Genomic DNA, 55,456 nt, shown 5'->3' with positions numbered 1-55,456 from the left:
TATACACTCTGTTTCTTTATAAGAATGGAGAGCCCAACGATGCGCCTGAAACCTCTGCAGTCCGCCCTGTTCGCCCTGATGGCCGGCGGCGCCATGGCCGCGGCTTGTGCCGATACCGTGATCGACAATGCCAACGGCTATACGCTCAATGCCAAAGGGGATGTCATCCAGTTCGCATCGATGGCCTTCGACGACAACGGCAAGATCATCGCGGTCGGCAGCGCGGGCGAGGTGGCGGCCAAGGCGCCGAATGCGAAGCATGTGGACCTGCAGGGGCGCACCGTGCTGCCCGGCCTGATCGATGCCCACGGCCACGTGTTCGGCCTGGGCGCGATGCTGACCCAGCTCGACCTGTCGGCCTCGACCTCGCTGGACGGCGCGCTGCAATCCATCGCCGACTATGCGCGCGCCAATCCGCAGCAGGCCTGGGTGCGCGGGCGCGGCTGGAACCAGGAGATCTGGAAGCTGGGCCGTTTCCCGACCGCGAAGGAACTCGACGGCGCAGTCAGCGACCGTCCCGTGTGGCTGGAGCGCGTCGACGGCCACGCGGGCTGGGCCAACAGCCGCGTGCTGGCGCTGGCCGGCATCACGAATGCCACGCCGGACCCGGTCGGCGGCAAGATCGTACGCGACGAGAAGGGTGTCGCCACCGGCGTGCTGGTCGACGCCGCCCAGGCCCTGGTGACGAAAGTCCTGCCGCAGGAGACCGAGCAGGAAGGCCGCATCATGCTCGACCGCGCCCTCGAGAACATGGCCAGCGTTGGTTTGACCAGCGTGCACGACGCCGGCATCACGGTCGGCGAGGACAGGCTCTACCGCGACTACGCCGACCACGGCAAGCTGACCGCCCGCATCTACGCCATGATCGGCGGCACCGGCCCGGATTTTGACCAGTTGGCAAAAAATGGCCCGCTCCCCAGCTATGGCAAGGACATGTACGCGCTGGCCGCGGTCAAGCTGTATGCCGACGGCGCGCTGGGCAGCCGCGGCGCGGCCCTGCTGGCGCCCTACAGCGACGATCCGCATTCGCACGGCCTGCTGTTCCACACGAACAAGGAAATCGACGCGATGATCACCAAGGCCATCAAGAAGGGCTACCAGGTGAACGTGCACGCGATCGGCGATGCCGGCAACAAGCAGATCCTCGACACCTTCGCGAAGGAGATCCCGGCGAACAAAGCACTCGACAAGCGCCACCGCATCGAGCACGCCCAGGTCGTGACCCCGAGCGACATCCCGCGCTTCAAGAGCATCGGCATCATCCCGTCGATGCAGCCGACCCACGCGACCTCGGACAAGAACATGGCCGAGACCCGCATCGGCGCCGAGCGCATGAAGGGCGCCTATGCCTGGCGCAGTTTCCTGCAGCAGGGTTCGCGCATCGCCTGCGGATCCGACTTCCCGGTCGAGGCGCCGAATCCCTTCTTCGGCATCCACGCCGCCGTCACCCGCCAGGACAAGCACGGCCAGCCGATCGCCGGCTGGTATCCGGAGCAGGAGATGTCGCTGAAGGAAGCCTTCCGCTGCTTCACGCTGGACGCGGCCTACGCCGGCCACCAGGAAAAGACCCTGGGCTCGCTCGAAGCCGGCAAGTACGCCGACTTCATCGTGATCGACCGCGACCTGTTCAAGATTTCGCCTTACGACATCTACAAGATCGGCGTGATGGAAACCTGGGTCGCCGGCCGCCAGGTCTACCAGAAGAAGTAAGAAAGAGGGGGCTTGACTAGGTTGTATAGACAACTTAGACTTTCTTGACATTTCCAGGAGCCTGCCATGACCAACGCTTCGCCGATGCAAGACCCCCGATTCGATCCAAGATTTGACCCTTCGCGCGACATCCGCGCCCCGCGCGGCAGCCAGCTCTCCTGCAAGAGCTGGCTGACCGAAGCGGCTTACCGCATGTTGCAGAACAACCTGGATGCCGAGGTGGCGGAGAACCCGCAGCACCTCGTCGTCTATGGCGGCATCGGCCGCGCCGCGCGCGACTGGGCCTGCTACGACCAGATCCTCGCCTCGCTGCGCGAACTCGAGGACGACCAGACCCTCCTCATCCAGTCCGGCAAGCCGGTCGGCGTGTTCCAGACCCATGCCGACGCGCCGCGCGTCCTGCTCGCGAACTCCAACCTGGTGCCGAAATGGGCCAACTGGGAGCATTTCAACGAGCTCGATCGCAAGGGCCTGTTCATGTACGGCCAGATGACGGCCGGCAGCTGGATCTATATCGGCACCCAGGGCATCGTGCAGGGCACCTACGAGACCTTTGCCGAAGCCGGCCGCCAGCACTTCGGCGGCGACATGGCGGGACGCTGGGTCCTGACCGCGGGCCTGGGCGGCATGGGCGGCGCGCAGCCGCTGGCCGCCACCTTCGCCGGCGCGGTCTCGCTGACGGTGGAGTGCCAGCAGAGCAGCATCGACTTCCGCCTGCGCACCCGCTACCTGGACAAGCAGGCGTTCAGCATCGACGAAGCGCTGCAGATGATCCGCGAGCACAAGGACAGGAAGGAAGCCGTCTCGATCGGCCTGCTCGGCAACGCCGCCGACGTGCTGCCGGAGCTGGTGCGCCGCGCAAGGGAAACCGGCCTGGTGCCCGACCTGGTCACCGACCAGACCTCGGCCCACGACCTGATCAACGGCTACCTGCCGCGCGGCTGGACCGTCGAGCAGTGGAAGGCCGCCCAGCAGGATCCGAACCAGCACGCCCGACTGAAGAAGGCGGCAGCGGAATCCGCAGCCGCCCACGTGCTGGCCATCCTCGATTTCCAGGCGATGGGCGCCAAGGCCGTCGACTACGGCAACAACATCCGCCAGGTCGCCTTCGACGAAGGCGTCAAGAATGCCTTCGACTTCCCCGGCTTCGTGCCGGCCTATATCCGCCCGCAATTCTGCGAAGGCCGCGGCCCCTTCCGCTGGGTGGCCCTGTCCGGCGACCCGGAAGACATCTACAAGACGGATGCCAAGATCAAGGAGCTGTTCCCGCAGCACGCCCGGGTGCACCGCTGGCTCGACATGGCGCGCGAACGCATCGCCTTCCAGGGCCTGCCGGCGCGCATCTGCTGGCTGGGCCTCGGCGAACGCCACGTCGCCGGCCTGGCCTTCAACGAGATGGTGCGCAAGGGCGAGCTGAAGGCGCCGATCGTGATCGGCCGCGACCACCTCGACACCGGTTCCGTCGCCAGCCCGAACCGCGAAACGGAAGCCATGCGCGACGGCACCGACGCCGTCTCCGACTGGCCGCTGCTGAACGCCATGCTGAACACGGCCGGCGGCGCGACCTGGGTCTCGCTGCACCACGGCGGCGGGGTCGGCATGGGATACTCGCAGCATTCCGGCGTGGTGATCGTGGCCGACGGCACCGAAGCCGCCGACAAGCGCCTGGCGCGCGTGCTGGTGAACGATTGCGCCTCCGGCGTGATGCGCCATGCCGACGCCGGCTACGAGCTCGCGATCGAAGCCGCCAAGCGCTTCGGCCTCAAACTCCCAATGATCAAATAAGCAGCACATGAGCACCATGAAACCAGCATCGAACCACCTGACCCTGCAGCCCGGCTCCCTCACCCTGGGCGACCTGCGCGCCGTCTGGCAATCCGCCGGCAGCCTGTCGCTGGCTAGGGGCGCCTACGCCGCCATCGAAGCCTCGGCCGCCACCGTCCAGGCCATCGTCGCCAAGGGCGATCCGGCCTACGGCATCAACACCGGCTTCGGCATCCTGGCCAAGCGCCACATCCCGCAAGCCCAGCTCGAGCAGCTGCAGCAGAACCTGATCCTGTCGCACGCGGTCGGCACCGGCGAACTGCTGGCGGACCACATCGTGCGCCTGATCATGCTGACCAAGATCGGCAGCCTGGCGCGCGGCTTCTCCGGCGTGCGCCCGCTGATCGTCGATACCCTGATCGCCCTGTACAACGCCGGCATCATGCCCGCCATCCCGTGCCAGGGCTCGGTCGGCGCATCCGGCGACCTGGCGCCGCTGGCCCACATGACCCTGGCGATGCTGGGCGTCGGCCAGGTGCGCATGAAAGGCGAGATCATGGATGCCAGCGCGGCCCTGCAAGCGGCCGGCATCGCGCCGGTGACGCTGGCGGCGAAGGAGGGCCTGGCCCTGATCAACGGCACCCAGGTCTCGACCGCGCTGGCCCTGCACGGCCTGTTCATGTCCGAGCGCCTGCTGGAAGCGGCAATGGTGAGCGGCGCGCTGTCGCTGGACGCCGCCCGCGGCAGCGATGCGCCCTTCGACCCGCGCGTGCACGCGGTGCGCGGCCAGCCGGGCCAGATCGCGGCGGCGAAGATTTATCGGGAACTGGTGGCCGGCAGCGCGATCCGCGCTTCCCACCTGGTCGGCGACGAGCGCGTGCAGGATCCCTACAGCCTGCGCTGCCAGCCGCAGGTGATGGGCGCGGTGATGGACCTGATCGCCCAGGCCGGCCGCACCTTGCTGATCGAAGCGAATGCCGTCACCGACAACCCACTGATCTTCCCGGATGCCGGCGACACCGGTGCGGGCATGATCGTTTCCGGTGGTAATTTCCACGCGGAACCAGTCGCCTTCGCGGCCGACACCCTGGCCCTGGCCATCGCCGAGATCGGCGCCCTGGCCGAGCGCCGCATCGCGCTGCTGATCGATTCCACGCTGTCCGGCCTGCCGCCTTTCCTGGTCAAGGAACCGGGCGTGAATTCCGGCTTCATGATCGCCCACGTGACCGCCGCCGCCCTGGCGTCGGAGAACAAGTCGCTGGCGCATCCGGCCAGCGTCGACAGCCTGCCGACCTCGGCCAACCAGGAAGACCACGTCAGCATGGCCACCTTCGCGGCGCGCCGTCTTGACCAGATGGCGCACAATACGGGTGTCATCGTCGGGATCGAACTGCTGGCCGCGGCGCAGGGCATCGAATTCCACCGTCCGCTGACGAGTTCGGGCCACCTCGAGCACGTGCACGCCCAGTTGCGCAAGCGGGTGGCGGCCTTCGACGAAGACCGCTTCTTCGCGCCCGACATCGAGGCGGCGAAGCGCATGGTGATGGAGGGCGAACTGTCCTCGCAGTGCCGCGAATTGTTCACCGCGCTGCATCCTTAAGCGACAAGGAGGGGTAATGGATTTCAGGTTCAAGGCGGGCAGCCTGCCGCTGCTGGTATCGATGCCCCACGTGGGCACCGACATTCCCGACGACGTGGTAGCAAGCCTGACGCCTTGCGCGGCGGCGCGCGCCGACACCGACTGGCACCTGACGGAGCTGTATGGCTTCGCGCAGGAGATGGGGGCGTCGGTGCTGTCGGCGCGCTGGTCGCGCTACCTGATCGACCTGAACCGCCCGCCGGAAAACACCAACCTCTACCCGGGCCAGGACACCACCGGCCTGTGCCCGGTCGACACCTTCGGACGCGAGCGCCTGTACCGCGAAGGCATGGAGCCCGACGAGGCCGAAGTGCGGCGCCGCCTGGAGCAGTACTGGCGGCCCTACCACAATCAGCTGCGCGCGGAACTCGACCGCCTGCTGGCCGAGCATGGCAGGGTGGTGCTGTGGGACGCGCACTCGATTGCGTCGCAAGTGCCGCGCTTCTTCGAGGGCCGCCTGCCGGACCTGAACTTCGGCACCGCAGACGGCAAGTCCTGCTCGCGGCAGCTGGAAGGCGCGATGATCAAGCTGGTGGACAGCCAGGACCGCTTTTCCTTCGTCTTCAACGGCCGCTTCAAGGGCGGCCACATCACGCGCTTCTACGGCAACCCGGCCGCCGGCGTGCATGCGATCCAGCTCGAGATGGCGCAGTGCCTGTACATGAACGAGAGCGCGCCCTTCGACTACCGTCCCGACCTGGCCGGCCAGATCCAGCCGCTGCTGCGCGAGCTGCTCGGCGCGGCCGTGGAGTGGGTGCGAACGTGAGCGCGAACCAGCTGTTTGCGCGCCACGCGCTGCTGCCCGGCGGCTGGCAGGAAGACGTCCTGCTGGAATGGGACGATGCCGGCAGCCTGACGTCGGTGCGGCCCGGGGCGGAATGCAGCGCCCAAGCGGTCGATTACGTCCTGCCGGGGATGGTCAACCTGCACTCCCATGCCTTCCAGCGCGCCATGGCGGGACTGGCCGAACAGGCGGGCGATACCCGGGACAGCTTCTGGACCTGGCGCGAACTGATGTACCGCTTTGCCGGCCGCATCACGCCGGAACAGATGGAGGCGGTGGCCGCCCAGCTGCACGCCGAGTGCCTGCGCCATGGCTACACCTCGATCTGCGAATTCCACTACGTGCAGCGCGACCCGAACGGCGAGCTGTATGCGAATCCGGCCGAGACCGCGCTGCGCATCGCCCAGGCCGCGCGCCGCTCCGGCATCGGCCTGACCATGCTGCCCGTGATGTACAGCTACGCCGGCTTCGGCGAGCAGCCCTTGAAACCCGGACAGCGGCGCTTCCGCACCGATCCGGAACTGGTGCTGCGCATCGTCGAGGCCCTGGAAAAAGAGCGCGGCCCGCAGATCGAAGTCGGCGCGGCCCCGCACTCGCTGCGCGCCGCCTCCGCCGGCCAGCTGCGCGCGCTGGTGGCGGGCATGCCGGCCGGACGGCCGCTGCACATCCACATCGCCGAGCAGCAGCTCGAGGTCGAACAGTGCATGGAGGCGCTGGGTGCGCGTCCGGTCGACTACCTGATGAACCAGGTCGAGGTCGACGCGCGCTGGTGCCTGGTCCACGCAACCCATTTGTCGGACCGCGAGACGGCCGCGCTGGCCGCCAGCGGCGCCGTGGCCGGCCTGTGCCCGACCACCGAGGGCAACCTCGGCGACGGCCTGTTCCCGCTAACGCCCTATATCGCCGCCGGCGGCGTGTTCGGCATCGGCAGCGACAGCCATGTGTCCCAGAGTCCGGTCGAAGAACTGCGCTGGCTCGAATACGGCCAGCGCCTGGTGCGCCAGCAGCGCAACGTGGCCGTCGACGGCGCCTGCCGCGACGTCGGCAGCTTCCTGTGGCAGCAGGCCCTGCGCGGCGGCGCCCGCGCGGCCGGGCGCGCCGTGGGCAGCCTGGAGGCGGGACGGCGCGCCGACCTGCTGGTGCTGGACAGCGCCCATCCGAACCTCGACGGCGTGGATGCCGGCGAGGTGCTGGGGCGCTTCCTGTTCTGCGGTAACGACAACCTGGTGCGCGACGTGCTGGCCGGCGGCCAATGGGTGGTACGCGACGGCCGCCACGTCGACCAGGACGCAATCGCGCGCAATTACACGCAGGCCGTGCGCGCCCTGCGCGAAAGGAGTCAGTCATGACGATGCTCATCCCCTATGCCGGCCTGAGCCCGGTGCCCTGGAAGAACGGCGGCGGCAGCACGACGCAGATCGCGGTCTTCCCGCCGGACGCCGGCTTCGAGGACTTCGACTGGCGCGTCAGCCTGGCCACGATCGCCGAGGATGGCGCCTTCTCCGAGTTCCCCGGTGTCGAGCGCACCCTGGCCCTGGTCGACGGTCACGGCATGACGCTCGAGATCGACGAGCGGCCGGTGCTGCTGACCAGGGCCGACCCGGTGGCCGCCTTCGACGGCGAATCGCGCGTGGTCGCCAAGCTGAATCGCGGACCGAGCACCGACTTCAATGTGATGACCCGCATCGAGCGCTGCTACCACCGCTTCGGCCGGCGCGAGCTGAGCGGCGAGTCGCGCTTCATCGCGCGCGCACCGGTCACCGTGCTGTTCCTGGCCGAGGGCGACAGCCTCGAACTGTGCAGCGACCACCAGCGCATCAACATGGTGCGCTACGACGCCGTGCTGCTCGACCAGGGCACGACCTGGACCCTGCAGGCGGGGCAGGGCGTGATCTTCATCGCCGACATCCATTACTACGACGGCGAGGAAGAGCTCGAGGAAGGCGATGGCCACTATGAGTGAGCGCGCCGACATGCTGTTCGTCGGCGCGCGCCTGGCCACGATGGCCGGCGGCTACGGCATCGTCGACGACGGCGCGGTGGCGGTGCGCGACGGCCGCATCGCCTGGGTGGGACCGCGCAGTGAAGCCCCGGCGGCAGACCGCGAGCACGATTGCGGTGGCCTCTGGCTCACGCCCGGCCTGGTCGACTGCCACACCCACATCGTCCACGCCGGCAACCGCAGCGACGAGTGGGAAGCGCGCCTGAACGGCGCCAGCTACGAAGACATCGCGCGCCAGGGCGGCGGCATCATGTCGACCGTGCGCGCAACCCGCGCCGCCAGCGAAGTCGATCTGCTGCGCCAGAGCGCAGCGCGCATCGAGGCCCTGCTGGCCGAGGGCGTGACCACGCTCGAGATCAAGTCCGGCTATGGGCTCGACCTGGCATCCGAAGCGAAGATGCTGCGCGCGGCGCGCCGGGTCGGCGCCGTCCTGCCGGTGGACGTGGCCACCACCTTCCTCGGCGCGCATGCGCTGCCGCCGGAATTCGCCGGCCGCGCCGACGACTACATCGACGAGATCTGCGAGCGCATGCTGCCGGCGCTGGCGGAGGAGGGCCTGGTCGATGCCGTCGACGCCTTCTGCGAACGGATCGGCTTTTCGCATGCGCAGACGGCGCGCGTGTTCGAGGCTGCGCGGCGGCTCAAGCTGCCGGTCAAGCTGCACGCCGAACAGCTGTCCGACCAGGGCGGGGCGGCACTGGTGGCGGAATACGGCGGCCTCTCGGCCGACCACCTGGAACACCTGTCGGCGCAAGGCGCGGCGGCGATGGCGCGCGCCGGCACGGTGGCGGTGCTGCTGCCCGGTGCCTACTACTTCCTGCGCGAGACCGTGATGCCGCCGCTGGCCCTGCTGCGCGAAGCGGGCGTGCCGCTGGCGGTGGCGACCGACTGCAATCCGGGCACCTCGCCCATGACCTCGCTGCTGCTGGCGATGAACATGGCCTGCACCCTATGGCGCATGACGCCGCTGGAAGCCCTGCTGGGCGTGACCGCCAACGCGGCGCGCGCGCTGGGCCGCGGCGACATCGGGACGCTCGAGCCGGGCAAGCGCGCCGACTTCGCGCTGTGGGACATCGCCCGCCCGGCCGACCTGGCCTATGCCATCGGCGCGAATCCCTGCCGGGCCGTGGTGAATGCCGGCGTGCCGCGCGAGCCGCGGGTAAGCCTGGCGAGGTAATCGCGGCTATCATGGCGTGACCGGCGGCTGATCCGCCGGCTTCACGACATGGAGGCGTATGCGCAGGTTTGCCTTGCTGGTGCTGGTGTGGATGGTCTGCTGTGCGGCGTCGGCGGCGCAGCCGGCCGACCGCGTATTGAAGGTCGGCTCCAAGCGCTTCACCGAGTCCTATATCCTGGGCGAGATCCTGGCGCAGACGGCCGCGCCAATCACGCGCGTCGAGCATCGCCAGGGCCTGGGCAATACCGCCATCGTCCTGAATGCGCTGCGCACCGGCGCCATCGACGTGTATCCGGAATACCTCGGCACGATCGACCTCGAAATCCTCAAGAATCCCAAACCGACTTCGCTGGAAGCCATGCGCGACGCCCTGCGCCCGCTTGGCCTGGGCGTGGGTGTGCCGCTGGGCTTCTCGAACGGCTATGCGCTGGCCACGCGCGGCGACGCCGGCATCACGACCTTGTCCGCACTGGCATCGAAGCCGGCGTTCAAGCTGGGGCTGTCGCACGAATTCCTGGGCCGGGCCGACGGCTGGCCGGGGCTGGCCGGCTACTACGGGCTGCCGCAGCAGCCGCGCGGGATCGACCACGGCATCGCCTACGAAGCCCTGAAGCAGCGCCAGGTCGACGTCATCGACATCTATTCGACGGACGCCAAGATCCGCCAGTACGGCCTGCGCGTGCTGGACGACGACAAGCATTACTTTCCGCGCTACGACGCGGTGCTGCTGTACCGGCTCGACCTGCCGCAGCGCTTTCCCCAGGCCTGGCGCGCCTTGCAGGGCCTGGAAGGGAAAATCGGCGGCGATGCGATGATCGCGATGAATGCCGAGGCCGAACTGGAAGGCAAGCCGTTCGCGGCGATCGCAGGCGGCTGGCTGGCCCGTGAAAACGGCCGGCCGCTGGCATCTGCCAGGGCGCCGGCCCCGCGCGACGGCCTGCTGGCCAAGACCTTCGGCAACGGCTTTGCGCAACTGGCGCGCCAGCACCTGATGCTGGTGCTGGCCGCGGTGCTGCTGGGCTGTGCGGCCGGGATACCGCTGGGCGTGCTGGCGGCGCTGGCCCCGCGCCTGCGCCAGCCGGTGCTGGCGGTGGCGGGGACCTTGCAGACCGTGCCTTCGCTGGCCCTGCTGGCCATCCTGATCCCGCTGCTGGGGCGCATCGGCACGGTGCCGGCGCTGGTGGCCCTGTGCGCCTACGCCCTGCTGCCCATCGTGCGCAATACCTGTACCGGCCTGCTGCAGGTACCCAGTGGCCTGCGCAACGCCGCGCTGGCGCTGGGCCTGACGCGCCGCCAGGCGCTGCTGAAGGTCGAGCTGCCGCTGGCGGCGCCGGTGATCCTGGCCGGCGTGAAGACCGCCGCCGTGATGAGCGTGGGGACGGCGACCATCGCCGCCTTCATCGGCGCCGGCGGCTTCGGCGAACGCATCACCACCGGGCTGGCGCTGAACGACAACGACATGCTGCTGGCGGGCGCGATTCCGGCCGCGCTGCTGGCCCTGCTGACGCAGGCCGGATTCGAGCTGGCCGAGCGCCTGCTGGCGCGCCGGCGCCTATAAGGATTGTAGTTTGGAACGTGTAGCGGAAATCGCGCGGTGCAGGAAGCGCTCGGCGTGGAAGTCGTTCTCGCGCTGCGCCGCGATGATGTGCAGGCTGCGCGTGTAGTTGTCGAGCCGGGACCGCAGCCAGGCCCGGTAGATGATCCGCGTGATCGGTTTGACGCTCAGTTTCATGTCCGTGTCCTCGTCTGGAGGCCACATTGTCATGCAGCGCGGCTTATTGCATTTGTGATCACTCAATCGGGCGCGGCAGTGTTCCGTCAACCGGCATCAAGGCGTATTTAAGCCTCAGTTAAGCTAGATTAACAGCGCGTTACGGGCGTAAGCATTTGTAAGCGACCATTCCGCTCGGGCTGTCCGGGGCGTATATTGAAACCGTTGGATTCAAGTCTCCCCTCCCATCTAATTGGGTTCACCCACGGCGCCATCACTGGCCCCGTGGGTTTTTTCTATGCCTGATCAGGGCTGCGCCAGCGCCGTCAGCGGCTCGCCGGTCACGCGGCAGATGCGCCAGTCGGGCAGGATCTCGGCGCCCATGGACTTGTAGAAATTGATTGCCGGAGTGTTCCAGTCCAGCACCGACCATTCGAAACGGCCGCACCCGCGTTCGACGGCGATGCGCGCCAGGTGCTTGAGCATGCGGCTGCCGTAGCCGTGGCCGCGGTGGGCCTGGCGCACGTACAGGTCTTCCAGGTACAGGCCCTTCTTGGTGAGGAAGGTCGAGAAGTTATGGAAGAAGAGGGCGAAGGTCACCACTTCGCCATCGGCCTCGCCGATGATCGCTTCGCAGGACGGTTTCGTGCCGAACAGGCCTTCGTGCAGCAGGGCTTCGGTCGCCACCACCATGTGCTCGAGTTTCTCGAACACGGCAAGTTCGACGATCATCGACATGATGTGGGGTACGTCGGCCGGGGTGGCGGGGCGGATGGCAAAAGTGGACTGTTGAGCGGTCATGGTGTTTCGAGGGGTGCGTCGAGCGCATCGTTGAGGTTGACGGAAGCTGCCTTGCGTTTAGGCGTGTACAGGGCCCAGGCGACGCTGCCCAGGCAGACTGCCATGCCCAGCCATTCGATGGGGCCGGGACGGTAGTGTTCGAGCTTGATCGACATGAGCACCGACAGCACCGGCGTGATCACGCCGATGTAGACGGTCTTGGCCGAGCCGATACGGTTGATCAGCGTGAAGTAGCAGATGAAGGCCACCACCGAGCCGAAGATGGCCAGGTGCAGCAGGCCGAGCACGTAAGGCGTCGTGTGCGGCAGGATGAATTGCTGGCCGCTGGCCACGCACCACAGCGCGACCATGCAGGTACCCCAGAACATCGACCAGCCGGTGGTCAGGATCAGGTTGCTCGACTGTTCGCGCACCTTGCCGACCACGATGCTGCCGGCCGCGCTGGCGATCGACGCGCAGATGCCGAGCCCCAGGCCGAGCAGGAAATGGCCCTGGCCGCCCTGGTGCAAGTCGTGCAGGGCGCCCTGGATCGAGTGCCAGAACAGCAGGGTGACGCCGGCGATCGCACCGACCCCGGCAGTCCAGGTCTTGCGCGGGATCGCCGTGCCGAACACGAAGCGCGACAGCAGCGGCGTCCAGAACACCATCAGTGCGAACAGCACCGCCACCAGGGCCGAGACCACGTACTGTTCGGAGTTGTAAGTGCATACATACGAGAGGCCGAAGGTCAGGAAACCTTGCAGCAAGGTCCACTTTTGCGTGCGCCAGGGCAACCAGAGCTTGTCGCCGCGCGCCAGGCACCAGGCGAACAGCGCCCCCGACGCTAACGCGAACCGGTAGACGACCGAGACGGCGGGCGGGATTTCTCCCAGCTGCAGGGTGATGGCCCAGAAAGTGGAACCCCAGATCAGGGAAGCGATGGTGAACAGGACGTAGGAAGGCATCCGGAAAGTATACGTGCTTTCCGGAGTTCATTGTGGCGCCAGCTGGGTTTGCTCGTCGAATTCGTCGTCAGTGCGTCACGCGGGTCGTATAACCGTTGCTCAGCAGACGCACCCGTTCCCCAGGGCGGAACATTTCATCGGCCGGCTGGGTGATGGCGCGCAACTCTCCGCTGTCGAGGCGGACCGTGATCTCGAAGCCGGCGCGGTTGCCGGCATTGCGCTCGACCTGCTGGCCGACCAGGCCGCCGGCCACGGCGCCGATGATGCCGGTCGCGATCGAGCCCTTGCCGCCGCCGATCTGGGAGCCGCCCAGCCCGCCCAGCGCGGCGCCGGACATGGTGCCGACCCCGGATTCCGGGCTGGCGATGGTGACGTTGCGGATCGACTCGACGGTGCCCATGCGGATCACCTGTTCGTTCATGGTCTGGTAGCTGTTGTACACGCTGCCCGACTCGGGCGGTGTGGCGCAGCCGGCCAGCAGGCCGGCGCCGGCCAGGGCGACGGAAAGGGGAATGGCGGCGGATTTCATGATGGGCTCCTCATGCGGCGCTGCGGCTGCAGCGACCGGTCCAGCCTACTCTTTTAATACGCCAGATTCAAACGCCGATACAGGAAGCCCAGCACGAACAGCGGCCCGATGAGCAGGAAGCGCAGGTCGTCGAAGAAGGAAGGCTTCTTGCCTTCGATCTTGTGGCCGATGAACTGGCCGATCCAGGCGACCACGAAGATCGCGATCGACAGCGGCAGCACCGTCATCGGCGGCATCAGGGCCAGCACGCCCAGCATCATGGCGCTCATCAGCAGCATGCCGAAGGCGAAGGGACGCGACAGTTTGAAGTAATACACCAGCGAGGCCAGGCAGGCCGCCACCGCGACGGCCGGGTGGATGCTCCACAGGATGCCCAGCAGCGTGAACACGATCACCGGCACGCACACGAAATGGATCAGCTCATTGGTCGGGTTGCGGTGGCTGTCGCTGTACTGCTCCAGCAGGGTGTCGATGGTGCGCGGCTGCATCGGTGTCTCCTCGTCATGTGACTTGTCATGTTGCCGATTCTAGCGCCGCATTTTAGGCTGTGGCCTCTATTGACACCGGCGCCGGCGCCGCCTGCGGCCGCGGCACCGCGCGCAAGTGCATGTACGGGTGGTTCGCGAACAGGTCCGACACCCATTCGACGAAGACCCGCACCTTGGCCGACAGGTGGCGGTTCTGCGGATAGACGATGTGCACCGGCAGCGGCTCGCTGGTCCAGTCGGGCAGCAGCTGGACCATGCGCCCGGCGGCCACGTGCTGGGTCACCAGGTAATCCGTCATCTGGATCACGCCCAGGCCGGCCAGGCCCGCCTGCACGTAGGCGTTCGAATCGTTCAGCGCGATCACGCCGCGCATCGGGATGTCGATGCGTTCCTCGCCGCGCCGGAAATCCCAGTCATAGGTCTTGCCGGTCTTGGCCGAGAAATAGTTCACGCAGCGGTGGCGCTCGAGGTCGAGCGGGTGCCGGGGCATGCCGTAACGTTCCAGGTAGGCGGGCGAGGCGGCGGTCAGGAAGTTGATGATGCCGACCCGGCGCGCGATCAGCCTGTCGTCGCCCAGCTCGCCGCCGCGGATCGCGCAGTCGACGCCTTCCTCGATCAGGTCGACCGGGCGGTCGGTGCTGCCCAGTTCCATCATGATGTCCGGATAGCGCTCGAAAAAGCCGGGCAGGGCGGGGATCAGGATCTCGCTGGCCAGGCCGGTGGGCACGTCCACGCGCAGGCGTCCGCTGGGCGACAGCCGCGTGCGCGACAACGATTCCTCGGCATCGCGCACGTCGGACAGGATGCGCACGCAGCGTTCGTAATAGGCGGCGCCATCGGTGGTCACGGTCACCAGGCGCGTGGTCCGGTGCAGCAGCTTGGCCGACAGCGAGGCTTCCAGCGATTGCACCAGGGTCGACACGGTGGCCTTGGGCATTTGCAGCGTTTCGGCCGCGCGCGTGAAGCTGCCGGCGTCCACCACCTGCACGAAGACTTCCATGGCTTGCAGCTTGTTGTTCATTTCGATTGTTCAGGGATCTGAATAATGGATTCGGGTTTGCGGTATTTATCAGATTCTAGTTCATGTCTATAGTGTCGGCACGGTCACTGATAAATGTGCCACTTAACGAAGGGAAGCAGGTCATGAAACGCGATGGAATCTTTGCAAGTCTGGCGCTCGCGCTCAGCGTGACGCTGATGGCGGGACTGGTCGGCACGGACGTCTACGCGAACGCCGCCGCGGGCGAAGCCGCCGGTTACCAGGCCCTGTTCCATTCGATGTCCGCCAACAAGGTGCAAGAAGGAACACAGCCATGAATGCCGCGGTTCTGAACAATGAGCAGCTCGACCATCACGAACTGGTGGTGCGCGAACTCGAGCTCGCCGGCTTCGAAGGCCCGCTGGCGGGCCGCCTGTACCGCGCGGCGGTGGACGGCAAGCGCGACATCCTGATCGTGTTCTTCCATGGCGGCGGTTTCGTCGAGGGCGACCTGGACGAGTCGGACAGCTTCCTGCGCCGTCTCGCAGACGCGAGCGGTTATCCGGTGGTGCTGTCCTCGACCTATACGCTGGCGCCGGTCAAACCCTTCCCGGCGGCCGCCGAGGATGCGCATGCGATCGTCAACTGGGCCAAGAAGAACAAGACCAAGCTCGGCTGGACCGGCAAGCGCCTGATCGTGGCCGGCATCGAGGCCGGCGGCAACCTGGCGGCGGTGGCGGCGATGATGTCGCGCGACCGCGGCGGCCCGCTTCTCGCCGGCCAGATCCTGATCATGCCGATGCTCGATCCCGGCCTGTCGACCTGCTCGATGCGCGAGATGCCGACCTGCCCCGACAAGGCCCGGGTGTTCGACGAATGCGCCGCCGCCTACCGCGGCTACCTGCCGCACGCGGCCGACCGCGGCCACCCTTATGCGTCGCCGCTGCAGTCGAGCCGCCTGAAGAACCTGGCGCCGGCACTGATCCTGTCGGCCGACGACGACCCGCTGCGCGACGAGGCCGAAGCCTATGGCGCCAAGCTGATCAACGCAGGCGTGAGGACCACGGTGCGGCGCATGGCGCCGGCCCGCATCGAGGAGCCGAACGCCCGCAACGAATGTGCGTGTACGGGCCATGCCCTGCACGAAATCGCCAACTTCATCGCCGGGCTCGAATCCGACAACGCACCGCCCGGCAAATGACCTGATCTGTCACGGATCGCCCGGCTGGAACGTCTAGCCGGTAACGCTTGACCGCACCCAAAACCACAACAACGTGCCTGTCCGCAGGCACGGGAGACCTGTCTTTTCCTGCGTTTCTGTCCGCATCCCGCATGCGAGACCGGAAGGGACCGCTTTCGCCTAATTATTAATAAGTCATCAAGATCGGAGGGCTCACTCATGAAAGCAATTCATCAATTACGTAGCGCGGTACGACCCGTCGTCCTGGCACTCGGCGCCGCCGGCGTCGCTGTCCTGATCGCCGGCTGCTCGGATGCGACCGGCAAGGCGGCCGAAGCCCAGACCCAGGCACAAGCCGGTCCGCCGGTGTCCGCCGCCGTCGTGGTCGAGAAGCCGGTCGCCGACACCCAGGAATTCTCGGGCCGCCTGGAAGCCGTCGAACACGTCGAGATCCGTCCGCGCGTGTCCGGCTTCATCACCGCCGTCAACTTCAAGCCCGGCGCCGTGGTCAAGAAGGGTGATGTGCTGTTCGTGATCGACCCGCGTCCCTTCCAGGCCGAAGCCGAACGCGCCGACGCCGCCGCCAGGTCGGCGCGCGCCAAGGCCGAGCTGGCGAAGCTGGAACTGACCCGCGCCGAGCGCCTGCTGGGCGACAAGGCCATCGCCCAGCGCGAATACGACGCCAGCGCGTCCGCGCAGAAGGAACTGGAAGCGAATGCGCGCGCCGCGCAGGCCCAGTACGAAACCGCGAAGCTGAACCTGAACTATACCCGCGTGGTCGCGCCGATCGACGGCCGCGTGTCGAAGGCCGAGATCACCCTCGGCAACCTGGTCGACGCTTCCAGCGTGCTGACTTCGGTGGTCTCGACCGACCGCATCTACGCCAGCTTCGACGGCGACGAAGACACCTATCTGCGCGTACGTTCGCAGGCCCACAGCGGCCAGCCGGTCACGGTGCGCGTCGGCCTGGCCAACGAGGAAGGCTTCCCGCACGAGGGCAAGCTGGAATTCGTCGACAACCAGCTCGACACCCGCGCCGGCAGCGTGCGCATGCGCGCCACCTTCGCCAACAAGGACGACGTGATGGCGCCCGGCCTGTTCGCCCGCGTGCAGATCGGCGGCGGCAGCGAGAAGCCGGCCCTCCTGATCAGCGACCGCGCGGTCGGCACCGACCAGAGCCACAAGTTCGTGTTCGTGGTCGACAAGGACGGCAAGGCCGAGTACCGCGAAGTGAAACTGGGCCCGGTGGTCGAGGGCCTGCGCGTGGTGAAGGCTGGCCTGAAGCCGGGCGAAAAAATCGTCGTCAACGGCCTGCAGCGCGTGCGTCCGGGTTCGCCGATCACTGCGCAGACCGTGCCGATGGTCGCCACCACCAGCGTGGGCAAGGACAAGTCCGCGCAGCTGGCCATGGCGGATGCAAAATAAGGAATCAATAACATGAACATCTCACGCTTTTTCGTCGACAAGCCGATCTTCGCGGCGGTGTTGTCGGTCATCGTCTTCGTGGCCGGCCTCATCTCGATCTTCCAGCTGCCGATCTCCGAATATCCGGAAGTGGTGCCGCCGTCCGTGGTGGTGCGCGCCCAGTATCCGGGCGCGAACCCGAAGGTGATCGCGGAAACCGTCGCCACCCCGATCGAACAGGAGATCAACGGCGTCGAGGACATGCTCTACATGACCTCGCAGAACACCTCGGACGGCGCGCTGCAGCTGACCGTGACCTTCAAGATCGGCACCAACGTCGAGCAGGCCGAGACGGCCGTGCAGAACCGCGTCCAGCGCGCGCTGCCGCGCCTGCCGGAAGAGGTGCGCCAGATCGGCGTCACCACCGTCAAGAGCTCGCCCAACATCACGATGGTGGTCCACCTGAATTCGCCGGACGGCCGTTACGACGACCTCTACCTGCGTAACTATGCGACCCTGAACGTCAAGGACCAGCTGGCCCGCATCAAGGGCATGGGCGACGTCCAGCTCTTCGGTTCGGGCGACTACGCGATGCGCGTCTGGCTCGACCCGCAGAAGGTCGCGGCCAGAGGCCTGACCGCCGGCGACGTCGTGGGCGCGATCCGCGAGCAGAACGTGCAGGTCGCCGCCGGCGTGGTCGGCCAGGGCCCGTCGAAGGGCGCCGACTTCCAGCTGACCGTGAACACCCAGGGCCGCCTGCAGTCGGAAGAGGAGTTCGGCAATATCGTCGTCAAGACCAGCCAGGATGGCGCCACCACCCTGCTGAAGGACGTCGCGCGCCTGGAAATGGGCTCGAACTCCTACGCCCTGCGCTCGCTGCTCGACAACAAGTCGGCGGTGGCGATCCCGATCTTCCAGTCCCCGACCGCCAACGCGCTGCAGCTGTCGACGGACGTGCGCAACAAGATGGAAGAACTGTCGAAGGACTTCCCGCAGGGTATGACCTACAGCATCGTCTACGACCCGACCCAGTTTGTGCGCGAGTCGATCGACTCGGTCGTCCACACCCTGATCGAAGCGGTGGTGCTGGTGGCTCTGGTCGTGATCGTGTTCCTGCAGACCTGGCGCGCGTCCGTCATCCCGCTGCTGGCGGTGCCGGTGTCGGTGGTCGGTACCTTTGCCGTGATGCTGGCCTTCGGCTTCTCGATCAATACGCTGTCGCTGTTCGGGCTGGTGCTGGCGATCGGTATCGTGGTCGACGATGCGATCGTGGTGGTGGAGAACGTCGAGCGGAATATCGAGAACGGCCTGAATCCGCATGACGCCACCGTGCAGGCGATGAAAGAGGTGTCCGGTCCGATCATTGCGATCGCCCTGGTGCTGTGCGCCGTGTTCGTGCCGATCGCCTTCGTGTCCGGCCTGACCGGCCAGTTCTACCGCCAGTTCGCCCTGACCATCGCGATTTCGACCGTGATCTCGGCCTTCCTGTCGCTGACCCTGGCCCCGGCTTTGTCCGCGGTGCTGCTGCAGCCGCACGGCGCCAAGAAGGATGCGCTGACGCGCGGCATGGACCTGGTGTTCGGCCGCTTCTTCCGTGGCTTCAACCGCTTCTTCCACCGCTCCTCGCACGCCTATGAAGGCGGCGTGAAGGGTGTCCTGAAGCGCAAGAGCGCCTCCCTGGGCGTGTATGCACTGTTGGCCATCGCCGGTATTTTCATGTTCAAGGCGGTGCCGCCGGGCTTCGTGCCGGCGCAGGACAAGGCTTACCTGATCGGTTTCGCCCAGCTGCCGGACGCCGCCTCGCTGGACCGCACCGACGCCGTGATCCGCAAGATGTCGGATGTGGCCAAGCAGATTCCCGGCGTGGAATCCTCGGTTGCCTTCCCTGGCCTGTCGATCAACGGCTTCACGAATGCGCCGAACGCCGGCATCGTGTTCACCACCCTGAAGCCCTTCGATGAGCGCAAGGGCAAGGCGCAGAGCGCCGAAGCCATCGCGGCCGAGATCAACAAGCGCATGGGTGCCATCGAGGATGCCTTCGTGATGGTCCTGCCGCCGCCGCCGGTGAACGGCCTGGGCACCACGGGCGGCTTCAAGATGATGATCGAAGACCGCGGCAACCTCGGCTACGATGAGCTGAACAAGGCGGTGCAGGCCTTCATGGCCAAGGCCGCGGCCGACAAGCGCCTGGCCGGTGTGTTCTCGGGTTACCAGATCAACGTGCCGCAGCTGTTCGCCGACGTCGACCGCGTGAAAGCCAAGCAGCTGGGCGTGTCGCTGGCCGAGATCAACCAGACCTTGCAGATCAACCTCGGCTCGCTGTACGTGAACGACTTCAACCAGTTCGGCCGCACCTACCAGGTGCGCGTGCAGGCCGATGCGCCCTTCCGTTCGCAGCGCGAGCAGATCGCGCAGCTGAAGGTCCGCTCGGGCACCGGCGAGATGATTCCGCTGTCCTCGATCATGAAGATCAAGGACACCTACGGCCCGGACCGCGTCCAGCGCTACAACAACTACGTCGCCGCCGAAATGAACGGCGGCCCGGCCCCGGGCGTGTCCTCGGGCCAGGCCCAGGCCGCGATGGAAGAGATCGCACGTGAAGTGCTGCCGAAGGGGATCGCGTATGAGTGGACCGACCTGACCTACCAGGACATCCTGGCCGGTAACACCATGATCTACGTGTTCCCGCTGTGCGTGCTGCTGGTGTTCCTGGTGCTGGCCGCGCAGTACGAAAGCTGGACCTTGCCGCTGGCAGTCATTTTGATCGTGCCGATGTCGATCCTGTGCGCGCTGATCGGCGTGAAGCTGACCGGTGGCGACAACAATGTGTTCACCCAGATCGCCCTGTTCGTGCTGGTCGGCCTGGCGTCGAAGAACGCGATCCTGATCGTCGAGTTCGCGGTCGAGCTGGAACACCACGGCCGCAGCATCGTCGCCGCCGCGCTGGAGGCCTGCCGCCTGCGCCTGCGTCCGATCCTGATGACCTCGATCGCTTTCATCATGGGCGTGGTGCCGCTGGTGTTCTCGCACGGCGCCGGCGCCGAGATGCGCCATGCAATGGGTGTGGCGGTGTTCGCCGGCATGCTGGGCGTGACCTTCTTCGGCCTGTTCCTGACGCCGGTGTTCTACGTCCTGCTGCGCACCCTGGCGGCGCGCTTCGGCAAGCCCTCGCATCGCCTCGAGCATATCGAGCCGCACGCCCCCGAACTCGAAGGAGCAATGAAATGAGTGTCATGACCATCAATCCGGTTTCCCCGACGCCTCAGGCCGAACAGGCCTGGAAGGCGGATAGAGACGCGGCCCTCGACGAAGCCCTGGCGCGGCCGAAGGGCCGCTCGGTGGCGCAGCCGGTGGTGAAGACCGTCGCCAAGTTCGCGCCGCGCTTCGCCACCGTGCTGGCGGCCCTGCTGCTGAGCGCCTGCGCGGCCCCTGCCTTCCACCAGCCTGCCGTGTCGACCCCGGCGGCGTTCAAGGAATCGCAAGTGGCTACGCCTTCGGCATCGCCCGAGGTGGTGCGCAGCGCCGCCGACGGCACCACCTGGAAGACCGCGCAGCCGGCGGAAAGCCAGCCGCGCGGCGAATGGTGGAAGGCCTTCAATGACGCCAGGCTCGACGGCCTGATCGCCCAGGCCACGGCCAGCAACCAGAACCTGTCGGTGGCGGCGGCGCGCGTGAAGCAGGCGAGGGCCATCGCCGGCATCGCCGAAGCCGACCGCATTCCGCAGATCGGCGTGGGCGTCGGCGCCCAGCGCGGGCAGCAGTCGCCGCTGGAAGCCGGCCTGGCGCCGGGCACCCGCATGTCGCCGGCGACCAGCTACAAGGCGAACCTGAGCGCCAGCTACGAGGTCGACCTGTTCGGCCGCGTGTCCAGCAATGTGGCGGCGGCACGCGGCGATGCGGGTGCCGTCGAGGCGACCTATCGCTCGGTGCTGCTGTCGCTGCAGGCCGACGTCGCCCAGACTTACTTCCGGCTGCGCGCCCTGGACGCGGAAATCGCGACCGTGAACCAGACCGTGCGCCTGCGCGAAGAAAGCGTGCGCGTGACCGGCCGCCGCTTCGAACTGGGAGATATCGGCGAATTCGACCTGTCGCGGGCGAAGACGGAACTGTCGACCGCACGCGCCGAGGCGATCGGCCTGCAGCGCCGGCGCGCCACCGCGGAACACGCATTGGCGGTGCTGCTGGGCCAGCCGGCCTCGAACTTCGGCGCCGCCAGCGACCCGCTGGAAGCGAACGCCAGCCTGCCGCTGATCCCGGCCGGCCTGCCCTCGAGCCTGCTGGAGCGCCGCCCCGACATCGCCAGCGCCCAGCGCACGATGGAAGCGGCTAACGCCCGCATCGGCGTGGCCAGGAGCGCGATGTTCCCGGCGCTGAGCATCGGCGCCGACGGCGGTGGCGTGGCCGGTACCTTTGCCGACGTCTTCAAGTGGAGCAGCCGTTCCTGGCTGCTGGGCGCGGCGCTGTCGATGCCGCTGATCGACGGCGGCCGTAACCGCAGCAACGTGGTGCGCAGCGAGGCCGCGCTGGAAGAGGCGGTGGGCGCCTACCGCCAGAGCGTGCTGGTGGCCTTTGCCGAAGTCGAGGACAACCTGGCCGGCCTGCGCGTGCTGGCGGGGCAGGGCGCCGAAGTCGACGCGGCCGTGGTGTCGGCACGCCGCTCGGCCGACCTGGCGCAGAAACTCTACGACGCCGGCCGCTCGAGCTATCTGGAGCTGCTGGATGCGCAGCGCAACCTGGCGTCCGTGGAGCGCACCGCCGTGCAACTGCGCGGCGACCGGGCGGTCACCACGGTGGCGCTGATCCGGGCGCTGGGCGGCGGCTGGGATGCTGCGCCGGCTCCGGCGCCGGCAGCCAACGTGGCGCTGGCCAGCAAATGATGTGAGGTGAGGGGGGTGTTTTGGGATGCCCTTTGCGGCGGTACGTACGAGCGTGCCGCCGTTTTTTTGTTTTTCTCGCCGACGGTGCTTGCGCCGCTGTCCTGACTCGCCCGCTACAATTCGGGCATGCCGAACTTCGACCCGGAACCCACCTCCCTCCTGACCGGCCTCGCCCCCGTCATCGCGTCCGATACGCGCATCCTGATCCTGGGCAGCTTCCCCGGCGCCGCCTCATTGGCCGCCCAGCAGTACTACGCCCACCCGCGCAACCAGTTCTGGAAACTGGTCGGCGCCCTGGTCGATGAAGACCTCTACAGCCTCCCCTACGACGAACGCCTGCCGCGCCTGCTGGCCCACCGCTTCGGCCTGTGGGACGTGCTGGCCGCCTGCGAGCGCGAAGGCAGTCTCGATTCCGCGATCCGCAAGCCGGCCGCCAACGATTTCGACCGGCTGCGGCATCTGTGTCCGGCGCTGGAAACGGTGGGCTTCAACGGCCAGGCATCCGGTAAATTCGCGCCGCAGTTCGAACAGGCCGGCTATCGCACCGTGGTGCTGCCGTCGTCGTCGCCGGCGCACATGGCGATGAGCTTCGAGCAGAAGCTGGCCGTGTGGCGCAGGCTGGTCGACGCCAGCCTGGATGTGGGCGCCACCGCCCAGCTGTTCTGAGGTATTTGTGCGGTGCAAAAGGAACCGTGCTACACTACGTTATCGGTCAGGTCTTGATGGTCCTGCCGTTCCCCGCGAAAGGCACGCGGCGCAATATGTGTAATGCTGCGCGCGAGCAAGCCGGATGGGGATGTCATTCCACATACGTTGGTCGGTTTACACGATGGGTGCACCTGGCAGATAGCCTGGGCGTCCGGGCTCCGCACCTTGCAGATAGCAGGGGCTGGAGCGGCGATTAAGGCATTGGCGTTACATTGAAACGAAGCCCGCAGTGAGCGGGCTTTTTTTTCACCATCCTACCGAACTGGAGTATGCAGATGGCAAAAGAAGAACTGATCGAAATGAATGGCGTTGTCTCGGAAGTTTTGCCCGACTCGCGTTTTCGTGTGGATTGCGAAAATGGCCACAAGCTGATCGCCTACACTGCGGGCAAGATGAAGAAAAACCACATCCGTATCCTGGCCGGCGACCAGGTCAGCCTGGAACTGTCGCCGTATGACCTCAGCAAGGGCCGCATCACCTTCCGCCATATCGAGAAGCGCGGCGCACCGGCAGCCCGGTCGAGTTTCCGCGGCCGCCGCTGATAGCACGGCAAACGTAAAAAGGGCGCCAGCCCTTTTTTTTCGGGACAACGTCCCCATATCGCTTCCATCCCCCAATCTCCATACGGCTCGACACTGCAGCCGGAGCCGCTTTTCCCGACTTCGACCCTGTCAACCGCCCCAGGCGCTGCGTCAGCATTGCCTGGGATTGGGCATTGGCGTTAACAAGCTGCATAGTCAAAGGACACGAGATGAAAGAAGAGCTGATCGAAATGAATGGCAAGGTGACTGAAGTGCTGCCGGAAATGCGCTTCCGCGTGGACCTCGACAATGGTCACCAGCTGGTGGCGTACACCTCCGGCAGGATGAAGAAGAACCACATCCGCATCATCGCCGGCGACCGCGTCACGCTGGAGATGTCGCCGTATGACCTCAACAAGGGACGGATCACTTTCCGTCACCTCGAGAAGCACGGCATGCCGAAGCCGCCGCCGCGTCCGCGCCGGCACTGATCGGCTCTAATCCCCCGACATCGCCTGCGAGATGGCGGCGAACGAGGCATCGAAGCGGTAGGGGATGTTCAGGTGGCTGTCGTCGAATTCCTCGTGCACGAAGGGAATGCCGCGCTGCCTGAGCTTCTCGCAGAAGATGCGGGCGCCGTACTGCAGGTTGAATTCGTCCTTCGTTCCGGCGTCCAGGTAGATCAGGCGCAGCGAGGCCAGCGCGCGGCGGTATTCGTCCACCAGGTGTACCGGATCCCATTCCAGCCAGCGGCGCCATGCCGCTTCGTCGAGTTCGCAGCTGTGCGGATCGAAGGGCAGCACGAAGCCGTGCGGGGCTTGCGGATCCGGTGAGTAGCAGGACGCCATCGCCAGCGTGTTGACCGCCGCGCGGTAGCCGGCGTCGCGCGGGCGGATCGTGTGCAGGTCGCGCATCAGCCGGTCGATGCCGCCCAGGCGTGCCAGTTCGCGCGCGCAGGCGACGAAGGCCGGCTTGTAGCACAACTCGAAATACAGGTCGCCGCTGTGCGAGGCCGTCAGGCCGAAGATGTCCGGATGGCGCATCGCCAGCATCAGCGCCCCATATCCTCCCGAACTCTTGCCCACCACGGCGCGGCAATCGCGGCTGCCGAGCGTGCGGTAGCTGCGGTCGATGTGGGGCACCAGTTCCTGCACCAGGTGGTCTTCGTAGCGTCCGGTCGCGCTGGAGTTGATGTACTGGCTGCCGCCCAGGCGGGTCAGGCAGTCCGGCATCACGACGATCGCCGGCCGCATGGTCCCGCTGCCGATCAGCCGGTCCAGGCGCTGGACGATGTTCTCGTCCCATACCGTATCGTTCAGGAAGGTCGTGCCGCGGCCGTTGAAACCTGCCAGCAGGTAGACGACGGGGTAGCGGCGTGCATGCTCCTCGTCGTAACCGGGCGGCAGGTAGACCGGGATGTCGCGCCGGGCCGGGTCTCCGAGGGGATTGCCGGCCAGGATGGGGCTGTGGAAGGATTCGATGACGAGACGGCTGGGCAAACAGATCTCCTTGTGTGATGTAACGAAGATTAACGCATGCCGAGCTGGCGCAGGTGGGCCAGCTTGGCGTTATAGAGATTACGCGTATCCTTGCGCGTGCTGGTATCGGCCGCCAGGGTCAGCTGTTCGCGCGCTTCCTTGACCTCGCCGAGCTGCAGCAGGCTCGCCGCCAGCCAGAAATGGAATTCGTCGTAGTAGGGCGCGCGCCTGACTTCGCGCGCGAACAAATCCCTGGCCTCGCTGTATTCCCCATGCTGGTAGGCGGTGACGCCCTTGTTGAAGTAGAGGAAGGGCGGAGCCGGCTCGATCTTGGCGGCGCGCTGGGCGACCGCCCTGGCTTCCTCCGTCTTGCCCTGTGCCGTCAGCACCGGTTCGAGGTTGCGCAGGGTGATGACGCTTTCGGGTTCGCGTGCCAGCGCTGCACGGAAGGCACGCTCGGCCATGGCGAAATCGCCGCGGCGATCGTAGATCACGCCCAGGGTATTGTAGGCCAGCGCGGTGCGCGGGTTGCCGCTGGTGGCGGCGCGCGCCCACCAGTAGGCATCGTCGAGCTTGCCCTGCACGAGGGCTTCGGCGGCGCGGTTGTTCTGGAACATCATGATGATGTCTTCTTCGTCCAGTTGCCGGGTATAGCGCTTGTCGGCGCGCGCATCCGGCAGGAAGTCGACCACCAGCGCGCGTTCCGGATCCGAACCGTAGAGCTCGGGGGCGCGATAGGCCAGCAGCAGATTCACATGGCCGCTGAGCAGGTAGAAGCCGTTGTTGCGGCTCCAGCTTTCCTCCATGATGACGTCCTGGTAGCGCACCGTCATCCCGAGTTCCTTGGCGAAGGCGGCCGTCATGATCACCAGCGACATGCAGTTGCCGGCGCGGTCGCGGAAGGTTTCGGCCGCGTTGCGGGTATAGGTCGCGTCGTAATCGAGTTTCAGGCCGGTCTTGCTGCCGGTGTACAAGGCTTCCAGCAGGCCGTATTCCTTGCCGCGGTTGCGCAGATAGGTATTGAAGGCCGCACTGTGCAGATACTCGCGCATTTCGGGGCTGAGCGCGAACAGGTCGGCGGTACTGATTTTTTCGGTCGGCGGACCGAAGGCGGCGTCGCGGTACAGGTCGGGTGCCGGGGCCGGCGGCGCGCTGGCGCAGCCGGCCAGCAGGACCATCATGAACGCAATGAGGTATCGCATTTTCTCCTCCGTGTCCGGTGTACTTTTTCTTTCAGTATCTGCCGGTGCGGAGGAGATGTAAAGACGCTCTCGAGGGGGGATCTTACTGTTCGTTACTGTTCGTCGTGGAAGGCTTCGTGCAGTTCGTCGAGCAGCTCGGCGGTTTCTTCCGCCGACAGGCCGAGATAGGTGCAGGCGCGCACGCCGCCCTTGTTCCACTCGAGCGATTCGGCATGGCCCTGGTACTTGCAGATCGCGGCTTCCGCCAGCAGCGACAGCGCCACCAGCGAACGCACCGCGCCGGCGGTATGCGCGTCTTCCAGCATGGCGTAGTCGTGATGGTGCAGGATGGCCCAGCCGACATGGTCGGACAAGCCCCAGTTGCGCGCCAGCAGGCAACCGATCGAGGCGTGCGAAGTGGCGTGGCGCTCTTCCTCCAGCGCCGTGAAGGGACGCTCGGCTTCGAGCGAGGCGGCGGCGTAAGTGGCGCCGTAGTCGGCGAAGCGGTCCATCAGCAGGGGCAGGCCGGTGTCGCAGAACAGGCCGAAGGTATGTGCCACGTCCGGCTCGCCGATGCGCAGGCGGCGCGACAGGAATACCATGGCCTGGGCGCGGCGGGTCGAGACGTCCCAGAAGCTGGCCAGGGCCGCGCTGTTGGCGGGAATCGCCTGGCGCGCCAGCAGGCCGGTCATCAGCGCGGCGACCTGGTTAATGCCGAGGAAGAGGATGGCCTGTTCGATCGACTTGGCCTTGCGCCGCCCGCCATAGATGGCCGAATTGGCCAGTTTCAGCAGGGCGCCCGACATGCCGACGTCGCTGGCGACGATGCGGCCGATCGTCTCCGGGCTCGGATCCGGCGAAGCAAGCTCGCGCTGCAGGTCGGCCAGCAGGCTGGGACGAGGCGGGATGCGGATCGACTTGATCAGGGCGTCGACGGGATCCTCGGCGGCGGCGGGACGCGCCAGGGCGGATGCTGTACTCATGGCAGGGGAGGGAAACGATGCTGCACGGAAAGACGTGCCAAGCTCGTCACTATAAACCAGCACACAACAAGTTGCATCAAAGTATTCATTTTGTGTGGCAAATCAGACAGTTGCCGTTGTCACACCGCAGAGCCGACCGTGCGACTTTCTGGACGCGGCCGTTATAAGATTGCCACATGTCTTCTTTCATGCTTGCGGGGATCGATTTCTCCGCCCGTTCCGACGTCGTGGCGCGCCAGCTGATCGGCGTGACCGTGCTGGTCGACGGCGTCGGCGGCCGGATCGTCGAAACCGAAGCCTATGACGGCGAGGATCCGGCTTCCCACGCCTACTCCGGACCGACGGAGCGCAATTTCGCGATGTTCGGCCCGCCGGCCCATGCCTATGTCTACCGTTCCTATGGCATCCACTGGTGCCTCAACTTCGTCTGCATGGAACAGGGGCACGGCGCCGGGGTGCTGATCCGCGCCCTCGAACCGGTGGCCGGCCTGGAGACGATGCGCGAGCGGCGCGGCACCACCGACGAGTGGCTGCTGTGCTCCGGGCCCGGCAAGCTGTGCCAGGCGCTGGGGGTGACGCGGGCGCTGAACGGGTCCTCGCTGGCGCAGCCGCCATTTGAACTGGCGGCCGCGCCGAAGGGTATCGAGGTGGTGACCGGCCCGCGGATCGGTATCTCGAAGGCGGTCGACGTGCCGTGGCGTTTCGGCCTGAAGGGTTCGCGCTACGTCAGCAAGCGCTTTCCATAACGGCTAGGCGCGCCGCCGCAGGCCCTGGCGGTTTTCCAGCGCGGGACGCGGGCCCCGGCTGGCGCCGGCTCGCATCGGGCTGTCCGTCGCGCGCCGCTCGACCTGGGCGAACTCCCCGTCCTCCTCATCCTGCGCGGCACCAGCCGCTTCGACGCCCTCGATCTGGAACACGGATACGGCGCGCGCCAGGTTGACGGTCTGCTCGTGCAGGCTGGCCGCGGCCGCCGCGGCCTGCTCGACCAGGGCCGCGTTCTGCTGGGTCATGTCGTCCATTTGCCCGACCGCGCGGTTGACTTCCGCGATGCCGTCGGCCTGTTCCGTGCTGGCCGAACTGATGCGGTTGATGATGTCGTTCACCTGCTGCACCGAGGCGACCACGCTGCCCATGCTGGCGCCGGCTTCGTTGACCGAGGCGCTGCCGCCGTCGATGATGGCGACCGAATCGGCAATCAATGCCTTGATCTCCTTCGCCGCCGAGGCCGAGCGCTGGGCCAGGGTGCGCACCTCGCTGGCCACCACCGCGAAGCCGCGTCCCTGCTCGCCGGCGCGCGCCGCTTCCACCGCCGCGTTCAGCGCCAGCAGGTTGGTCTGGAACGAGATGCCGTCGATGACGCCGATGATGTCGACGATCTTGCGCGAGCTGGCGCGGATCGATTCCATGGTCGCCACCGCGCGCTCGACCGACTGGCCGCCGCTGGCCGCCAGCCGCGCCGCCTCGGCCGCCAGCCCGGTGGCCAGGCGCGCGTTGTCGGCGTTGCCCTTGACGGCCGTGGTCAGGGTTTCCATCGCGCTGGCGGTCTGCTGCAGCGAGCCGGCCTGCAGCTCGGTGCGGGTCGACAGGTCGAGGTTGCCGCTGGCGATTTCCTGCGAGGCGGTGTCGATCGAGTGGACCGAGGCCAGGATGCTGCGCAGGGTGTCGTTCAGGATGGCGATCGAATGGTCGAGCGCCCGCGAGGTGTCGGCGATTTCGTCGCGCCCATCGTTGCCGGCGCCGCGCTTGAGCCGCCCCTTGGCCAGTTCGCCGACCACTTCCGACATCGCGTTGATATCGGCCAGCATCGCGCGCCGCACCAGCATCGTCACCACCAGCGACAGCGCGATCGACAGCACGACCAGTCCCGCCATCGTCATGCCGAGCATCTGGAACTCGGCCTTGGCGGCGTCGTGCGCCTGAGAGCTCAGTTGCTGTTCGAGGGCCGACAGCTGCGCCAGCTGCGTGTTCAGCACGCCGAAGCGCTGTTCCGCAAGCCGCATCGAACCGGTGGCCAGCGACTGGTCCACCTGCGCCAGCTCGATGCTGTCGGTCGCGCTCTTGCGGTAGTCGGCCAGGGCCTTGATCGACGATGCGATCAGCTTGCGCTCGGCGGGATTCGATGCCTCCGCCAGCGCTGCCAGGCGGGCCTGCAACGCTTCGTGTTTCTTCTTGATGTCGGCGACCAGCGCATCGATCCGTCCCTGCCCGAAGCTGCCGCTGATGGACGCCAGCAGCTGGTAGATGTTGCCATGCGCGTACTTGGCGTCGCCCGAGATCTCGGCTGCCGACTTGAGGTGTGCGGTGCGGACCTGCACGATGTTTTCCAGCGATGCGTTCTGGCGCACCATGCCGTAATAGGCGGCGCCGGAAAGCAGCATCAGGAGCAGCAGCACCAGGGTGGGAGCCAGCAGCAGTTTGGGACCGATCCGTAATTTTTTCAGCATGCTTCCCCCGCCAGTAATGGCCGGCGAGCCGGCCGGAATCGCACCCCGTTCGGCATTACGCCGTCATTTCTTGTAGATGCCCGCTTCCAGCACGACGTCGTCGACCTTCACCATATAGGTGGTCTTCGGTTCGATCTTGCCGCTGACGGGGTTCTTGTAGGTGTAGTCATACCAGCCCTTGCCCTTGGTCGCCGCCAGCTGGACCATTTCGCGGCGGTACATCTTGCCGTTGGTATCGGGCACGTCGATCAGGTCCTTGCCGATCAGTGTCGGGTTGACCGGATGGGCCAGCATGATCGCGTTCCTGGCGTCGCGCATGTGGAGGTAGAGCTCGCCTTTGTAGAACTCCGGATCCTTGCTGTTGATCCGCTTGATCATGGCGTCCTTGCCGTTCGCCTTCATGAAGGCGACACCTTTTTCGACCAGCGCAACGGCATCCTTTTCGGTGGCGTCGGTGGCGCAGGCGTTGCCCATGGCGAATGCGCAGGATAATGTGGCGGCAGTGAACAGCAGCTTCATGGCGGGATTTCCTTTATAAGAAAAATTCGAAGGGAAATGTTTCCTATTTGCATTAAGCAATGTACGACACCGGGTCCGCAGATAAGTTGCGCTGGCACAAGCTAGACGGCGGCCAGGAAGTCGGCCAGCATCAGCGGCTCGGTGATCATCGGATCGTGATGGGTGTTCAGCTCCACCCATGTCCAGCCCGGCTGGCGCTTGAGGTTCTTCTTGACCTCGACCAGGGGCTCGAACGGCGAAGCGATGCAATCGATGTAAATCCGCGGAACGCCATTGCCCATGGGGTTGTTCAGCACCAGCTTTTCCTGATAGGTGCCCACCGGTTGCGGCGTCAGGCGTTCGCTGAGCCACGCCATCGTCTGTTTGTCGGTGACGCCGTAGGAGCTGGCTGGCGGCGCCGGGATCGCGATGCCCTTGCCCTGGCGTTCCACCTGTTCGAGGCGCTTCTTCGTCACTGCGGCCGGCTGGGCTTCGAACACCGACAGCCCGCTGTCGAGCACCATGGCGTCCACGAACACCAGGCTTTTGAGCAACTGCGGCATGCGGTCCGCGACGCCGCTGATCACCACGCCGCCGAAGCCGCTGCCCACCAGGATCACATCGCCCAGGTTCTCGTAGCGGATGTGATTGCTGATGCTCGTGATGAAGGTTGATAGCGAAAGATCCTTCGACAGCAAATGCGCCTGTTCGCCCAGTCCGGGACAGGTCGGCGCAGTCACGGTATGGCCGCGTGCGCGCAGGGCGTGCGTGACCGCGTCCCAGCACCACCCGCCATACCAGGCGCCATGGACCAGCACGAAGGTCTTCGGCTTGTTCGCCACGGGCGATGCCGGCGGGCGTGCGGCGGAGGCCGCGCCGCCCAGGAACAGGCTGCCCAGCGCGGCGAGGTGGAAGGTACGGCGTCCCAGCTTGGTCGACTTCATTCAGGCCTCCATGTGGTCGTGAGCAAAGCGAAATTCGCAGTGTCGTTCTGTTCCGCAAGCGTTTCCTTGACAGGAAGCAAGGCAAAACGTTAACCCACGGAAATTGCTCTACACCCTCAAAAGTTGCGGATGCGCAACCGTGTCACCGGCCGCCTATCTATCATTGGTTTGTTTTATTCATGAACCATTGTTCAACAATGCACTCATCTCATCCATATGAGGTTCACATGTACAAGATCGCAGTCATCGGCTTGGGACCACGCGGTATCTCGGTGCTCGACCGCATCATCGCGTATGCACGGAATGATCCGCATGCAACGCCGCTGGGGTTGTACTTGTTTGACGGTAAGGAATTCGGGCCGGGCTGCCATACCACCGACCAGGCGGACCACCTGCTGGTCAACACGGTCGCTTGCCAGATGACGCAGTTTTCCGACGATACCGTCCGCGGCGCCGGACCGCTGTTGTACGGTCCTTCGTTTGCCGACTGGCTCGGCAGCAAAAGCGGCAGGGGGCCGGGCGTGGCGGCCGAGCATCTGGTCATCGACCGCAACGGCTACTATTCGCGCGCCCTGTTCGGCGATTACCTGCGCTGGGGCTTCGAGTACCTGAAGAAGATGGCGCCGCCGCAGGTGAAGATTTTCCTGCACAACTTCGCCAACGTCGACGATCTCGAGGCCAATGGGGAGGGCTGGAATGTGTTCTACGACGGCTGCGCCTATCCGGTCGATTTCGTGTTCCTGACCACCGGCCACGCGCGCAAGCTGCCGAGCGAGGCCGAGTCGGCGCTGATCCAGAAAGTCGAGCGCGCACGCGCCCACAACCCGAGCCTGCAGGTCGTGCTGGAACCCTATCCGATCCGCAATGCCGTCTCGAGCGTCAAGGAGCGCGACAGCATCGCCATCGAAGGCATCGGCCTGACCACCTTCGACCTGCTGGCGCAGTTGACGGCCGGCCGGGGCGGCAGCTTCGTCCCATGCGGCAAGATGGAACCCGCGGGCCGCCTGCGTTACCGGCCGTCGGGCAAGGAACCGAAAATCCTGTTGTACTCGCGCTCGGGCTTGCCGCTGATGGCGCGCGCGACCAACCAGAAAGGCGTGTTCGGCCAGTACAAGCCGAAATTCCTGACCATGGCCAAGGTCGAGGAACTGCGGACGGAAACGCCGGGCGGCAAGCTCGATTTCGACCGGCAGATCATGCCGCTGCTCTGGAGCGACATGCAGTTCGCCTATTATTTCTCGTATCTGTACCGCAAGCTGGACAAGCTCACCGCGCTGACGTTCAGTAACGAGTTCATGGCGGCCGGCAGTGCGGCGGCGCGCCAGGCGCTGATCGACAAGTACGTCACCCGGCGCGACCAGCTGTCGTGGGACGAACTGGTCAACCCGATTCCCGCCCGTGCGCTGCAGAGCCGGCGCCAGTATGACGACTGGCTGCGCGGCTATATGTGGGGCGACTTCGAGCAGGCCTGTCTCGGCAACCTGGACGGACCGCTGAAATCCGCCTGCGACGTGCTGCGCGACGTGCGCGACGTGATCCGCAGCGCCATCGACTATGGCGGACTGACCGAGCAGTCGCACCGCTGGGTGCTGTCCGAGTTCTTGCCGATCATGAACCGGCTGGCGGTCGGACCGCCGAAGGAGAGGATCGCGCAGCTGCTCGCGCTGATGGACGCCGGCGTCGTGCAGGCCGACTTCGGACCCGGCGCGAGCTGTGTCCTGGACGAGCACTCCGGCCGCTTCGTGGTGCGCAGCCACTGGAACGGCGAAACCGAAACGGCCGACGTGCTGGTACGCGGGCGCGCCTCGCTGCCGGGGCCACGGGAGGACAAGTCGCCGCTGATGCGCAAGATGATGCAGCGCGGGATCGTGTCTCCCTTCATGAACGGCAGCTTCCATCCGGGCGGCATCACCGTCGACCGCAACATGAACGTGGTCGGACGCGACGGCGCCCCGCAGTCCAGCCTGTGGGCGCTCGGCACCCTGGTCGAGGGATGCAAGTTCTACACCTTCGTGCTGCCGCGTCCCGGCGCCAATTCGACCACGATGGTCGACGCCGGGCGCGCCGTCGGCCGCATGATGGATGCGATCGGCGAGCGCAGCGCGCGTCTGCGGATGCTGCAGGCAAGCGATGAGCTGGCGGAACGCAGCAGCGGGATCGCGGCGCTCGCCTACCCGCTGGAGCGGCCGGCCGAGCCGGCCGACGCCGAAGCGCCGGAGGTCCCGGTTCCGCCGCTCGCCCTGACCGGGGCTTGAGGTGGGCGCTGCGCTGCGTACCCGCTTCGCACAGGCCGGCCCCGGCCTGTGCGGCATGGCCGCCACGCTGACCGGGGTCGGGATCGGACGCTTCGCCTATGCCGCGATCCTGCCCCTGCTGGTGCGGCAGGCATGGTTCGACCTGACCGCGGCAGGCTACCTCGGCGCCGCCAACCTGACCGGCTACCTGCTCGGCATCGGACTGGCATCGCTGCTGGCGCGCCGCTGCCGGGCCGGCCGCATGGTGCGGCTGTCGATGCTGCTGTGCGCGTTGAGTTTTTTCGCCTGCGGCTGGCGCGATGGCGGCCTGGCCTGGTTCGTGGCCTGGCGCACCGTCGCCGGCGCCTGCGGTGCGATCCTGATGGTGCAGGCGCCGGTGCTGATCCTGCCGCGCACCCCGGCGGCGCGGCGCGGACGCACCAGCGGCGTCATCTTTTCCGGCGTCGGCCTCGGCATCGTCGCCGCCTCCACCATCGTTCCCAGCCTGGCGAGCTACCAGCTGGCGGTGACCTGGCTGGCCTTGGGCGCCGTCTGCGCGCTGCTGACCGCGCTCACATGGCGCTACTGGCCGGACGGCGCCCCCACGGCCGCGACGCCGCAGCGGACAGCCCTGGGCCGGCCGCGCCTGTCCTTGCCGATCCTGCTGCTGTGCCTCGCCTATACGCTGAACGCGATCGGCTACCTGCCGCATACCCTGTTCTGGGCCGATTACATCACGCGCGAACTGCATCAGCCCCTGGCCGTCGCCAGCTTCTTCTGGGCCTGTTTCGGCGTCGGCGCGGCATGCGGCCCTTACCTGACCGGCGTGATCGCCGACCGCTTTGGCCTGAACCGTACGCTGGCGGTGGCATTCGGCCTGAAGGCCCTCGGCGTGGCGCTGCCGATGTTTTCCCAGGACGCTGTGACACTGCTGTCGTCGTCGGTGCTGGTCGGCTTCTTCTCGCCGGGTATCGTCGGCGCGGCATCCAGCTATGCGCTCGAGATCGGCGGCGCCGCGGACCACCGGCGCAACTGGACCGCGATGAACCTGTGCTTTTCGCTGGCCCAGGCCGGCGGCGCCAGCGGCATGGTGTGGCTCATGCATGGACGCCAGTCGTACGCAATCCTGTTCTGGATCAGCGCCGCCGCACTCGCCGTGTCGGCGCTGTGCATCGTCGCCATCGCCATGCTGCGCTTCAGGCACCGGACCGGCGACGCCCAGCCCGGCATCGCCTGAGGCGGCGCGCGACGTGGCGGGCGGCGAGGTCAAGTAGAATGCGGGATCGGTTTACTCGCACAGAAGGAAGAATATGAGATTGGTTCGCTACGGCCGCCCAGGTAAAGAAAAACCCGGCCTGTTCGACGAAGAAGGCCGCCTGCGCTCGCTGGCCGGCGTCATCGACGACATCGACGCATCGGTGTTGTCCGAAAAAGCGCTGCGCAAGCTGGCCAAGGTCGACTGGAAGACCCTGCCCATCGTGCGCGGCGAACCGCGCTTGGGCGTCCCGGTCAAGGGCGTCGGCAAATTCATCGGCATCGGCATGAACTACTCGGACCACGCGGCCGAGGTGGGCGCGCCGATCCCGAAGGAGCCGATCCTGTTCATGAAGGCGACCAGCTCCCTGTCCGGCCCGGACGATGCGATCCAGCTGCCGAAAGGCTCGAAGAAGACCGACTGGGAAGTCGAGCTGGGCGTGGTCATCGGCGAGCGCGCGCAGTACGTCAGCGAAGAAGACGCGCTGAAGTACGTGGCCGGCTACTGCGTGGTCAACGACGTCTCCGAGCGCGCCTTCCAGTTCGAGATGGGCTCGCAGTGGGACAAGGGCAAGGGCTGCGACACCTTCGGCCCGGTCGGCCCCTTCCTGGTGACCAAGGACGAGATCTTCGACGTGCAGGACCTCGACCTCTACCTGGAGCTGAACGGCAAGCGCATGCAGACCGGGAACACCTCGAACATGATCTTCACGGTTGCTAGAATCGTCAGCTACCTGTCGCGCTTCATGACCCTGGAGCCGGGCGACATCATCAGCACCGGCACCCCGCCGGGCGTGGGCCTGGGCCGCACGCCGCAGCGTTTCCTGAAGAAGGGGGACAAGCTGCGCCTGGGTATTGCGGGTCTGGGGGAGCAGCAGCAGGAAGTGGTGGCGTTTCCGAAATAAACCGCCGTCGTCCCCGCGCACTGTGGGGCCGACGCCAACGCGTGAGTTTCTCAATGCCTGTGTATGGCCTTCCAAGCCGCGTATTTGGACGGTCGCAAACCATAGCGCGCCAGTACGCCCTCGTGCAGCCGCTTGAGTTCTTTGACAATGAGCGCCTGCACGCTGGGCTGCTCATGCTCTGGCACATTGAGCGTCACGGATTGCTGGATGCTGGCGAGTGGCTCGCCTTCGGGATGGATAACGATCTCGAGGATGGTTTGCTTGATCAAGTCACGCCAGGCGAGGCGCAGGGGGGCGGGTTTAGCCATATTCTGCTTCAGTGCCAGGTATTCCTGTGTCGAGCGCTCATAGGCCCAGATGTACAGGTCGCGCTGCAGTTCGACGCGCGTCAACTCGTACGCCCAAGGTGGCACGGCTGTAGGCCCGCTCCGGTACGTCCAAAAACGTGAGTGGACACAGATTCACGCGAAACATCGGTAGATTCGCCGCCAGCCTGGAGGTGCGTTTATTGATGTCGGAAAATGGCTGCAGGTATGGCAAATGCGCCATCATGAAGAACGACTGCTCGAACGGATCGTCGATCTGGTTCGCCTTGTCCAGTAGCGCGTCCAGTCCGCGAATTTGGAGCAACGAAGATATTGCAAGGCCACAGGTCCATTTGCGCAACAATGAATTGTATCAGGACGCACGCAGAGGCACTGTCCCGTCGGCAGTGGGCGATGTCATTGCACTAATCCAATATCAAATGAACATTTCCTTATTGTATGAATAAAATTCATATCCAAATATTTCTCCTGGATCAATTCTATTATCCAAGCCCGGTCCTGCAATTAACCTTCTTTCTAATTTCGAAGTGAAGATGCGCTTCGTTTTTCGGAATTTTCGAGGCATTTCCTGTCATTCCCGTTTTGGCGATCCTTGTGCCTTCTTTTACCGAGCAGGCTCCGACAATTTTTTCAGAGAGATTCGCGTAAACTGCAAAATAGGTGAGGCCCTTGTGATTAAACATAAGGATTGCTTTCAGACCTAAGCCATTTTTTTCCTCATCAATATAAAGAAGTTCGCCATCCGAGATCGCATAGCAAATACTGTCTGGTGATGCAATCAGATCCTATCCTTGATGGGGTTGCGTATTGTTTACTCGAACCTTGCCGAAGGTATTACTCAAAGGATTATAACGTCCGAATTGACAAGGCCTGATCTTCATTTTTTCAAGAGGGAAGTGCATGTGAAAATCTCTAAAATTTAGGTTTTTGACATGCAGCAGAATCCTTTTGCTGGATTCCTCGCATTAGATCTTTTGAAGGCGCTGCTCTATAAAGAACACGAATCGCCGTAAGTTCAGTAGCACCCGCTTAATATAATAATTCTTACTATATTTTCCGAACCTCTCGGAAAAAATTAGTGCAACCAAGCCCAAAGCAACGAGCCATGCGCCGGTCGGTTCCGGAACCGTAGTGACATCGGAAACCGTTGATACGAAGAAGCCAGATGCGGGAGCTAAGCCCCTCTTAATGAGGAACTCAGTGCCATCTGTCGTATATAAAGGTGCGCCATCGTTGTTTGCAGCAGTCGCGGAGAAGGGGCCCCATCCCCAGATGAGGAAATCTGAGACTAAATTATAGCTGGCAAATCCTGCACCGCCATAAATCGCGAGTGGATACGTAGGCCCGTAGGCTGAGCTAAATCCAGCACCTTGATTTGTTTGATCCACACTAACGTAAAGCCCGCCGCGCGTAAGATCGATGCTGGCGGTATATGAATGCCCGTCGTGAAAGTAAACATCTAACGTTGCTTGGTTCAGCGTGTTCGTAAATCCACTTGCGCCTGGAACACTAAAGGCTTGCACCGTACTTGTGTCACCAATTGCCCGGATTGAAATATCGACGCACGCGGGGTCAGTTGTGCCTGAGCAGATATATGAAATACCGCCGATTTCGATTGATTGATAGCTCAGGTGGTCAAAGTATGAGATTGGATTCGCCCTTGTAGGGCCGGCGTACACTAATAAAGATATTCCGACAGTTTGAGCAAAAATTGCCAATTTTTGGGACGCTTTCATATCGAAATCCTTATCAGTATTTAAAGACCTAAAGTGAACTCTTGGGGGATTCGTATTGGAGGAACAAATTGAACGTTCCATCTAAAGCGTAACTATTAGAAAGCGTTCGCCGGCACAGAATGTGCTCAGTAGAAAGTACATCTGCGAGTCGGTCCGAGGTTACATCAGTTCGAGCATAATCCGTGCCACAAAAATTTTGCGCGACAAATCAAAAGTTTATAAATTATGGGTACTGTTCAATTGATCAACATGTAAAAAATTTCGACAACTGAAAGTGTAATTTTAATCTGCTACTGCATAAAGCAGTGCTTCGTATCCGATCCTGGAAGAAACATGCAGTCTGTGACATGAGTGTCCTATCACCTAACCATTACATGCTTTGGGTAGTCAGGTTCGACTGTTGTACGACTAACCACCTTAACTCGGACTGTTGGTGATGTCGATAATCGACAGTGTTCCCATCAATTGGAGGAGGGTTTTAGGAGCCAAACCGCGGTTACGATAGCGCCTCTAAGAATCGCCAAGACACGTAGATTTGAGCTTCCGCTCCGGGTCTATTGTTTTAAAAAGGTCGGCCGGAAAATTTTTTTAGCGAATTTTCGGTGACGGTCGAAGTCCAACTGACTCACGTTCGCGTCATAACGGCTGTTCTGAAAAATCGAGTTACCGATCTTTCGTTTCCGCCTGAAATAGGAGCCGAGTTTTTCAAGACAATAGGTCGAAAGCCGTCGGAGCCAAAGGAATCAGTCCAAGCTGCGTCACGTGTGCTGAGCAGTTGTACGCTAGCTAGTTCGAAATATCGCTCTCCGGTTTGCTTATCCTGCAAGCAAGCTGAGCTTTTTATATCGCTTGCATGAAAATCTAGGGCCACTCAGTCCTCTCAAAGCCCACTTGACCCGGAATCGACCGACGCTGCCGGGATATGCTTGCGTTCGGTCTGGTTCCCGCCTATCTTGGAATCTGCATGCCAGGAGGTTTAGGCCTCGCCCATCGATCACATGTGGTGCCGCGCGAGGCGTTATGACGAAGCATCAGCGAACCATACAACTCGCCTGCCCGCAGTGCGGCACGCAATTCGTCTTCGAGTGCTGGTTCGTGATTGATGCGGAGCACCGCCCCGATTTGCTCGAACGCTGTATTGCCGACGAGATCCATGATGCACGCTGCCCACGCGGACACGTTACGCCCATCGGAGCGCCAATTCTCGTTTACGACCCCGTGCGCGGCTATGCCGTTTTTTCACCGCCTCTGGACTTCGATGAAGAGGCCCAGTCGACGTGCAGGAGTATGCTGTCACAAGTGCACGAGGAGGTTAAGGCCTGCAGACGCTCCACGTCCTTCCTGGAGCAGGTTCGCTGTGTTCCCCGCAATCGATTTTGGACTGTTCTACGGGACCTGCAGGAACCCCAGCCCGAGGGCAATGCGGTCCCCGTAGCGATTATGGCGGCCATCGATGCGCCGTTTACCGATAATGATATGCCGCGACGTATCGCTATGATTGAGACTGCTATGGCTGCGATCACGCGGCAGTCAGATCCCAACACTTGGGCTTGGCTGAACGAGCGTCTCGCGTCGTCGCTGTTCCGTCTACGACAAGGTAGGCGCGTCGACAATCTCGAGCGCGCCATCGCCGCAACAGAGGCGGCGGCCTCCGTCTACACACGAGAGGCCGCACCGGCGCGCTGGGCCGACCAGCAGTACAACCTGGCGCGCCTGCTGCTCGAACGGGAAACAGGTGACCCATATGAGAACTGTCTGCGTGCGCGAACCGTATTACACGAAGTAGTGCGGGCCAAGCGCCCAATGAATTTGCAAGTTACGCAGATCCAATCTGTGCTCGCGCGTATCGAAGCCCGCTTAAACGCCGAAGAGCGCAGGCGCGCGGCGCGCGAGCAACCCCCTCAGCGCGAACAGGTCCGTCAAACGGGGCGTCCATCACCGAACGATACGCTCATACATGAATTCAATGCGCTGCCCGAGCCCACCAATCCGAGTGATTACACCTACGCGATGGCGACCATCCGGCGCTTCCTCGCGCTGCCCGGCTTGATGGCGCCGACGCGGGCGGCCGTACGCTACCGTCTAGGACTGTATCTGTTCAAGCATAGTGGCGGTGATGGACTGGAACGAGGAAGGCTGGTTTTCATAGAGGCCGATAGCCGGCCTGGTGCAAATTTGGAGTAGCAGATCTTTGCAAGGTTCCCAAAAGCGCACTGCGGGAACCCATACCAAGGTAGCGATGTACTGCCGTTCGACGCCTGCGGCATATGCGGCTGACCGAATCCGGCGCGGGCCGCCGGGATTCTTTTGATTTTTGCGGGAAGTCATGCGAATATTTCTTGCATGACAGACCGCCTCCGCCCCATCCCTCCCGACCAATGGACCGGCGCCCAGCGCGCGGCCGCGCAAGAGATCGTCAACGGCCCGCGCGGCGCCCTCTACGGGCCATTCGTGCCGCTGCTGCGCAGTCCCGAGTTGATGGGGCATGCGCAACGCATGGGCGAATACCTGCGCTACCGCAGCGCCATCGGCGTGCGGCTGTCCGAGCTGGCGATCCTCGTCACCGCGCGCGCATGGAACCAGCAGGTCGAGTGGGCGATCCACGCACCGATCGCGCAGCAGGCCGGCATCGCGGCGGACGTGATCGACGCCATCGCGCACCGCCGGCGGCCGAAGGCGATGCCGGCCGACGAAGAGGCGGTGTACGACTTCTGCACCGAGCTGCACCGCGACAAGCGGGTCTCCGACCCCGTCTACGAGAACGCGCTGGCGCGGTTCGGCGAGCAGGGCGTGGTCGACCTGATGGGCGTGAACGGCTACTACACCTTCCTGGCGATGGTGATGAACAGCGCGCAGACCGCGGCGCCGGCGTCGAACGCGGATCCGCTGCCGGAGTAAACCGGCGTCTTAGGCCAGCGCTTCCTTGGCCGCCTGCTCCGGCGTGAACTCATCGTAGAACATGTCGGTGAACCACTCGACATTCTCTTCGATGTAGTCCTGCGCCTGCTTCTGGGTGGCGCCGCCGGCCACCAGGTGTTTTTCGACCTCGATGCACCAGTTGATCAGCGCCATCGTCTCTTCGTCGAGTTCTTCTTTCTTTGCCATCGCTTCAGCCCAATACTTTCTTGAAGAAGGCCGAGATGGCCTGGACTTCCTCGAGGCATACCGAGTGCTGCATGGCGTACTCGTGCCACTCGACCTGGTAGCCCAGCGAGACCAGCAGGTCGCGCGACTGCTCGGCGCGGGCGAAAGGCACCACGTTGTCGTGACGGCCGTGGGCCATGAAGATCGGCGTGGCCAGGCTCTCCTGGGTGCGTTCCGTCGCCAGCGTGGCGGACAGCGGCACGTAGCCCGACAGGCAGATCATGCCGGCCAGCGGTTCCGGATGGCGCAGGCCGGTCTGGATGGTCATCGCGCAGCCTTGCGAGAAACCGGCCAGGACGATGCGCGACGCCGGGATGCCGCGCGCCTTTTCGCGCGCGATGAAGGCTTCGACTTCCTTCTGCGAAGCGCGCAGGCCGTTCTCGTCTTCGCGGCGGGTCAGTTCGGCGCCGGTGATGTCGTACCAGGCGCGCATCACATAGCCGCCGTTGACGGTGACCGGCATGGTGCGCGCATGCGGGAAGATGAAGCGGATGCCAGGCAGGCCGGCCAGGTCCAGCTCGCGCACGATGGGCACGAAGTCGTTGCCGTCCGCGCCCAGGCCATGCAGCCAGATGACGGAGATTTCCGGGTTGTCGCTGGTGTCGACGGTGACGTGTTCGAGCAGCTCGCTCATGCATGCATCCTTATTTTTTCTTGGGGCGCCAGGCGGCGCACACGGTCGGATCGGTATCGATGAAGGGACCGCCGATCAGGTCGATGCAGTAGGGGACCGCGGCGAAGATGCCGTTGACGATGGTCTTGCCCTCGGCATCCTTCAGGCCCTCGAGGGTTTCCTTGATCGACTTCGGCTGGCCCGGCAGGTTCATGACCAGGGCAGCATGATCAGAAGCGGGGTCGGGCGTCTCGCGGATCACGGCCACCTGGCGCGACAGGATCGCGGTCGGCACGAAGTGCAGGCTGACCTGGCGCATCTGCTCGCCGAAGCCCGGCATCTCCTTGGTGCCGATGGCGAGGGTCGCCTCGGGCGTGACGTCGCGCCGCGCGGGGCCGGTGCCACCGGTGGTCAGCACCAGGTGGCAGCGCACCTCGTCCACCAGTTCGATGAGCACGCGCTCGATGTCGTCGCGGTTATCGGGGATCAGGCGGGTCTCGACGCGGAACGGGGTGGTCAGGGCCTTGCCCAGCCACTCCTGCAGGGCGGGGATGCCCTTGTCCTCGTACACGCCGCCGCTGGCGCGGTCCGAGACCGACACCAGGCCAATCACCAGCTCACGCGCCAGTTCCTGGCCCTTATTCTCCAGACTCATCGCCGTTGTCCTCTTCGCCTTCGCCTTCCGCGGCAGCCTTCGGCGCCTTGGCCAGGTCCTTCAGGATCTGGAAGATCTCGCGGTAGGCCTTGGGCGGCTTGTTCTCGGCCTGCTCCTTGCGCGCATTGCGGATCAGGGTGCGCAGGTGCTGCGCGTCCAGCTCCGGATGCTCGCCCAGCAGTTGGGTGAGGGCCTTGTCGTCGGCCAGCAGCTTCTCGCGGCGGCGCTCCAGCGCGTGCAGGGCGGCGGCTTCGGCCTTCGAGGTGCCCTTCCAGCTCTCGATGGTGCGCTGGATGACGGCGACTTCTTCCTCGTCGAGGGAGCGCATCATCTTGCCCACGTACTGCAGCTGGCGGCGGCGGCCTTCGTGGTTGGTGATGGTCTGGGCCATGAGGATGGCATCCTTGACCTCGTCCGGCATCGGCACGCGCTTGACGCGGTCGCGTGGCGCATCGATGAGCTGTTCGCCGAGCTTCTGCAACTCGTTACTCTGCCGCTTCAGTTCGGACTTGGAGGGGCGGTCGTATTCCGGTTCGAACTCGTCGGAGCGGAAGCCGACAGCGCCGCGGTTTGCATTTGGCATGATGATCTAGATTCGCCAAGCGCACGGCTTGACGGTAAAAACAGTAAACGGCTGCTATGATAACTGTTTTAGGGCTCGCTACGAAAAACGCACATGAACGACTCCGTCTTCACCCATACCCAGGATCAGCTCAAGCAGCTCGCACAGGACGTGCTGGCGATTGCAAAGGAAACCGGCGCCAGCGACGCGGCGGTCGAAATCAGCGAGGGTAGCGGTCTGGCGGTGACGGTGCGCAAGGGCCAGGTCGAGACCATCGAGCAGAACAAGGACAAGGGCATCGGCGTGACCGTCTACTGCGGCCAGCGCCGCGGCCATTCCAGCACCTCCGATTTCTCCAGCGCCTCGCTGCGCGCCGCCGTCGAAGCGGCCTACAACATCGCCCGCTTCACCGCCGAAGACCCGGCCGCCGGCCTGCCGGACGCCGATCTGCTGGAAATGAACCCGCGCGACCTGCGCCTGTGCTACCCCTGGGACATCGATGCCGAGGAAGCCGTGCGCATCGCCCAGAAATGCGAAGCGGCCGCCTGCGGCGTCGACAAGCGCATCACCAACAGCGAAGGCGCCAGCGTCTACGTGCAGCAGTCGCATTTCGTGGCCGCCAACAGCCTCGGTTTCTGCGCCGGCTACCCGTTCTCGCGCCACACCCTGTCGGTCGCGCCGATCGCCGGCAAGGGCAACAAGATGCAGCGCGACGACTGGTACACCTCGGCGCGCGACCCGAACAAGCTGGCCGATCCCGAAAAGGTCGGCCGCTACGCCGCCGAACGCGCCCTGGCGCGCCTGAACGCGCGCAAGCTCGACACCCGCACCTGCCCGGTACTGTTCGAAGCCCCGCTGGCCGCCGGCCTGCTCGGCTCTTTCGTCCAGGCAACCTCGGGCGGCGCCCTCTACCGCAAGTCGAGTTTCCTGCTGGATACGCTCGGCAAATCGATCTTCCCCTCGCACATCCAGATCGTCGAAGACCCGCACATCGTCGGCGCGGTCGGCTCCTCGCCCTTCGACGAAGAAGGCGTGCGCACCCAGACCCGCAAGGTCGTCAGCGATGGCGTGCTGCAGGGCTATTTCCTGTCTTCTTACTCGGCACGCAAGCTGGGCATGCAGACCACCGGCAATGCCGGCGGCTCGCACAACCTGGAAATGCTGTCGAAGGAAACGAAGATCGCCGATACCTTCGAAGGCATGCTGCGCAAGATGGGCACCGGCCTGCTGGTCACGGAACTGATGGGGCAGGGCACCAACTACGTCACCGGCGACTATTCGCGCGGCGCGTCCGGCTACTGGGTCGAGAACGGCGTGATCCAGTATCCGGTCGAAGAGATCACCATCGCCGGCAACATGAAGGACATGTTCCAGTCCATCGTCGGCATCGGCAATGACGTGCTGACGCGCGGCAACAAGTCGACGGGTTCGATCCTGATCGAGAAGATGGTGATTGCTGGCAGCTGAGCCTTGGCTGCTCAAATATTCTAATCGTTGTTAGGCGCTAGGCGTGCAGCCATGTCCAAGGCAGCCGCTATGATCGATGAGCTGATCTCCAGACCCAACTTGTCGGTCATTGAAATCCGCCCATAGAACTCCTCATCGCGCGATGCAATAAATCCCTTTGTGCTCGCGCGCTCTTGGGCGCTTACCACTATCCGCACGCGGCGTATTTCAAGCGGATCACTAAACATGTTTTCTAGTGTTTCTGCCGATATCTTTCCGGAAATCCGAGATGGCGGATCGTTTTCTGTGCTGTCATAAAGAGAAAAAGTGGAATCAATCAGGACTCCATGGACTTCTTCTGGCTGCAGCGCGAAATCATATGGTTCTGCATCGATCGCCTGGACTTCCACTCGATCATGTATAAGGCTGAGTACGGAAATATAATATAGAGGCCGCGGATAAATATCGCCAACCATTCCCTTGCTCTGGACTTGCTCTGCAAAATAAATGCGCGTGACGTATAATTTGTTTTTTTTAGCAAGGAAATGTAATTCAATCCTGGACTTCAATGGACGTATTCCGTCTTGCTCGACTCGATACCATTCAAAGAAGCCTCCACACTGCATATCGATAGGCGAACCTGACAGCTTTCCATTTCGCCAATCGCTTTCCCGGTAGAGCATGTGGGATGAAATATGTTCAGCCAAATCTTCTGTGGCGGAAATTCGATTTGCGCTCTTCCATCCTCCTTGTCGAGAGAGGTAAGCGTCAGTAGTTGTGATAATTTCGCTGACGATTTCAGTGCCCGATCCTGCGACATAACAAGTTCCGAAGTTGTTTGTCATGACTTTTTTCGGAAGATTGTGAATGAACGGAACTCGCCGTCCGCTAGGGCCGCGAAGGATGCCGAGTAAATTGAACTTCTCACGGCCTTTGAGGCGATTCAGGACACGTTCGAGCATTTCGGCGGTAACGTGAGCCCCAGCGTCATATAGGAATGTGTTGAGGAAGGTCTTGGACCATTCGGACCAAAAATCAAACGCTGCCTTGCAGTCGCCCGAGAAGGACAATATGCCGGAATTGTTTGGAAGGATAAAAGTTTTCCTCCCCAGTCTGGCAATATACCAAAGGTCTTCAGCGGAGCCCCACTCGGACTTGATGCTTCCAAGCGCAGGAAGCCAGACTTCCTTTCTTGGATTCGGATCTGCTCCTTTCGCACTGAGAAAGGTGTCTGCTAAAACATGCGGATCATTTTCAATATTGAGCAGGGCAATAGCTGTCATGTTGCTCTCACTTGCAAGCTGATGTCGTCAGCCCGTTTTCTATAGTAACCAGGCGGGCTTAAAAAACTGAGGTTCTTCCAAGTATAATGACATAACCCCGATGCTTGAAATGGTTTCTGCAGTCAATGATGGGCATCGAATAACGTAAATGTGCAGATGCTCAGCGTCAAGTAACAAGAAAGATATCATATGAACATTCTCGCCGCCGCCACCAAGCGCCACACCGCCAAGGCCTACGACCCGGCCCGCCGCGTCCCCGACGAGCTGATGCAGCAGATCTACGGTCTGCTGCGCAACAGCCCGTCCTCGGTCAACTCCCAGCCCTGGCACTTCATCGTCGCCAGCACGCCGGAAGCCAAGGCCCGCATGGCCAAGGGCGCCCAAGGCGGTTTCATCTACAACGAACCGAAGATCCTCAACGCCTCGCACGTGATCCTGTTCTGCGTGCGCGCCGATGCCGACCAGCAACACCTCGACAGCATCCTCGAGCAGGAGCAGCGCGACGGCCGCTTCCGCGACGAAGCCGCCAGGGCCGGCCAGGCCAAGGGCCGCCTGGGCTATGTGAACCTGCACCGCTACACCCAGAAAGACCTGCCGCAGTGGCTGGAAAAACAGGTCTACATCGCCCTCGGCACCGCCATGCTGGGCGCCGCCAACCTGGGCATCGACACCACGCCGATGGAAGGCATCGACGTCGCCGCCCTGGACGCGGAATTCGGCCTGCACGAGCGCGGCCTCACCAGCCTGGTCATGCTGAGCTTCGGCTACCACGCCGAGACCGACTTCAACGCCGGCCTGCCGAAGTCGCGCCTGCAGGAAGAGCAGGTCTTCACTTTCCTGTGATGTTCAGATAACGATGCGGAAGGGCCGGAGCACGGGAAACCAGGCCCGCTCGAGGAGTTTCATGAATCCTTCGCGGGTCGGGTAGCCCTCGTTCTCCCAGTCTTCCGCGTAGTGTGCCGGGTCGGTCGCCAGCACCCCGCGGCTGTCGACGTGGAACACGCGCTCGAGGGGTGAGTGGAATTCTGCCAGCACCTCGTCGTTCACCACGTCGATCATCCGCTTCATGACTTCGGTGCGGAAGGCCAGGTCGGGATCGACGTTGGCGTCGTCCATGATGGTCGTGAGCCAGCCGCCATGGCTGTTGACGAAGCCGCGGCCGTCGGGCACCGGGTAGTCGTAGCCGTTCAGGAAGATCGGCTGCTGCCAGGTGGTCTTGCGGCAGGCCCAGCGGATGGCGCGGATGATGCCGTTCAGGCCTTCACTGATGTGATACAGCATCAGGTCCAGGCGCGCCGGCGAGAAGCAGGCGGCCGGATCGGCGGCGGACGAGCAATCGTCGCGCAGCGCCAACCGGTGCTCGAGCGCATCGTTGGCGAAGCCGCCGAGATAGACTTCGCTGAAATGGCAATCCGGCGACAGGTGCATGCGGATCACGCTGGCAAACGCGCCGTCGCCGATGTATTCGTTCAGCCTGGCGCCATTGAAGCCGAGCAGGCGGATGGCCGCATGCTCGGGCGCGACCTTCGGATGTTCGACCAGGGCGTGGAGCAGGGTCTGGTCGGCATGCCAGAACCAGGCGTCGCCCAGCGCCAGTCCGGCGGGAGGCAGCGCTCCCGCAGCCGGACTTTCCCCTGGCCGATAGACATTGCCCATCCCGTTCTCCGCAGTTTCCCTGGCGCTGGCCGCCGCTCATGCTTTTGACAGGGGGCGGCGCAGGCCGGTTCCCGGCCGGGCAAGGACTTACTTGATCGCGCGGACCGCCTGCAGCACCGGCTGCAGCACGGCGGCACCCAGGCGGGCGCTGCGCGCGCCATCCCAGCCCACTTGCGGATCCGGGTCGTTGGCGTTGTCCTTGAACGGCAGTTCGAGGGTCAGCGACAGGCAGCCGAAGGCGTGGGTGATGTGCGGCGAGCCCATGGTCAGGGTCTCTTCGGTGTAGGGCGTTTCGCCATAGCCGTGCACGTCCTGGAAGTCCGGGCTGGCCACCATGAAGGCGTCCGAGAAGGCTTTCTGGGCGGCGGCCTGTTCGGCCGTGAAGTTCGGCAGCGATTCGCTGCCGGCGATGAACACGTAGGGCAGGCCTTCGTCGCCGTGCACGTCGAGGCACATGTCGACGCCGACTTCGTGCATCTTCTGCTTGACGAGGAAGACTTCCGGGCTGCGTTCCATGGTCGGGTTCAGCCACTCGCGGTTCAGGTTGGCGCCGGCGGCATTCGTGCGCAGGTTGCCGCGCACCGAGCCGTCCGGGTTCATGTTCGGCACCACGTAGAACACCGATTCTTTCAGCAGCTGGCGGCCGAAGGGGTGAGCGGGATCGAGCAGGGCGTCGAGCATGCCCTCGACGAACCACTCGGCCATCGTCTCGCCCGGGTGCTGGCGTGCGATCACCCACACTTTTTTCTTCTCCGGCGAAGGTTCGCCGATGATCAGCATGTTCAGGTCGCGGCCGTCGACGGTCGAGCCGAGGTCGACCATGCGCACCTGCTCGGACAGCTGGGCGCGGTCCAGCAGCTCCAGGTGGCGCTCCCACGAGTAGGGCTCGAAGTAGGCGTAGTAGACGCTGTCCATGGCCGGGGTGTGCTCGATGGTCAGCACCTGGCCGTCGAAGCTGGTCGGCACGCGGAACCAGTTGATGCGGTCATAGCTCGCCATCGCGTTGTAGTCTTCCCAGCCCTTCGGGTAGGCCGACTGGCCGGCGTTGAGCAGGCGGATCGTGCAGGGCTGGGCCTGCGCGCCCTGCAGGCGGAAGTAGAACCACTGGATGATGTCGGCGTGCGAATCCTTGCGGATGTTCAGGTCGATGGCGTTCGCGCTCGTGGCGTTCACGATATCGATGGCGCCAGCGTCGAACTGGCTGCTGATCTTGATAGACATGGTGTGTCCTGTAGTGGGGACCTCGTCAAACCTGCTGCGCGTTGCATTTTCGGCCTGCGATGCTCGCCGTACCGTAAGTACGGCTGCGCTTCTCGGCCGAAACTGCGGCCGCTCGCTACGGTTTGACGAGGTCCTGTTATTTGAGTGGTAGGGCGTGCATCATACCCATGACTCGTTTCGGTGCGCAAATCGGCTCGCCTGTTGCCGGTCAAATGTCGGCCATCCGGCTTTTGCTAAGGTGCTCGTTTGGGAGGACAAACATGAAGAACGAAATTCGTGTCGCGCGTGCCGAAATCACCAGCATCGACAGCCAGGGCTTCTGGCTGCGCTGCCATCGGGAAGAGCTGTACCTGCCATTCACCATGTTCCCCTGGTTCGAGCACGCGACCGTGGCGCAGCTGTGCCGGGTCGAGTGCTTCGGCGATACCTGCCTGTACTGGCCGGGGCTGGACCTGGAGCTGGGTGTGGAGAGTATCCGGCTGTCGATGACGGCGCCTCAGCGCAATCCGCCGAACCTGTCGTAGAAGCCGGCATCAGCGCCGGGCGCTTCCGGATCCTCGCGCCGCAGCACCTCCATCAGGTGGGCCTCGGCCCTTTCCCAGGTCAGCCGGTAGATCGCCTGCGCCAGTGCATAGGCCTCCGAGCCCGGCCAGGGATGCGGCAGCAGGGCCAAAGGCAGCATCGGATCGTGCAGCTGGACGCGGCGGTAGGCGTGGATCAGGAGGCTGCGCACCACGAACGAGGCCTCGGGCGTGAGGCCGGTCTCCTCGCGCAGGGTCGCCAGCAGGGGCGTGAATTCGTCGATGAAGCGGCGGTAGTCGGACACCACGCCGGACAGGTCCCAGCCCTCCTGCACCAGCTCGCCCAGCGGACGCGAGCCGGCATCCGGCAGTTCGGCGGCGCTGCAGACGAAGATCTTTCCGCCGGCCTTGATCCGGTCCAGGATCTCGGCCAGCGGCGCGGGATCGGCGGCCGGATGCGCCAGCAGGCCCGGCGCCAGCATCGCATAACCTTCCCACTCGAGTTCCTTGCGCACGGCCGTGCGCAGGCTGGCGTCGATGCTGCCGTTCGGTGCCATGACGATGGTCCAGCGGCCGTCCCAGTCGAGTCCCGGCGGGGCGTAGATGCGGCGGTTCGCGCGTTCGAAGCGCGGACGCGCCTCCGGCAGCAGGGCATAGCTGCTGCGCCGTCCCTCGCGGTTGGCCACCAGCCAGCCTTCCTGCACCAGGCGGAACACGCTGGTGCGCACCAGGCGGTCGGTCACGCCCATCGGCGCCACCAGTTCGATCAGGCTGCCCAGCCAAAGGCGCGCGCCGTGCGGGGCGATGGCGTCGCCGAAGATGGTCATTACCAGCGACTTGGAGCGCGGCGGATCGGTGGCGAGGAAGCGGTTTATCCACTCGTTGCTGGTGAGCATTTTCATATGATTACTTTACCGCAATCACGACGCAGCCGACAGCTCTTGCATCACGACATGATTCAAAATTTTGGTGTACATCGCGTTTTTTGTATCGTATTATGGATTCAGTCAGAACACAAACGGAGACAGCCATGTACGCCCAGATGGTAGAAACCGGCCTCAAGAAAGTGCAGACCCGCGACGACATGAGCGCGGAAGAACAGGCTTTCCAGGCCCGCATCGACGCCGGCGTCAAGATCGAGCCGAAGGACTGGATGCCCGAGGCTTACCGCAAGACCCTGGTGCGCCAGATCTCGCAGCACGCCCACTCGGAAATCGTCGGCCAGCTGCCGGAAGGCAACTGGGTCACGCGCGCCCCCACGCTCAAGCGCAAATCGATTCTACTGGCGAAGATCCAGGACGAAGCCGGCCACGGCCTCTACCTGTACAGCGCCGCCGAAACCCTGGGCGTCTCGCGCGACGAGCTGCTCGAGGCCCTGCATTCCGGCAAGGCCAAGTATTCGAGCATCTTCAATTACCCGACGCTGACCTGGGCCGACATCGGCGCGATCGGCTGGCTGGTCGACGGCTCCGCCATCATCAACCAGATCCCGCTTTGCCGCTGCTCCTATGGCCCGTATGCGCGCGCCATGATCCGCGTGTGCAAGGAAGAGTCCTTCCACGCGCGCCAGGGCTACGACATCATGATGCAGCTGGCCAAGGGGACGCCCGAGCAGAAGGCGATGGCCCAGGATGCGCTGAACCGCTGGTGGTGGCCCTCGCTGATGATGTTCGGCCCGTCGGACGCCGAATCGGTCAACAGCGCGCAATCGACCCAGTGGCGGATCAAGCTGTTCTCGAACGACGAACTGCGCCAGCGCATGGTCGACCAGACCGTGCCGCAAGCCGAATTCCTCGGCCTCACCATCCCCGACCCGAAGCTGAAGTGGAACGAGGAACGTGGCCACTACGATTTCGGCGAGATCGACTGGGACGAGTTCTACAACGTCCTGAAGGGCAACGGCCCCTGCAACAAGGATCGCCTGCGCACGCGGGTGAAGGCCTGGGAAGACGGCGAGTGGTTCCGCGATGCGCTGGTGGCGTATGCGGACAAGCAGGCGGACAAGAAAGCCGCAGCGTAAGCACAACCACCGTCGTTCCCGCCTTCGCAGGGGCGACGGCTGACACGGAGACACAAAAATGAGCAAAGAATGGCCGCTGTGGGAAGTCTTCATCCGCAGCCAGCACGGACTCGCCCACAAGCACGTCGGCAGCCTGCATGCACCGGACGCCGAGATGGCGATCAACAATGCGCGCGACGTCTACACGCGCCGTAACGAAGGCGTCTCGATCTGGGTCGTGAAGGCGGCCGACATCGTCGCCTCCAGCCCGAGCGACAAGGACGCGCTGTTCGAGCCGTCCAACAGCAAGGTCTACCGCCACCCGACCTTCTTCCCGATGCCGGAAGAAGTCAAGAACCTGTGAGGCCGGCCGTGGACGCAAACAATGCCAAGGTCGAATACCTCCTGCGCCAGGGCGACAACGCCCTGATCCTGTCCCAGCAGCTGTCCCAGCTGTGCGGCAAGGGCCCGGCGCTCGAAGAGGACATGGCGCTCACCAACGTCGCCCTCGACCTGCTCGGCCAGACGCGCATGTGGCTGACCTACGCCGGCGAACTCGAAGGCCATGGCCGCGACGAGGACCGCCTGGCCTACCTGCGCGACAGCCGCGAGTTCCGCAACTGCCTGCTGGTCGAGCAGCCGAACGCCGACTATGCCCAGGTCATGGTGCGCCAGTTCTTCTTCGATACCTGGCACTACTTCCTGATGCGCGACCTCCTTGCCTCGACCGACAGGCGCATCGCCGAGATCGCGGAAAAGTCGCTCAAGGAAGTCACCTACCACTTGCGCCGCAGCGGCGACCTGGTGGTGCGCCTGGGCGACGGCACGCCGCTCAGCCACGCGAAGATGCAGGCCGCCGTCGACGAGCTGTGGACCTATGCCGGCGAGATGTTCATCTACGACGCGGTCGACGAGGCCATGGTGGCGCAGGGTGTGGCGCCGCGCGCCGCGCCGCTGCTCGACGCCTTCCTGCAGCACGTCGGCGAAGTGCTGGCCGAGGCGACCCTGGCGATGCCGTCGCCGGACGCCTACATGCAGCGCGGCGGCAAGCAGGGCCGGCATACCGAGCGCCTCGGCTACATCCTGGCCGAGATGCAGTCCCTGCAGCGCGCCTATCCCGGCGCGGATTGGTAAGGTAACAGCATGAGCGAGCAGACCGTGACCGATACTGCCCAGGTCTGGGCCTGGCTCGGCGAGGTGCCCGATCCCGAGATCCCGGTGATCTCGGTGGTCGATCTCGGCATCGTGCGCGAGGTCGCCGTCGACGGCGATACCGGCGAATGCGTGGTCACGATCACGCCGACCTATTCCGGCTGCCCGGCCATGCAGGTGATCGCCGAGGACGTGGAAGCGGCCCTGCGCGCGCGCGGACTCCAGCGCGTGCGCATCGCCACCCGCCTGTCGCCGGCCTGGACCACCGACTGGATGAGCGAGGCCGGCAAAGCGGCCCTGAAGGGCTATGGCATCGCACCGCCGGTGCAGCAGGTGATCGACATCAGCGCCTTGAAGCACGGCGTCAAACGCCATGCGATCCAGGAGCCGGAAGTCCCGTGCCCGCACTGTGGTTCCCGCCACACCCTCGCCACCAGCCAGTTCGGCTCGACCCCGTGCAAGGCGCTGTACCGCTGCCTCGATTGCCGCGAGCCCTTCGACTACTTCAAGTGTCATTAAAACGATGAGCAAATTCCATCCACTCACCGTCGCCAAGGTGAAGCACGAAACGCGCGACGCGATCGCGGTCACCTTCGACGTGCCGCCGCAGCTGAAGGAAGCATTCAAATACCAGCAGGGCCAGCACCTGACCCTGCGCGCGATGATCGACGGCGAGGACGTGCGCCGCTCGTACTCGATCTGCTCGGCGGTGCAGGACGATCGCCTGCGCGTGGCGATCAAGCGCGTGAACGGCGGCCTGTTCTCGACCTGGGCCAACGAATGCATCCGCCCCGGCGTCACCATCGACGTGATGCCGCCCGAGGGCCGCTTCAACCTGCCGCTCGAACCGGAGAGCCGCCGCCACTACCTGGCCTTCGCGGCCGGCAGCGGCATCACGCCCATCCTCTCGATCATCAAGACCACCCTGATGGCCGAGCCGCACAGCCGCTTCACCCTGCTGTACGGGAACCGCGCCTCGTCGTCGGTGATCTTCCGCGACGAGCTGACTGACCTGAAGGACCAGTACCTGGAGCGCCTGAACCTGGTCTACATCATGAGCCGCGAGCCCCAGGACATCGAGCTGTTCCACGGCCGCATCACCGAAGACAAGTGCCGCGACCTGTTCCGGCACTGGCTGCGCGTGGAGAACGTCGACTACGCCTTCATCTGCGGGCCCGAAGACATGATGCATGGCGTCTCGGCCGCACTGGAGGAAGCCGGCATGCCGAAGGAGCGCATCCGCATCGAACTGTTCGCGGCCAGCGCGGCAAAGAGCGAACGCAAGCCGCGCCCGGTGACGGCGGAACCGCGCCACCAGACCGAAGTCACGGTGGTCATGGACGGTGTCCACGCCAGCTTCACGATGGACAAGGACAAGGAATCGCTGCTGGACGCCGGCCTGCGCGCCGGTATCGACATGCGCTACTCCTGCAAGGGCGGCGTGTGCTCGACCTGCCGCTGCAAGGTGCTGGAAGGGCAGGTGGACATGGACGTCAACTATGCGCTCGAAGACTACGAAGTGGCGCGTGGCTTCGTGCTGAGCTGCCAGAGTTTTCCGGTGACGGATAAGATCGTGGTTGATTTTGATGTGCACGATTGAGCCAGCCCGTCGCCCCCGCGAAGGCGGGATCCAGGGATAACAACAACGAGGAGACACCCATGACCTACGAATCCATCCAGTTCACCATCGCCAACGGCATCGCCGTCCTCACCCTCAACCGCCCCGATCGCCTGAACAGCTTCACCAAGGCCATGCACGGCGAAGTCCGCGACGCCCTGGACAAGCTCCAGGCCGACAAGACCGTCCGCGTGCTGGTGCTGACCGGCGCCGGGCGCGGCTTCTGCGCCGGCCAGGACCTGAACGACCGCGCCGTCGAGCCGGGTGCGCCCGGCGTCGACCTCGGCGAATCGGTCGAAAAATACTATGCGCCGCTGGTGACCACCCTGCGCACCCTGCCGATGCCGGTGATCTGCGCAGTGAACGGCGTGGCGGCCGGCGCCGGCGCCAACCTGGCGCTGGCCTGCGACATCGTGCTGGCCGCGAAGTCCGCCAGCTTCATCGAAGCCTTCTGCAAGCTGGGCCTGATCCCCGACACCGGCGGCACCTGGGTGCTGCCGCGCCTCATCGGTCCGGCGCGCGCAATGGGCCTGGCCCTGCTGGGCGACAAGCTGCCGGCCGAGAAGGCCGAGCAATGGGGCCTGATCTGGCGCTGCGTGCCGGACGAGGCGCTGATGGACGAGGCGATGGCGATGGCCGAGCACTTCGCCAAGGCGCCGACCAAGGGCCTGGCCTTCACCAAGAAAGCCATGCTGGCCAGCTGGACCAACACCCTCGAGCAGCAACTGCAGCTGGAAGCCGGCATGATGCGCGAACTGGGCTACAGCCACGACTATCGCGAGGGCGTGGCCGCCTTCATCGAGAAGCGCCTGCCTCACTTCAAGGGAGAATGAGCGATGGTCCAGGCACTGGAGAAGGGTAGCGTCGTCGCCGTGGTCGGCAGCGGCGCGATGGGCTCGGGCATCGCCCAGGTGGCAGCCAGCGCCGGCCACCAGGTGCGCCTCTACGACACGCGGCCCGAAGCCGTCGCCAAGGCGATCGCCGGCATCGGCAAGGCTTGGGACAAGCTGGTCGAGAAAGGCCGCATGGGCGCGGATGAAGCCAGCCTGGCGCGCGAGCGCCTGCAGCCGGCCGCATCGACGGCGGAGCTGAAGGACGCCGCGCTGGTGGTCGAAGCCATCGTCGAAGACCTGGAGGTCAAGCGCGGGCTGTTCGCCGAACTCGAAGACATCGTCGCGCCGGGCTGCATCCTGGCCACCAAYACCTCGTCGATCTCGGTGACGGCCATCGCCGCCCGGCTGAAGCGCCCGGAGCGCCTGGTCGGCATGCACTTCTTCAATCCGGTGCCGCTGATGGCGCTGGTCGAAGTGATCAGTGGCGTCGCCACCGACAAAGGCGTGGCGGACACGGTCTACGCCACCGCCGAAGCCTGGGGCAAGAACCCGGTGCACGCGAAGTCGACCCCGGGCTTCATCGTCAACCGCGTGGCGCGCCCCTACTATGCGGAGGCCCTGCGCCTGCTGCAGGAACAGGCGGCCGATGCGGCCACGCTGGATGCCGTGATGCGCGACGCGGGCGGCTTCCGCATGGGACCCTTCGAGCTGATGGACCTGATCGGCCATGACGTCAACTTCTCGGTCACGCAATCGGTGTTCAAGGCCTATTTCGGCGACCCGCGTTTCACGCCTTCGGTACTGCAGCAGGAGCTGGTGAACGCCGGTTTCCTCGGCCGCAAATCGGGCCGCGGCTTCTACCGCTATGGCGAGGGCGTGGCTGCGCCGGCGGCCCAGGCCGAGCCGGCGGCGGAGATGCCGACGACGGTGCGCATCACGCGCCAGCGCGACCTCAGCGATCCGGTCTTCGACGCGCTGCAGGCCGTGGTCACCGAGCGCCTGGCGGCGCATGGGATCACGCCGAGCCATCCCTCGATGTTCGACGGCACCGACACCCGCGAAGAGCCGGCCTTCCATACGCACGGCGCCGCGATCTACCTGACCGACGGCCGCAGCGCCACCCAGCGCGCAGCCGACGACAATCACCCGAACACCGTGCTGTTCGACTTGCTGCTCGACCCGGCCAGGGCCACCCGCATCGCGCTGGCGAAAGCCGACCAGTGCAGCGAGGAAGCCTGGCGCGGCGCGGTCGGCCTGTTCCAGGCGGCCGGCTTCACCGTCACGCGCCTGGACGACGTGCCCGGCATGGCGGTGATGCGCACCGTCGCCATGCTGGCCAACGAGGCGGCGGACGCCGTCAACCAGGGCGTGTGCAGTGCGCGCGCCGTCGACGTCGCCATGCAGAAGGGCGTGAACTATCCGCGCGGACCGCTGGCCTGGGCCGATGCGGTGGGCCTGCGCCATGTCGCCGCCGTACTGCACAACCTGGCGGCCACCTATGGCGAAGACCGCTATCGCGTGTCGCCGCTGTTGCGCCGCAAGCTGGCGGCCG

The 55,456-nt window shown here is 64.7% G+C and carries 54 protein-coding genes and 1 pseudogene (1 of these 55 cut by a window edge); 32 read left to right on the top strand and 23 right to left on the bottom strand.

The window, feature by feature from the left end; genetic code table 11:
• Positions 1–39 precede the first annotated feature (39 nt).
• From AC1DOQ_RS16145 to AC1DOQ_RS16110, 8 genes are all read left to right on the top strand, one after another.
• On the top strand, positions 40–1,710 hold the full coding sequence (locus AC1DOQ_RS16145; protein WP_477366151.1) for an amidohydrolase: 1,671 nt from the start codon (positions 40–42) through the stop codon (positions 1,708–1,710).
• A 66-nt stretch (positions 1,711–1,776) separates the two neighbouring features.
• Positions 1,777–3,495 carry a urocanate hydratase gene (gene hutU / locus AC1DOQ_RS16140; RefSeq protein WP_477366148.1) on the top strand — a complete coding sequence of 573 codons (1,719 nt, stop codon included), beginning with the start codon at positions 1,777–1,779 and terminating at the stop codon, positions 3,493–3,495.
• A 16-nt stretch (positions 3,496–3,511) separates the two neighbouring features.
• Positions 3,512–5,074: a histidine ammonia-lyase gene (gene hutH / locus AC1DOQ_RS16135; protein ID WP_477366146.1), complete on the top strand. Its 1,563-nt coding sequence runs from the start codon at positions 3,512–3,514 to the stop codon at positions 5,072–5,074.
• Between the two features lie 16 nt (positions 5,075–5,090).
• Positions 5,091–5,879, top strand: coding sequence for an N-formylglutamate deformylase (gene hutG / locus AC1DOQ_RS16130; RefSeq protein ID WP_477366143.1), 789 nt, complete (start codon positions 5,091–5,093; stop codon positions 5,877–5,879).
• Positions 5,876–7,246, top strand: coding sequence for a formimidoylglutamate deiminase (locus AC1DOQ_RS16125; RefSeq protein WP_477366140.1), 1,371 nt, complete (start codon positions 5,876–5,878; stop codon positions 7,244–7,246). Before hutG ends, AC1DOQ_RS16125 begins: the two co-directional genes overlap by 4 nt.
• A complete protein-coding gene (locus AC1DOQ_RS16120; protein ID WP_477366137.1) occupies positions 7,243–7,860 on the top strand; it encodes a HutD/Ves family protein in 618 nt (205 codons plus the stop codon). Before AC1DOQ_RS16125 ends, AC1DOQ_RS16120 begins: the two co-directional genes overlap by 4 nt.
• Complete coding sequence (gene hutI, locus AC1DOQ_RS16115) at positions 7,844–9,076, top strand: imidazolonepropionase (protein WP_477366134.1); 1,233 nt, start codon at positions 7,844–7,846, stop codon at positions 9,074–9,076. The genes AC1DOQ_RS16120 and hutI overlap by 17 nt, the downstream gene beginning before the upstream one ends.
• A gap of 58 nt (positions 9,077–9,134) precedes the next feature.
• Positions 9,135–10,634 (top strand): glycine betaine ABC transporter substrate-binding protein, encoded by a 1,500-nt coding sequence (locus AC1DOQ_RS16110; RefSeq protein ID WP_477366131.1) that lies wholly within the window; start codon positions 9,135–9,137, stop codon positions 10,632–10,634.
• Here AC1DOQ_RS16110 and AC1DOQ_RS16105 read toward each other — a convergent pair.
• The 6 genes from AC1DOQ_RS16105 to AC1DOQ_RS16080 form a co-directional block, all read right to left on the bottom strand.
• Entirely contained in the window at positions 10,629–10,808 is a 180-nt protein-coding gene (locus AC1DOQ_RS16105; RefSeq protein ID WP_477366128.1) for a hypothetical protein, read from the bottom strand. The genes AC1DOQ_RS16110 and AC1DOQ_RS16105 overlap by 6 nt on opposite strands.
• A gap of 285 nt (positions 10,809–11,093) precedes the next feature.
• Entirely contained in the window at positions 11,094–11,588 is a 495-nt protein-coding gene (locus AC1DOQ_RS16100) for an N-acetyltransferase family protein (protein WP_477366125.1), read from the bottom strand.
• Positions 11,585–12,532: a DMT family transporter gene (locus AC1DOQ_RS16095; RefSeq protein ID WP_477366122.1), complete on the bottom strand. Its 948-nt coding sequence runs from the start codon at positions 12,530–12,532 to the stop codon at positions 11,585–11,587. Before AC1DOQ_RS16095 ends, AC1DOQ_RS16100 begins: the two co-directional genes overlap by 4 nt.
• A gap of 67 nt (positions 12,533–12,599) precedes the next feature.
• Positions 12,600–13,061 (bottom strand): outer membrane lipoprotein, encoded by a 462-nt coding sequence (locus AC1DOQ_RS16090; RefSeq protein WP_477366119.1) that lies wholly within the window; start codon positions 13,059–13,061, stop codon positions 12,600–12,602.
• Between the two features lie 53 nt (positions 13,062–13,114).
• On the bottom strand, positions 13,115–13,549 hold the full coding sequence (locus AC1DOQ_RS16085; RefSeq protein ID WP_477366116.1) for an Mpo1 family 2-hydroxy fatty acid dioxygenase: 435 nt from the start codon (positions 13,547–13,549) through the stop codon (positions 13,115–13,117).
• A 52-nt stretch (positions 13,550–13,601) separates the two neighbouring features.
• Positions 13,602–14,570: a LysR family transcriptional regulator gene (locus AC1DOQ_RS16080; protein ID WP_477366113.1), complete on the bottom strand. Its 969-nt coding sequence runs from the start codon at positions 14,568–14,570 to the stop codon at positions 13,602–13,604.
• A 122-nt stretch (positions 14,571–14,692) separates the two neighbouring features.
• Between AC1DOQ_RS16080 and AC1DOQ_RS16075 the strand changes: the two genes are divergently transcribed.
• The 8 genes from AC1DOQ_RS16075 (at position 14,693) to infA (AC1DOQ_RS16040) (ending at position 23,709) form a co-directional block, all read left to right on the top strand.
• Positions 14,693–14,866, top strand: coding sequence for a hypothetical protein (locus AC1DOQ_RS16075; RefSeq protein WP_477366110.1), 174 nt, complete (start codon positions 14,693–14,695; stop codon positions 14,864–14,866).
• Positions 14,863–15,729 carry an alpha/beta hydrolase gene (locus AC1DOQ_RS16070; protein ID WP_477366107.1) on the top strand — a complete coding sequence of 289 codons (867 nt, stop codon included), beginning with the start codon at positions 14,863–14,865 and terminating at the stop codon, positions 15,727–15,729. Before AC1DOQ_RS16075 ends, AC1DOQ_RS16070 begins: the two co-directional genes overlap by 4 nt.
• 198 nt (positions 15,730–15,927) lie before the next feature.
• Positions 15,928–17,133: an efflux RND transporter periplasmic adaptor subunit gene (locus AC1DOQ_RS16065; RefSeq protein WP_477366104.1), complete on the top strand. Its 1,206-nt coding sequence runs from the start codon at positions 15,928–15,930 to the stop codon at positions 17,131–17,133.
• A gap of 12 nt (positions 17,134–17,145) precedes the next feature.
• Entirely contained in the window at positions 17,146–20,340 is a 3,195-nt protein-coding gene (locus AC1DOQ_RS16060) for an efflux RND transporter permease subunit (RefSeq protein ID WP_477366101.1), read from the top strand.
• Positions 20,337–21,989, top strand: coding sequence for an efflux transporter outer membrane subunit (locus AC1DOQ_RS16055; protein WP_477366098.1), 1,653 nt, complete (start codon positions 20,337–20,339; stop codon positions 21,987–21,989). The genes AC1DOQ_RS16060 and AC1DOQ_RS16055 overlap by 4 nt, the downstream gene beginning before the upstream one ends.
• Before the next feature lie 126 nt (positions 21,990–22,115).
• Positions 22,116–22,655, top strand: a complete 540-nt coding sequence (locus tag AC1DOQ_RS16050) for a DNA-deoxyinosine glycosylase (RefSeq protein ID WP_477366095.1) — start codon at positions 22,116–22,118, stop codon at positions 22,653–22,655.
• A 317-nt stretch (positions 22,656–22,972) separates the two neighbouring features.
• Complete coding sequence (gene infA / locus AC1DOQ_RS16045) at positions 22,973–23,239, top strand: translation initiation factor IF-1 (protein WP_441934486.1); 267 nt, start codon at positions 22,973–22,975, stop codon at positions 23,237–23,239.
• A gap of 209 nt (positions 23,240–23,448) precedes the next feature.
• Complete coding sequence (gene infA, locus AC1DOQ_RS16040; RefSeq protein ID WP_477366092.1) at positions 23,449–23,709, top strand: translation initiation factor IF-1; 261 nt, start codon at positions 23,449–23,451, stop codon at positions 23,707–23,709.
• A 6-nt stretch (positions 23,710–23,715) separates the two neighbouring features.
• Here infA (AC1DOQ_RS16040) and AC1DOQ_RS16035 read toward each other — a convergent pair whose 3' ends face one another.
• From AC1DOQ_RS16035 to AC1DOQ_RS16025, 3 genes are all read right to left on the bottom strand, one after another.
• Positions 23,716–24,717 (bottom strand): alpha/beta hydrolase, encoded by a 1,002-nt coding sequence (locus AC1DOQ_RS16035; RefSeq protein ID WP_477366089.1) that lies wholly within the window; start codon positions 24,715–24,717, stop codon positions 23,716–23,718.
• Between the two features lie 29 nt (positions 24,718–24,746).
• Positions 24,747–25,898 carry a tetratricopeptide repeat protein gene (locus AC1DOQ_RS16030; protein ID WP_477366086.1) on the bottom strand — a complete coding sequence of 384 codons (1,152 nt, stop codon included), beginning with the start codon at positions 25,896–25,898 and terminating at the stop codon, positions 24,747–24,749.
• Positions 25,899–25,990: 92 nt separating this feature from the next.
• On the bottom strand, positions 25,991–26,860 hold the full coding sequence (locus AC1DOQ_RS16025) for an HDOD domain-containing protein (RefSeq protein WP_477366084.1): 870 nt from the start codon (positions 26,858–26,860) through the stop codon (positions 25,991–25,993).
• A gap of 176 nt (positions 26,861–27,036) precedes the next feature.
• Between AC1DOQ_RS16025 and AC1DOQ_RS16020 the strand changes: the two genes are divergently transcribed.
• Positions 27,037–27,606: a DNA-3-methyladenine glycosylase gene (locus tag AC1DOQ_RS16020; protein WP_477366081.1), complete on the top strand. Its 570-nt coding sequence runs from the start codon at positions 27,037–27,039 to the stop codon at positions 27,604–27,606.
• 3 nt (positions 27,607–27,609) lie between these two features.
• On the opposite strand, the gene AC1DOQ_RS16015 is transcribed toward AC1DOQ_RS16020, so the two are convergent.
• The 3 genes from AC1DOQ_RS16015 to AC1DOQ_RS16005 all read right to left on the bottom strand — a co-directional run bounded on the left by AC1DOQ_RS16015 (position 27,610) and on the right by AC1DOQ_RS16005 (position 30,746).
• Positions 27,610–29,304 carry a methyl-accepting chemotaxis protein gene (locus tag AC1DOQ_RS16015; protein WP_477366078.1) on the bottom strand — a complete coding sequence of 565 codons (1,695 nt, stop codon included), beginning with the start codon at positions 29,302–29,304 and terminating at the stop codon, positions 27,610–27,612.
• Between the two features lie 63 nt (positions 29,305–29,367).
• Positions 29,368–29,823, bottom strand: coding sequence for a cache domain-containing protein (locus AC1DOQ_RS16010; protein WP_477366075.1), 456 nt, complete (start codon positions 29,821–29,823; stop codon positions 29,368–29,370).
• Positions 29,824–29,924: 101 nt separating this feature from the next.
• On the bottom strand, positions 29,925–30,746 hold the full coding sequence (locus tag AC1DOQ_RS16005) for an alpha/beta hydrolase (RefSeq protein WP_477366072.1): 822 nt from the start codon (positions 30,744–30,746) through the stop codon (positions 29,925–29,927).
• 227 nt (positions 30,747–30,973) lie between these two features.
• Here AC1DOQ_RS16005 and AC1DOQ_RS16000 point away from each other — a divergent pair, with 227 nt between their 5' ends.
• From AC1DOQ_RS16000 to AC1DOQ_RS15990, 3 genes are all read left to right on the top strand, one after another.
• Positions 30,974–33,001 carry an FAD/NAD(P)-binding protein gene (locus AC1DOQ_RS16000; RefSeq protein WP_477366069.1) on the top strand — a complete coding sequence of 676 codons (2,028 nt, stop codon included), beginning with the start codon at positions 30,974–30,976 and terminating at the stop codon, positions 32,999–33,001.
• Position 33,002: 1 nt separating this feature from the next.
• A complete protein-coding gene (locus AC1DOQ_RS15995; protein WP_477366067.1) occupies positions 33,003–34,217 on the top strand; it encodes a YbfB/YjiJ family MFS transporter in 1,215 nt (404 codons plus the stop codon).
• Between the two features lie 73 nt (positions 34,218–34,290).
• On the top strand, positions 34,291–35,139 hold the full coding sequence (locus AC1DOQ_RS15990) for a fumarylacetoacetate hydrolase family protein (protein ID WP_477366065.1): 849 nt from the start codon (positions 34,291–34,293) through the stop codon (positions 35,137–35,139).
• 50 nt (positions 35,140–35,189) lie between these two features.
• Here AC1DOQ_RS15990 and AC1DOQ_RS15985 read toward each other — a convergent pair.
• The 3 genes and pseudogenes from AC1DOQ_RS15985 to AC1DOQ_RS15975 form a co-directional block, all read right to left on the bottom strand.
• Positions 35,190–35,751: pseudogene (locus AC1DOQ_RS15985) on the bottom strand (Fic family protein); the annotation flags it as partial.
• Between the two features lie 196 nt (positions 35,752–35,947).
• Positions 35,948–36,244 carry a peptidoglycan DD-metalloendopeptidase family protein gene (locus AC1DOQ_RS15980; RefSeq protein WP_477366288.1) on the bottom strand — a complete coding sequence of 99 codons (297 nt, stop codon included), beginning with the start codon at positions 36,242–36,244 and terminating at the stop codon, positions 35,948–35,950.
• 186 nt (positions 36,245–36,430) lie between these two features.
• On the bottom strand, positions 36,431–37,201 hold the full coding sequence (locus AC1DOQ_RS15975; protein WP_477366063.1) for a hypothetical protein: 771 nt from the start codon (positions 37,199–37,201) through the stop codon (positions 36,431–36,433).
• A gap of 1,020 nt (positions 37,202–38,221) precedes the next feature.
• Between AC1DOQ_RS15975 and AC1DOQ_RS15970 the strand changes: the two genes are divergently transcribed.
• Positions 38,222–39,385 (top strand): CpXC domain-containing protein, encoded by a 1,164-nt coding sequence (locus AC1DOQ_RS15970; RefSeq protein ID WP_477366060.1) that lies wholly within the window; start codon positions 38,222–38,224, stop codon positions 39,383–39,385.
• Positions 39,386–39,544: 159 nt separating this feature from the next.
• A complete protein-coding gene (locus AC1DOQ_RS15965; protein ID WP_477366057.1) occupies positions 39,545–40,099 on the top strand; it encodes a carboxymuconolactone decarboxylase family protein in 555 nt (184 codons plus the stop codon).
• A 9-nt stretch (positions 40,100–40,108) separates the two neighbouring features.
• On the opposite strand, the gene AC1DOQ_RS15960 is transcribed toward AC1DOQ_RS15965, so the two are convergent.
• From AC1DOQ_RS15960 to yjgA, 4 genes are read right to left on the bottom strand one after another with little or no spacing between them, the layout of a single operon-like run.
• On the bottom strand, positions 40,109–40,306 hold the full coding sequence (locus AC1DOQ_RS15960; RefSeq protein WP_441934518.1) for a hypothetical protein: 198 nt from the start codon (positions 40,304–40,306) through the stop codon (positions 40,109–40,111).
• A 4-nt stretch (positions 40,307–40,310) separates the two neighbouring features.
• Positions 40,311–40,979, bottom strand: a complete 669-nt coding sequence (locus tag AC1DOQ_RS15955) for an alpha/beta hydrolase (RefSeq protein WP_477366054.1) — start codon at positions 40,977–40,979, stop codon at positions 40,311–40,313.
• 10 nt (positions 40,980–40,989) lie between these two features.
• Complete coding sequence (mog, locus tag AC1DOQ_RS15950) at positions 40,990–41,613, bottom strand: molybdopterin adenylyltransferase (RefSeq protein WP_477366051.1); 624 nt, start codon at positions 41,611–41,613, stop codon at positions 40,990–40,992.
• Complete coding sequence (gene yjgA, locus AC1DOQ_RS15945) at positions 41,597–42,196, bottom strand: ribosome biogenesis factor YjgA (RefSeq protein WP_477366048.1); 600 nt, start codon at positions 42,194–42,196, stop codon at positions 41,597–41,599. Before yjgA ends, mog begins: the two co-directional genes overlap by 17 nt.
• Before the next feature lie 93 nt (positions 42,197–42,289).
• Here yjgA and pmbA point away from each other — a divergent pair, with 93 nt between their 5' ends.
• On the top strand, positions 42,290–43,642 hold the full coding sequence (gene pmbA / locus AC1DOQ_RS15940; protein WP_477366045.1) for a metalloprotease PmbA: 1,353 nt from the start codon (positions 42,290–42,292) through the stop codon (positions 43,640–43,642).
• Between the two features lie 20 nt (positions 43,643–43,662).
• Here pmbA and AC1DOQ_RS15935 read toward each other — a convergent pair whose 3' ends face one another.
• Positions 43,663–44,904, bottom strand: a complete 1,242-nt coding sequence (locus AC1DOQ_RS15935) for a hypothetical protein (protein ID WP_477366042.1) — start codon at positions 44,902–44,904, stop codon at positions 43,663–43,665.
• Between the two features lie 189 nt (positions 44,905–45,093).
• Between AC1DOQ_RS15935 and nfsB the strand changes: the two genes are divergently transcribed.
• A complete protein-coding gene (nfsB, locus tag AC1DOQ_RS15930) occupies positions 45,094–45,747 on the top strand; it encodes an oxygen-insensitive NAD(P)H nitroreductase (protein ID WP_477366039.1) in 654 nt (217 codons plus the stop codon).
• Between the two features lie 3 nt (positions 45,748–45,750).
• Here the strand turns inward: nfsB and AC1DOQ_RS15925 are convergent, their stop codons facing one another.
• Positions 45,751–46,560: a hypothetical protein gene (locus AC1DOQ_RS15925; protein ID WP_477366036.1), complete on the bottom strand. Its 810-nt coding sequence runs from the start codon at positions 46,558–46,560 to the stop codon at positions 45,751–45,753.
• Positions 46,561–46,647: 87 nt separating this feature from the next.
• Positions 46,648–47,781, bottom strand: coding sequence for a M14 family metallopeptidase (locus AC1DOQ_RS15920; RefSeq protein ID WP_477366033.1), 1,134 nt, complete (start codon positions 47,779–47,781; stop codon positions 46,648–46,650).
• Positions 47,782–48,041: 260 nt separating this feature from the next.
• Here AC1DOQ_RS15920 and AC1DOQ_RS15915 point away from each other — a divergent pair, with 260 nt between their 5' ends.
• Entirely contained in the window at positions 48,042–48,305 is a 264-nt protein-coding gene (locus tag AC1DOQ_RS15915; protein WP_477366030.1) for a DUF2442 domain-containing protein, read from the top strand.
• Here AC1DOQ_RS15915 and paaX read toward each other — a convergent pair.
• On the bottom strand, positions 48,278–49,204 hold the full coding sequence (paaX, locus tag AC1DOQ_RS15910; RefSeq protein ID WP_477366027.1) for a phenylacetic acid degradation operon negative regulatory protein PaaX: 927 nt from the start codon (positions 49,202–49,204) through the stop codon (positions 48,278–48,280). The genes AC1DOQ_RS15915 and paaX overlap by 28 nt on opposite strands.
• A 128-nt stretch (positions 49,205–49,332) precedes the next feature.
• On the opposite strand from paaX, the gene paaA reads away from it, so the two are divergent.
• The 7 genes in view from paaA to paaH are tightly spaced (at most 59 nt apart) and all read left to right on the top strand, a layout consistent with a single transcriptional unit that may run on beyond the window.
• Positions 49,333–50,322 (top strand): 1,2-phenylacetyl-CoA epoxidase subunit PaaA, encoded by a 990-nt coding sequence (gene paaA / locus AC1DOQ_RS15905; RefSeq protein WP_477366024.1) that lies wholly within the window; start codon positions 49,333–49,335, stop codon positions 50,320–50,322.
• A 58-nt stretch (positions 50,323–50,380) separates the two neighbouring features.
• Positions 50,381–50,665 carry a 1,2-phenylacetyl-CoA epoxidase subunit PaaB gene (gene paaB, locus AC1DOQ_RS15900; protein ID WP_047821541.1) on the top strand — a complete coding sequence of 95 codons (285 nt, stop codon included), beginning with the start codon at positions 50,381–50,383 and terminating at the stop codon, positions 50,663–50,665.
• 8 nt (positions 50,666–50,673) lie between these two features.
• Complete coding sequence (gene paaC, locus AC1DOQ_RS15895) at positions 50,674–51,435, top strand: 1,2-phenylacetyl-CoA epoxidase subunit PaaC (RefSeq protein WP_477366021.1); 762 nt, start codon at positions 50,674–50,676, stop codon at positions 51,433–51,435.
• 9 nt (positions 51,436–51,444) lie between these two features.
• On the top strand, positions 51,445–51,972 hold the full coding sequence (paaD, locus tag AC1DOQ_RS15890) for a 1,2-phenylacetyl-CoA epoxidase subunit PaaD (RefSeq protein WP_477366018.1): 528 nt from the start codon (positions 51,445–51,447) through the stop codon (positions 51,970–51,972).
• Positions 51,973–51,976: 4 nt separating this feature from the next.
• Entirely contained in the window at positions 51,977–53,053 is a 1,077-nt protein-coding gene (paaE, locus tag AC1DOQ_RS15885; RefSeq protein WP_477366015.1) for a 1,2-phenylacetyl-CoA epoxidase subunit PaaE, read from the top strand.
• A 59-nt stretch (positions 53,054–53,112) separates the two neighbouring features.
• Positions 53,113–53,904, top strand: a complete 792-nt coding sequence (gene paaG / locus AC1DOQ_RS15880; protein ID WP_477366012.1) for a 2-(1,2-epoxy-1,2-dihydrophenyl)acetyl-CoA isomerase PaaG — start codon at positions 53,113–53,115, stop codon at positions 53,902–53,904.
• Between the two features lie 3 nt (positions 53,905–53,907).
• Positions 53,908–55,456, top strand: the 5' portion of a protein-coding gene (gene paaH, locus AC1DOQ_RS15875; RefSeq protein ID WP_477366010.1) for a 3-hydroxyacyl-CoA dehydrogenase PaaH. Its footprint extends 32 nt past the window's final position; 1,549 of the gene's 1,581 nt are visible here — the first part of the coding sequence; the start codon lies at positions 53,908–53,910; the stop codon falls past the right edge of the window.

The organism is Massilia sp. 01N417 (assembly GCF_056399645.1).
Note: the sequence above shows the minus strand (reverse complement) of the source record. Positions and strands in the feature narration are given on the sequence as shown.

Bases quoted from the DNA above. Each gene is read 5' to 3' on its own strand.
- AC1DOQ_RS16145 (WP_477366151.1), top strand. From the start codon at position 40: ATGCGCCTGAAACCTCTGCAGTCCGCCCTGTTCGCCCTGATGGCCGGC.
- hutU (WP_477366148.1), top strand. From the start codon at position 1,777: ATGACCAACGCTTCGCCGATGCAAGACCCCCGATTCGATCCAAGATTT.
- hutH (WP_477366146.1), top strand. From the start codon at position 3,512: ATGAAACCAGCATCGAACCACCTGACCCTGCAGCCCGGCTCCCTCACC.
- hutG (WP_477366143.1), top strand. From the start codon at position 5,091: ATGGATTTCAGGTTCAAGGCGGGCAGCCTGCCGCTGCTGGTATCGATG.
- AC1DOQ_RS16120 (WP_477366137.1), top strand. From the start codon at position 7,243: ATGACGATGCTCATCCCCTATGCCGGCCTGAGCCCGGTGCCCTGGAAG.
- hutI (WP_477366134.1), top strand. From the start codon at position 7,844: ATGGCCACTATGAGTGAGCGCGCCGACATGCTGTTCGTCGGCGCGCGC.
- AC1DOQ_RS16110 (WP_477366131.1), top strand. From the start codon at position 9,135: ATGCGCAGGTTTGCCTTGCTGGTGCTGGTGTGGATGGTCTGCTGTGCG.
- AC1DOQ_RS16105 (WP_477366128.1), bottom strand. From the start codon at position 10,808: ATGAAACTGAGCGTCAAACCGATCACGCGGATCATCTACCGGGCCTGG.
- AC1DOQ_RS16100 (WP_477366125.1), bottom strand. From the start codon at position 11,588: ATGACCGCTCAACAGTCCACTTTTGCCATCCGCCCCGCCACCCCGGCC.
- AC1DOQ_RS16095 (WP_477366122.1), bottom strand. From the start codon at position 12,532: ATGCCTTCCTACGTCCTGTTCACCATCGCTTCCCTGATCTGGGGTTCC.
- AC1DOQ_RS16090 (WP_477366119.1), bottom strand. From the start codon at position 13,061: ATGAAATCCGCCGCCATTCCCCTTTCCGTCGCCCTGGCCGGCGCCGGC.
- AC1DOQ_RS16085 (WP_477366116.1), bottom strand. From the start codon at position 13,549: ATGCAGCCGCGCACCATCGACACCCTGCTGGAGCAGTACAGCGACAGC.
- AC1DOQ_RS16080 (WP_477366113.1), bottom strand. From the start codon at position 14,570: ATGAACAACAAGCTGCAAGCCATGGAAGTCTTCGTGCAGGTGGTGGAC.
- AC1DOQ_RS16075 (WP_477366110.1), top strand. From the start codon at position 14,693: ATGAAACGCGATGGAATCTTTGCAAGTCTGGCGCTCGCGCTCAGCGTG.
- AC1DOQ_RS16070 (WP_477366107.1), top strand. From the start codon at position 14,863: ATGAATGCCGCGGTTCTGAACAATGAGCAGCTCGACCATCACGAACTG.
- AC1DOQ_RS16065 (WP_477366104.1), top strand. From the start codon at position 15,928: ATGAAAGCAATTCATCAATTACGTAGCGCGGTACGACCCGTCGTCCTG.
- AC1DOQ_RS16060 (WP_477366101.1), top strand. From the start codon at position 17,146: ATGAACATCTCACGCTTTTTCGTCGACAAGCCGATCTTCGCGGCGGTG.
- AC1DOQ_RS16055 (WP_477366098.1), top strand. From the start codon at position 20,337: ATGAGTGTCATGACCATCAATCCGGTTTCCCCGACGCCTCAGGCCGAA.
- AC1DOQ_RS16050 (WP_477366095.1), top strand. From the start codon at position 22,116: ATGCCGAACTTCGACCCGGAACCCACCTCCCTCCTGACCGGCCTCGCC.
- infA (WP_441934486.1), top strand. From the start codon at position 22,973: ATGGCAAAAGAAGAACTGATCGAAATGAATGGCGTTGTCTCGGAAGTT.
- infA (WP_477366092.1), top strand. From the start codon at position 23,449: ATGAAAGAAGAGCTGATCGAAATGAATGGCAAGGTGACTGAAGTGCTG.
- AC1DOQ_RS16030 (WP_477366086.1), bottom strand. From the start codon at position 25,898: ATGCGATACCTCATTGCGTTCATGATGGTCCTGCTGGCCGGCTGCGCC.
- AC1DOQ_RS16025 (WP_477366084.1), bottom strand. From the start codon at position 26,860: ATGAGTACAGCATCCGCCCTGGCGCGTCCCGCCGCCGCCGAGGATCCC.
- AC1DOQ_RS16020 (WP_477366081.1), top strand. From the start codon at position 27,037: ATGTCTTCTTTCATGCTTGCGGGGATCGATTTCTCCGCCCGTTCCGAC.
- AC1DOQ_RS16015 (WP_477366078.1), bottom strand. From the start codon at position 29,304: ATGCTGAAAAAATTACGGATCGGTCCCAAACTGCTGCTGGCTCCCACC.
- AC1DOQ_RS16010 (WP_477366075.1), bottom strand. From the start codon at position 29,823: ATGAAGCTGCTGTTCACTGCCGCCACATTATCCTGCGCATTCGCCATG.
- AC1DOQ_RS16005 (WP_477366072.1), bottom strand. From the start codon at position 30,746: ATGAAGTCGACCAAGCTGGGACGCCGTACCTTCCACCTCGCCGCGCTG.
- AC1DOQ_RS16000 (WP_477366069.1), top strand. From the start codon at position 30,974: ATGTACAAGATCGCAGTCATCGGCTTGGGACCACGCGGTATCTCGGTG.
- AC1DOQ_RS15990 (WP_477366065.1), top strand. From the start codon at position 34,291: ATGAGATTGGTTCGCTACGGCCGCCCAGGTAAAGAAAAACCCGGCCTG.
- AC1DOQ_RS15975 (WP_477366063.1), bottom strand. From the start codon at position 37,201: ATGAAAGCGTCCCAAAAATTGGCAATTTTTGCTCAAACTGTCGGAATA.
- AC1DOQ_RS15970 (WP_477366060.1), top strand. From the start codon at position 38,222: ATGACGAAGCATCAGCGAACCATACAACTCGCCTGCCCGCAGTGCGGC.
- AC1DOQ_RS15965 (WP_477366057.1), top strand. From the start codon at position 39,545: ATGACAGACCGCCTCCGCCCCATCCCTCCCGACCAATGGACCGGCGCC.
- AC1DOQ_RS15960 (WP_441934518.1), bottom strand. From the start codon at position 40,306: ATGGCAAAGAAAGAAGAACTCGACGAAGAGACGATGGCGCTGATCAAC.
- AC1DOQ_RS15955 (WP_477366054.1), bottom strand. From the start codon at position 40,979: ATGAGCGAGCTGCTCGAACACGTCACCGTCGACACCAGCGACAACCCG.
- mog (WP_477366051.1), bottom strand. From the start codon at position 41,613: ATGAGTCTGGAGAATAAGGGCCAGGAACTGGCGCGTGAGCTGGTGATT.
- yjgA (WP_477366048.1), bottom strand. From the start codon at position 42,196: ATGCCAAATGCAAACCGCGGCGCTGTCGGCTTCCGCTCCGACGAGTTC.
- pmbA (WP_477366045.1), top strand. From the start codon at position 42,290: ATGAACGACTCCGTCTTCACCCATACCCAGGATCAGCTCAAGCAGCTC.
- AC1DOQ_RS15935 (WP_477366042.1), bottom strand. From the start codon at position 44,904: ATGACAGCTATTGCCCTGCTCAATATTGAAAATGATCCGCATGTTTTA.
- nfsB (WP_477366039.1), top strand. From the start codon at position 45,094: ATGAACATTCTCGCCGCCGCCACCAAGCGCCACACCGCCAAGGCCTAC.
- AC1DOQ_RS15925 (WP_477366036.1), bottom strand. From the start codon at position 46,560: ATGGGCAATGTCTATCGGCCAGGGGAAAGTCCGGCTGCGGGAGCGCTG.
- AC1DOQ_RS15920 (WP_477366033.1), bottom strand. From the start codon at position 47,781: ATGTCTATCAAGATCAGCAGCCAGTTCGACGCTGGCGCCATCGATATC.
- AC1DOQ_RS15915 (WP_477366030.1), top strand. From the start codon at position 48,042: ATGAAGAACGAAATTCGTGTCGCGCGTGCCGAAATCACCAGCATCGAC.
- paaX (WP_477366027.1), bottom strand. From the start codon at position 49,204: ATGAAAATGCTCACCAGCAACGAGTGGATAAACCGCTTCCTCGCCACC.
- paaA (WP_477366024.1), top strand. From the start codon at position 49,333: ATGTACGCCCAGATGGTAGAAACCGGCCTCAAGAAAGTGCAGACCCGC.
- paaB (WP_047821541.1), top strand. From the start codon at position 50,381: ATGAGCAAAGAATGGCCGCTGTGGGAAGTCTTCATCCGCAGCCAGCAC.
- paaD (WP_477366018.1), top strand. From the start codon at position 51,445: ATGAGCGAGCAGACCGTGACCGATACTGCCCAGGTCTGGGCCTGGCTC.
- paaE (WP_477366015.1), top strand. From the start codon at position 51,977: ATGAGCAAATTCCATCCACTCACCGTCGCCAAGGTGAAGCACGAAACG.
- paaG (WP_477366012.1), top strand. From the start codon at position 53,113: ATGACCTACGAATCCATCCAGTTCACCATCGCCAACGGCATCGCCGTC.